A 57,671-nucleotide genomic window follows, 5' to 3' on the forward strand; every position below is an offset into this window, starting at 1 on the left:
AAATGCCCCGGACAATGTCCGAGGCATTTTGCTCGCTCGCCTGGAGAGAGTGTAAATTGAGTTTTTACACAGCCTCCTCAGGGCCGCCCGGAAACATTTTGCTCAATGCCTCAGTCATCAAAGTCATACAGACGGGACGGGTTGGACACCAGAATTCGTTCCCGGATGTCCGGGTCCTTCACCCAGACCCGCAGGTCTTCCAGCAAGTCGGTGTCATCCGGCATCAGCCCGGAGAAATGGGGGTGAGGCCAATCGGAGCCCCAGATACACCGGTCTGGATTAGCGGCTACCAATGCCCCGGCAATAGCTGTTACATCCGGGTAGGGATACTTCTCCTGCATGGTCACCCGATAGCTACCTGAAAGCTTCACCCAAGCCTTGTTATCTCTCAGAAGCTTGAGCAACTTCCGAAACCCCGGTTCCTCCACACCCAGAGCTGCTGGCATATGCCCCATGTGGTCGAACACCACCGGGACCGGCAAATCGGCGACTCGGTCCATGATGTCATCACAGTCAGCGACATTGATCAGAAACTGAAGGTGCCAGCCCATGCCGGCAATTCGATCCGCCAGCTTCAGCACTTCCTTCCACTGTAGGCCGCCCCGAAACAACAGGTTCATTCGCACACCTCGGAACCCGGCTTCATGAAGTTCTTCAAGTTCAGCAATGGTTATTTCAGGATCGACCACGCAAACACCGCGGTAGTCATGCCCTTGTTCCCGGAGTTGACGGAGCGCATGCAGGTGCAAGCTGTTATCGGTGCCATAGACGCTGGGTTGAACCAGAACGCCACGATCGATACCAAGCATTCGGTGTAGCTTGAGGTAGTCCTCAAGGGAAGCTTCTGGTGGTGTGTAAGTACGATCAAGGGCGAAAGGGTAGTCCGCGCGGTGGGCAAAGACATGGGCATGGGTGTCACAGCTTCTGGCCGGGACAGCCATCTCGGGCGCCCGAACCGGTGTACGAGCTGCGTTACAGAAGGGAATCTCGGAACTCATATCGGTTACTCAAAATGAGAGCGGCGGCCAGAGGCCGCCACGCAGGAGCTATCAGAATGTGGAAGTGATCCAGTCGGCGATTTTACCGGCGAAGGCCTGGAACTTGGGATTGTCGTCCAGCATCCACTCTGTGTGGCCACCGCCTTCCAGCAGGAACAGCTGTTTCGGGCCGGGGTAACGTGCATAAAGTGAACGGGCCTCCGTGACGGGATGCAGATCATTCTCGGCACCATGCGCAATCAGCAACGGAATCTGCGCAAACCTCTCATCAAGATGTGCCTCCGGACAGAAACTGATCAAAGAATCCGCGAAATCGAAGGTGGACGTCACACCATAGCCGGGTGCTTTTACCAGTTCGGTATAGACGTATTCGCGGCTAACAGGATCCAGCGGGTAAATTTCGAATGGATCGATACCATTGGGCTCTCCGCCTTTCGCCAGACGGAGGCGCTCAGCAGTCATGAAGGCGCGGAACTGCTTCCATCCGTGCTCGCCTCGCTGAGCCTTCTGAACACGTACAGCATCAAAGAAGCCATTCATGGCAATCAGGCCATCAACCTGGTCTTCGCAGATGCGAAATGCATCCAGTACCAGGCCGCCAGCCATACCCCAGCCCGCCAGTACCACTTTGCGCTCCTCTTTTTTCGCGCGCTCGGCAACTATGGCAACCGCATTGGCGATATCGCGCACCTGCTCTTCGATAAGAACGCGCTCACGTTCACCCTCTGACTCACCAAATCCACGATAATCGAAGCCGAAAACTGTAAAACCCTTGCGAGAAAGGAAACGGGCGTAACGTTCTGGGTGGATATTTTTCTGTCCGGTAAAACCGGAACATACGATGACGATGGGCAGAGCGGGATCGTCGTGTTCTTCGCTTTTGAAGAATGCGCCGTCGAGGGTCAGTTTGTCACTCTGGAATTTCACTTTTTGTTCGATCATGTCGGGTTCCTGCCAATGGGCGTTGTTGTTAACTATTACACCTCCCATCATCAGAAAATCCCGATCGACAAAAATTTAATAAAACGCCATTATGCATAAAGAAAGCGACATTCCGCTCAGGCTGCTCTATGACAGAACCGAAAACTCAGAAAATCGGCTTCCTGGCCGTGCCCCAGTTTTCCATGCTCTCGTTCGTCGCTGCTCTGGAGCCATTACGCGCGGCAAACCGGTTGAGTGAAAATTCACTGTATGAATGGCACATCTTTTCTCAAGACAACCAGCCAGTGGCGGCCAGCAACGGACTGCCTGTAAGTCCAGACCGTCAGTTCGACGAAACAGACGACATCGACATGATGATCGTAGTGGCGGGAATAGGCACCACAGAGATCCGGGACAAGAAGCTCTTCGAGTGGTTGCGCCAGCTCTCGCGCAGGGGCGTCGCTCTCGGTGCCACGTCCACGGGCTCCCTCTTGCTGGCCCGGGCCCGCTTGTTGTCAAATCACCGCTGTACGATCCACTGGGAGAACAAGGAAAGTTTTGAGGAAGAGTTCCCCGGACTGAACATCACCGGAGAGCTATACGAAATCGATAGCAATATCATGACCTGCTCCGGAGGCCTTGCGAGTCTCGACATGATGTGCCAGAAAATTGCTCTTGAGCATGGCGGAGATCTGGCCATGGGGTGCGCCGAACAGTTCATTCACCCCCATATTCGCCCGGCAAACGAGCAACAGCGAATGGAGCTCCAGTTCCGGCATAACACCAGCCATCCGCGGCTAATCAAAGTTATTCAGCTCATGCAGAATCAGACCGAGGAGATACTGACCTGTACCGAGATCGGCGAAAAGGTGGGGCTGTCGACCCGTCAGATGGAAAGGCTGTTCCGGACTTACCTGAGCACTACACCCAACGCCTTCTATATGCAGCTTCGATTGGAGCGGGCCAAGCACTTGTTGCTGCAGTCCACTATGAGCATTACCCAGATCGCAACCGCCTGTGGCTTCAACTCTACCTCCTATTTTACCCGCTGCTATACCAGAGGTTTCGGGTTAACACCCCGACAACAGAGGCAGAAGCTCTAAGTAAGCTGTGTCGAAGTTGTCGCCTTTCTTCAAACCAGTGTCGTTTTTTTTGCTGTTCACAACAGCATAAACACCAATGATGGGAGCATAATAAAACCGAGAGCCTTCCATGTCCGACCTATCTTTACCGGCCAAGTTGCTTGGCCTTGACTCAACAGCATTACCACCCGAAGTCTATGAGCTGGCTAAGACCTGTCTGCTGGATCTGATTGGCGTCGCAGCAGGCGCCACGAACACTACTCTGGCCGGGATAGGTAGGCAATTTGTTTTGGATCAGTATCCCGGCAACCAACCGCTCCTGTTTTCCGAAGGTTCTGCGTCCAGTACCGGCGCGGCCTTGTATGGCGGCTGGCTCATCGACGCTCTGGATGCGCATGACGGCCATGTTCTGACCAAGGGCCATGCCGGTGTCGCCATACTGCCGGCAATGCTCTCTCTCCCCGAAATTCACAAGTTATCAGGGCGTCGGTTCCTGGGAGAACTGGCCATCGGTTATGAGATTGCGATCCGGGCCGGCATCAGTCTTCATGACTCCGCCTGCGATTACCATACCTCCGGGGCCTGGAACTGTCTTGGCGCCACAGCCGTAGCCGCTCGCCTGATGAACCTCTCTGCAAAGCAGGTGGCCGAGGCTCTGGGCATCGCAGAATTCTACGGCCCCCGCAGCCAGATGATGCGCTGCATCGAATACCCAACCATGCTCAAGGATGGCTCTGGCTGGGGTGCTATGACCGGAATTGCCTCTGCACTATTAGGCAGATCGGGCTTTACCGGAGCTCCAGCTGTGCTCATGGCGCAGTCCGACACATGGCGCGATCTGGGAACCCATTGGCATTTCCTGGACACCTATTTCAAACGCTATCCAGTTTGTTACTGGGCCCAGCCTGCCATAGAGGCATCGCTTTCACTGCGGCCCGGTATTACCGATGCTGACGAGATCCAGGAGGTTCGCGTCACCAGTTTTCACCAGGCGATTCGGCTACACACGAGCCATCCCACAAGTACTGAGGAAGCCCAATACAGTTTGCCCTGGGCTGTTGCCTGCGCCCTTTACCGTGGCTCAGTTGACCAGCACTCAGTAACCCGTGATCTTGAGAACAGCAAGGTCACGCGACTGGCGACGAAAATACGCCTTCTCGAATCAGCTGAATTCTCCCGCCAATTCCCTGCCAAGCGCTACGCTACTGTAACCGTCCAGCTAAACGACGGACGGGAACTGATTAGCGATCGGTTTGAAGCACGGGGAACACCAGGCAGTCCCATTAGCCGAGCCGAGCTTGTCAGCAAATTCCGCGAACTGGCCCAACCCACGCTTGGTCCCCGTGCAGATCTTCTGGAGGGCATCGTAAACGCCCTGCCCGATCGACCGGTCACCGATCTTTTGGCGCAACTGAGCTACCCCATTCAAGACATCCCACCGAAGGAAAGTATCAGCACCCATGCTCCCGAGACTTGAGCACATAGACCAGACCCAGTCCCGTTACCTCGCCTTTCTGAACGCCCTCAAGCATTCCGGGTTCCATGGTGAGATGACGCCCGACTTTGCCACACGGACAGTGCTTGCGACTGACAACTCCATCTATCAGGTCCTGCCGCAGGCCGTCGTGTTCCCGATGGACAAGGCTGATGTGCAGCGGCTCGGTTGTCTTGCATCAAAAGTCGAATGGAGGGATATCGTCCTCAGCCCGCGAGGAGGCGGCACGGGCACTAACGGTCAATCGCTGACTGACGGCATTGTTGTGGATCTGTCCCGGCACATGAACCGGATTCTGGAGATCAACTCCGCCGAAGGCTGGGCACGTGTGGAAGCGGGCGTGGTCAAGGACCAGCTCAACGCAGCTGTGAGTTCCCACGGCCTGTTTTTTGCCCCGGAGCTTTCCACCAGCAATCGGGCAACCATTGGCGGGATGATCAATACCGACGCCAGTGGACAGGGGTCGGTCATGTACGGCAAGACCCGCGATCATGTCGTGGAGCTGGAAACCGTGTTGATGGACGGAAACCTTTTGCATACACGGGCGCTTGACGCAGGCCAGGAGGAGGAGGCCTCAGGGGAACCCACGCTGGCGGGCGGAATCTACCGGACGCTCTCTGACATCTGGGATCGTCGAAGAACGGATATCGAAAGGCACTTTCCAAAGCTGAACCGTTGCCTTACGGGATACGACCTGGCGCACCTGCGCGATGATGCCGGGCGGATCAATGCCAACAACGTTCTTTGTGGTTCGGAGGGTACCCTCGGTTTCATCGTCGAGGCCAAAGTTAACCTGCTACCCATTCCGAGGTACCAGGCTATGGTGGTGGTTCAGTACGACAGTTTCGACGCCTCCCTGAGGGATGCGCAGACGCTGATGACTGCACGACCAGCCTCGATCGAGACCATCGACAGTAAGGTTCTCGCACTGGCACAGACAGACATTGCCTGGCAGGAAGTGGCATCTTATTTCCGGGCGGGAGAAGGATCTCAGGTACGTGGTGTAAACCTTGTTGAATATACCGGTGACGACGAAAACCAGGTCCGTCAGGCCATAGATGTGCTTACCGACATGCTGGATAGCCCGGAACGTAGCCGTGCCTGTGAGTATTCGGTGGTCCTGGGAGAAAATGCCGTCAGTCAGATCTGGAAAATGCGTAAGCGTGCGGTCGGTCTCCTTGGCAAGACATCCGGGGAAGCCCGACCAGTAGCCTTCGTGGAAGACACCGCTGTTCCTCCCGAAGATCTCGCTGACTTTATCAGTGAGTTTCGCGATGTCCTTGACCGTGAAGGGCTCAGCTACGGGATGTTCGGGCATGTCGATGCCGGCGTACTCCATGTCCGCCCGGCCCTGGACCTTAAGGACCCAGAGACCATTGTCACTGTCCGACGTGTCACCGAAGAAGTGGTTGCTCTGGTCCGCAAATACCACGGGTTGCTCTGGGGAGAGCATGGTAAAGGTTTCCGCTCCGAGTTCGCGCCAGGATTTTTCGGAGATCTGTATCCGGAATTGCAGGCCATCAAACGAGCTTTCGATCCTTACAACCAGCTTAATCCCGGTAAGATCGCAACTCCCGATGCCAGCATCCCGCTGATACGACTGGACGAGCCGGGACAAAGGGGCAAACTGGACCGTATGATACCAACGGCCAGTCGTCGCAATCAGTCGGACGCCATGAATTGCAACGGTAACGGCGCCTGCTACAACTTCGATCCAGATGATGCCATGTGTCCGTCATGGAAAGCCACTCGTGACCGCCGGCACTCACCCAAAGGTAGAGCGTCCCTGATCCGGGAGTGGCTCAGGTTGCTCGGGGAGCAGGCCGTTGACACCGAGGCGCTGGCAGCGAGCTCAGATACACGCCCTACGCTGCCAGTACTCCTCAGCCGGATACGATACACAAGGGCTCGAAACCGTGGTCAGTATGATTTTTCCAACGAAGTCCGGGAAGCCATGGATGGGTGTCTTTCCTGCAAATCCTGCTCCGGTCAATGCCCGGTCCAGGTAGACATTCCCGAGGCGCGTGCAAGATTCCTTCACCTATACCATGGACGATATCTTCGGCCGGTCAAAGATCATCTGATCGGACGCCTCGAACAACTGATTCCGTTAATCGCTAACCCCCTTTGCCGGCCAATCTATAACAATCTGATGAACTGGCTTCCTGTTCAGGCAGTTATTCGGAAGCTTGGCATGGTCGATGTTCCCCTGCTGGCAAAGCGAACGCCTCTCGAAGCAGCCGCCGGACTCGGCATACGTATGGCTTGTGAAGAAGAGTTGAGTGAGCTGGATGAGAATGAAAGAAAGCGGTCGCTGATCATCGTTCAGGATGCGTTTACCAGTTATTTTGAAACAGATACTTTCGCAGCAATCCTGGAGTCCCTGCAGCACTTGGGCTTTCGGGTTTGGCTGCTACCGTTCCATCCTAATGGTAAGCCGCTACATGTACATGGGTTCCTCAAACAGTTCCGAAAAACGGCAAAGTTGCATAGTGAGGCACTGAGGGCTCACGCCCAGTTCGGTATCCCACTGGTAGGAATTGACCCTTCCATGACTCTTGCCTTTCGCTCGGAATATCGTAAGTACGTTGGGCCTGACGTGCCGGCTGTGATGCTTTTACAAGAATTTCTCGCCCAGCGTACGGAACTGTTTGCTCGCAAACGAGCGCCTCAATCCCACCAACGCGTCATCCTGCTTGGCCACTGTTCTGAAAAAACCAATGTCAGTGACAGCATGGTGCAGTGGCAACGGGTCTTCTCGGCCGTAGGGATTTCCCTGAGCGTGGAAAGCGTTGGTTGCTGCGGAATGGCCGGTACTTATGGCCATGAATCGCGAAACATGGCTACTTCCCAAAAAATCTATGAGCTTTCGTGGCACAAAAAAATCAACGACCCGGAAGCCAATAATGTGTTTTTGGCGACCGGATATTCTTGCAGATCCCAAGTACAGCGCATGCAAAATGTTCGCGTTCCACACCCTTTGGAATACCTCAGGGAACAGTTAATAATTGAGGTCGATAATAAGCATGACCACTAGCGATCGACCATCATCAAAAACTCAAGAGACGCCCCTACGATAAAGCCACTGGAGGTTTTATACCTTATGAACATTATCCCTGTGATTACTCTATTTGAAGGCCTGGCGGCATTTTTCACTTTGGCCGTTGTGCTCAGATATGCCGCCACAGTCAATTACTAGCACATTCACCGTGTTTCTGAAAAGCGGATGGCAGCCCTCAAAAACTGGAACGAACGCTGCGCCGCAAGTCAGCGAACATGGATCCAGTGATCTTGCACATTTATAAAGCGGCCCTGCCCAAAACCACCATTCGGTGCAATAACAGATAACACTTCTTTCATCAGGGCATCGTTGCCAGAGACTTGCACGTGATAATCACATGTCCAACTGGGTTGGTCTGGCTCGGCAGCACAGTCGAGGTTCTCGAAATGAATCATTTTAAAGGACAACTCGCATCGACCCTGGGAAGCTCCACATAGGCTCATACATTGCACGGCTACTAAGGGATTGTTGTCAAAATCTCTGGCGCGGCATTTACGGCCCAACTCCTTGTAACCGGCGTTCATTTGGTCAATTGTCGTTGCCAGGGCAACACACACGTCACGATCCGAAGGCTCTTCGGTAGCTTTTCCGACCCCTTTGAAACGTGCACAGTAAGCACTGTTCAATGCTGCTTTCTGTTCTTGGCTCAAAAGCTGCTGCCGACGCTGGTCAATGTTGCTCCACACGCTACCAAGCGCCGATTCGCTTCGATCGCCTGGCAAACCAATATAAGTAGCCACTAGCCGATCCAGGCCCGTAACGTTCTCCTGCTCTTCAACTTTTTGAGCCAGGTTGGATTTTGCACTCTTGAGAAGAAATCGGCGCTGCAAACGAAATTTTTGCTTGGCTTGGGAAATGCCAGCCCCATCTAAGCCCCTATATTTACTTTGGAAAGCCCGGAACCACTCGGTGGATTGTGCCAACCCATCTAGATCCGGCGAAATGCTGGATAGTGCCTCAAGATCTCTGGAAATTTCGGAACCAAGTAGCTGTTCCTGTTTACGAGCGATGAGTTTTTTATGTTGAACCAACTGCTCATGAGGTACCGAATCAGCAAGTAATGTGTTTTCTTCTAGTAGTAGTCGGTCGAGGCGTGATATCGCCGCAAAATCTTTAGCCTCGGCGACAGCCCGATTTACGCGGCCAGTGAGTACATCTGGAGCAAGACGCGCAATGGATGTCTCCAAACGTTGTTCAAAGTCCTTTCGTTCACTGGGCCATAAATCCGCAAGTTGTTTATCAGAAGCCGCGCGTGTTTGTTCCCAGGAAGCATAACCCGCTTCATTTGCGGGCAACACCTTCAACGCAGACGACTGATCATGCAACCACTGCCTTTGCTGAGAAATAATCCGCGTTCTCAGAATCACCTCTGAATGGGAAAAATCACCACGGTCTAGAATAAACGGACGGGTGACGATGTGGCTGTACCCTTCAAAATACCCGCTCAGCTCGCGGTGTTTTAAGCAAGGACCTAAGATATCGTAGTAAATCCCTTTGCGTTCATCCTTACTGAACTCTTTATATGACTGCCCCCAGACGGGCTTGAAGTCGGCATCCGAAAATAGCGGCGCGGCTTTTGGAAAAACCTGGTTGAGAGGTGTGTGGCGCAGATCCAGGTCTGGATATTCTACTTTGAGCTTCGAAGCCCATTTGCCCACCGCTATGCACTGTTGTGTTTCATTCTCGGCGTCTGCCAACGCAGTCGGGGCCGTTTCCCACATACGTTGGGACCGCTCCACTTGCGTCAACAATTTCTCAGTACGCTCAAGGTCCTTCGTAACCTGGAAGTTGCCGCATTGATTGAAGGATATCGTACCAGTGATCTGATTGGCCTCATATTGACCGCTCAGGCCGACTGCAGTGAAGCCGATGGGACGTTTCTGCCATTCACCAGGTTCAAGCACTAGTGTGCCAGCGTTTTCATCCACCTGCCCCGACAGGGTATAAGCGCCGCTGGGTGCATCTCCACTACTCAGATAAAACAGGAATACACCGTGAAGCTGGAAATCTTGCTGATCCAAAACGAGGTCCAGTCGAATCGGTGTATTGCCGCACCGGTAGTATCCCGACCATACACCGGTTAGAGATTCATTGGCGTATATGTTGAAGGTACAAAGGGTAAGCCAGATAACCGCCAAACATTTCATCACAGCCCCCATTCAGCTTTAGGGCATTGCCAATGGCGGTGGCACATACCCATCGGCTAATTGATTTAAAAACCTGAAAACATGCAACGATAAAAGAGATTATAGACAGCCAGTGAGCATCAACAACTTTTAAGTGACCGAAATGAAGACCTGCAAATTTTCGACTCATTAATCTACGTCGTTAAAATTGCCACACCTTCTATCAATGTTTTTTTAAGCTGAAATCCGTCTAGCCATTTGTTGAGCATTCATCCACCAGGGCACATACTTTCTACAAGATAAATTGAGGAATTACTGTTGAGGAGGGCGGTCCCATGCCTTATGACGACAGTGAGCAGCGGAAGCTGAACGACTACCTGACAGGTCAAGCGTTCGGGGTTGGCTACAACACTCATAGCAGCCTGGGCGCCCAGCACTACAAATCCAATTTCTCTCCAACGCCATCAACCGTCGCTAACCGAGATGCCGATAATTCGGCCCTCAAGCTCACTAGAGCTGAACGTAAAGCGCTCAGAAAAAAACAGGCTCAAATGCAGGCGATTACAAACGACCAAAGCTTTTCCGGGCTACTTTTTCTCGGAAGTTTGGTAGGGGTTGCTTATCTAGACTACCGATATCTACCAGAGATACCGTGGTGGGCACATATGCTTATCGTAATCCCTATCCCTTTGCTTCTAGCAGCAGTCCTTAAACGATATCCGAAGTTTGTGCGGAGACTTAGATATATGATCATGACCTGTATTGGACTTGCAATCACTATAGCAGTCGCCTTCCGTTTAGGCTTCCTGCCAATTGGATAGGACTACAGTTAGAAAGCTCCCGATATCATGGGCATTTGCAAATTTCTCCGTATCAGGATTTTCGGGTTGACAGATAAAATGATTCAAGCCCTGCATTTTTGATGGTTTGCGTTCGTTCTATAGCAAATTTTTGTTCATTAAACCTGGCGGCTTTGATTTGGTGGACCGAAATATCTTCAACTTTTACTCGCTCAAAGGGTACTTTGGGTTCACAAGCTTCATCTGACTGGAAAGTTCCTCACGAGTGTCAGGCCGAGTGAGCGATTGTCAATGTGTGAGCCACGCTCCAAATCCTATCAGTTACTCGAAATTGAGTTCATACTGGTTGCTGAAAACGTGAGCATCAGACAAAGGTGGACAGACCGCATGAGTAAAAGCCAGGACAGAAAAAAAGACACTAAAAAGAAACCGCTTTTAACCGCCAAGGAAAAAAAGAAGGAGAAAAACGCAAAGAAAAACGAAACCGATGTTCTGGGGCATTGATATAGGGAGAGGCTGATGTCTCGCCAAGTGACGCAGAGCTAGACCAATCGGGTTTGGCTTTAGCCCATGGAGTGATGGTGTGCGGGGCCTGCGCCTCAATCAGGGACCGAAAAGTCCACCTCCTCCATGGATTCCCCGAGAAAATCCAGCAGTGCTCTGACTGCAGGCAGCAATCCCCGTCGGGATGGGAAAACTGCATGGAGTATCCCTCCGCGAGGCTGCCATCCAGGCAAGACGTTCACCAAACGGCCCTCAACCAGATCCCGTCCTCCTACGATCATCGGCATTCGCACAACGCCGAGGCCTTCCAATGCCGCCTGTCGTAACGTAAATACGTCGTCAGTCACAAGTCTGGGCGAATGGCGCACCTGGGCTGTGGCACCTTCCGGTCCGTCCAGGCACCAGATATGTTTTCCGTCTGCCTGTTCAAAATCCAGGCTTGGCAAATCTGCCAGTTCGTCGGGGTTTTCCGGTTTTCTGTGGCTATCAAAGAAGTTGCTGGACGCCATCAGGCACTGAGGGCTTTTTGACAGCACTTTCATGGTTAACCCGCTGTCCTCAAGTGGCGGAAATCGGACCCGCAGAGCCAGGTCGAGCCCTTCCTTCAAGACATCAACCCGGCGACTGGTGGCATCTATCTCTACTTTCACCTCCGGGTATTTAGCCATGAAGCGCACAAGCAATTGGCCAACATGAAAGTAGATCAAGCCTGGCGGGCAACTCATTCTGACAACGCCCCTGGGTTCCGCCCGCGACCGGTCGATCACTTCCTGAGCCGCCTCGGCTTCCACCAGCATTGCCATGCAATGGCGGTAATACTCCTGCCCCAGTTCTGTGATGGAAAATCGGCGCGTAGAGCGATTGATAAGTCGGGTATCCAGGCGATCTTCCAGCATGGCAATTCGCCGGCTGAGCTTGGATTTCGGCACACCGAGTGCCCGCCCCGCCGGTGCAAAGCCACCATGGCCCTGCTGATGGTGGACCACCAGGCCGGCCTGCTATCCCTGGTTCGGGATTTCTCACCTGACGATTTCAAGAACAACGTCCTGGCACTGGCTGACATCGCCAGGTTCTTCAATATTCCGACGATCCTGACCACAAGTTTTGAAGATGGCCCTAACGGTCCGATGGTCCCGGAGCTCAAGGAAATGTTCCCGGATGCGCCCTATTTCGCTCGCCCGGGCCAGATCAATGCCTGGGACAACGAAGACTTCGTGAAGGCTGTAAAAGCCACAGGCAAGAAACAATTGTTGATTGCCGGTGTTGTGACGGATGTTTGTGTTGCCTTCCCTACCCTGTCTGCACTGGAAGAAGGCTACGAGGTGTTCGTGGTGACCGATGCCTCTGGCACCTTCAACCAGACGACCCGGGACGCATCCTGGAGTCGCATGGAGCAGGCCGGCGCCCAGCTAATGAACTGGTTCAGTGTCGGCTGCGAGTTGCACCGCGACTGGCGCAATGACATTGAAGGCTTTGGCGGCATTCTGGCCAAGCACCTTCCTCACTATGCCAACCTGATGCAAAGCTATGGTGCTCAACAGGGTTGATACTCTGACCTGATCTCATCTACCCACAGGGATTGTGGGTTCAGGCACTGGTTCGGATGCTCAATTAAGCAACTTGTGTGGAAACAGGTTAGCCATTGGGTTTGCTGGCGAGCTCCTTCAGTGCCTCCATGGCCTCGTCGGTTCGATCGCTGGGTACGAACATGTGGTCGTGATAAAAACCTGCGATGACATTGGTGGTAATGCCTCGCTCGGCCAGCAGGCTCGTTACCACCGACGTGAGACCCAGGGCTTCAAGACTGGAGTGCCCTTCGAGCGTGATCCGGCGGAAGACTCTGTAGTAGTCCAGGCCCTCGGCTTGGGCCTGCTCCAGAGGAATCACCAGGGTAAGACCTTCCAGTTCGGCGATGCTGACAATGGGCTTGAGCTTTTCCAGCTCACCATACTTTGCGCGCGGCACTGTGCAGTAGACATAGGTCGTCGGGTCCAGCTTTGGCGAGAGCTGCTTGATCAAATCCTGGAGAAACTGTGTTCGGTTCATCTCTGACTATCCTTTAGCCGAAGGTCTTGTGTATATGGAAACTTAGCACTTTCTAGGGTCGTCCGGCGCAAAATTTCATTTCCTGGTGTAGAAGACGCTATTGCAGACAAGCAACACTTGAAGAGCCCCGAGTAGACTTTTCAATCAATGAACCGGTGAATTTAAGGTAATGGAGTAAACTCCACTTCATCCCCGGCAACTCTCGGAAATCGTCCCTGGCTCCAGTCATCTTTAGCCTCGGCTATACGGTCCTTCCGGGAAGATACGAAATTCCATTCGATAAATCGCCGACCTACCGGTTCACCGCCAATCAAGACGATATGGGTATCTTCCGCTGCAGTGATGGATACCCGTTCGCCGGCAGACATTATCGCCATGCTGTGAGTGGTCAGAATTGTGCCTGCTACGTCGAGCGAGCCCTGAACGATGTATACAGCGCGCTCCGGGGCGTCGGGCAATTCGAGTGACTGTCCGGCCTTAAGCGAAGCTTCGGCATAAAGTGTATCGGCGAACTGACGCACGGGCGACGTCACTCCCCAGGCACTGCCGATCATTACGCGTACCGGAACCCTCTCAACCTCTATCTCGGGAATTTCCTGCTCACTATAGTGCTGGAACGAAGGCTCGGTTTCCTCATCCTGTTCAGGCAGAGCCAGCCAGAGCTGAAGCCCGTGGAGGCCGTGTTCAACGCGGGTTACCTCCGGTCGCTCCCGCTCCGAATGAGCAATACCCCTGCCCGCCACCATCAGGTTGATGTCGCCCGGGCGAATCGGCTGCAAACTACCTATCGAATCACGGTGAAGTATTTCACCCTCGAACAGGTAGGTCACGGTTGCTATGCCTATATGCGGGTGAGGTAATACATTAATCCCTTCGCCTGCGGGAAATGTTGCAGGCCCCATCTCGTCAAAGAATATCCAGGGACCAACCATTTTCCGCTTTGCGGTCGGTAACAATCGACGCACAGAGAACCCGCCAAGATCTGCCACCCTGGGCGTCAGCAATAACTCGATTGCTTTGCAGGGCGCCTTCAAGGTATCGCATTTCTGTTCGGCTGTTGGGAAGACGTTGCTCACAGTTCTCTCCGATTTCTTAACACTCAGTGCGCCAACGAACAGACCGAACCAACCCCGTAGTCCATTATGGACTCAGATGAGGCGAAGGAGCTGCCTGAACAGGACGTTACATCACGCGTCACAAGGATGATGGCGCAACCAGAATCCAAGTGCAAAGGATCTACCCATGAATAATATCGTCTACATTGTTGGTGCCGTAGTTATCGTTTTGGCGGTTCTTTCCCTTTTAGGTTTTCGTTGAGCTGGGGCCGTTGTTAACGGCCCTGCCAGAAGAAACTGGTAACGGTTCGTTACATTTCTCAACATAGTAAATAAGTGAAAGCCGGTACAAGCCTTGGTTATGCCACTAAACCGATTGCCTACCTACCCTTCTGCCCCTAATATTCGCGGCATGGACAGCTTCTAACCAGATTCGGTGAGGCGCAACCGGTAAACAAGGCAACATAAGGCTCTAAATCATGGAACACGTAAACGACATCAGCGCCGTTGAACCGGAGGACATTTCTTTTGATGCCGTTGAGATCGCTGGGCTTATCGTCCCGCTGCTTTTTGCAATCATGGCAATTGTTCTGGTGGCGCTTAGCCCAGAATCTGACGGAACGGCCTCAGAAGACCCGAAAACCGCTTCCGAGCGCATCGAGTTGATCGAACAGATCCAGAAACGGTAAGTGTCGCCGTCAGTGATGGATGTAACCGCTACGGAGCAACGGTTCCAGCTCCGATGCCGGCATTGGCCTTGAAAAGAAAAACCCCTGAGCGAAATCGCAACCGGCAGCCTTGAGCCAGTCCCGTTGTTCCGCGGTTTCTACACCCTCTGCCACCACCTGCAACCCCAGTTTATGAGCCATCATGATGATCGTTTCAGCGATGGCGTGGCTGTTCGACCCCGGCACATTTTCCTGCACAAAGCTCTGGTCAATCTTCAGGTAGTTAACATCAAAGCGTTTCAGATACGCCAGCGAGGAATACCCCGTCCCGAAGTCATCCAGCGCCAGCTGAACGCCGGCCTCCCGGAGCTCCGCAAAATTTCGTGTCAGTTGCTCTGAATCGCTGAGGAAAATGTTCTCCGTGAGTTCAATGACAATACCGGTCCTGGAGTTCAGGAATGTGTCCAGGTGCGCTTCCCAGGGTCTACGGCTAATACTCTGGGTAAATTGCAGGGGCGATGAATTGATCGTGAGTTGAAACGAACTGTCCATAAACGCGGACCAATAAACAGACTGGCTGGCGGCCTCGGAAAATACCCAGTGTTCAATGGCAGACATGAGTCCCGCTTCCTCTGCGAGGCCGAGAAACTCCTCTGGCAGCTTGATTCCCTGTTCAGGATGCTGCCACCGCAAAAGCGCCTCCGCCTTGACAATACGGTTGCTGGACAGGTCGATTATCGGCTGATAATAAAGCCTGAGTTGTTCCTTGGCGGGTGCCTCTCGCAGGTCAGTCATCAGTTGTTGGCGCTCTGTGCGGTCGGTTCTCATAACGTCTGTGAAGTAACACAACCGGTTACGGCCGGAATGCTTGGCCAGGTACATGGCCTGGTCGGCATCATTCAATAGCTGCTGGGCCGTGCCGGCATCTTCAGGAAACAGTGTTATGCCGATACTGCCGGTTATGCTCACTGAGTTATCTCCCAACTGGAAGGGTTGTTCCAGCTCGGCGAGGATATTGCCGGCGATGCCCTCTATGAGCTTCAGATCGCCAGTATCCAGCAGCAGCACCGTAAACTCATCGCCGCCAATGCGGGCAACTGTGTCCGACTGCCTCACACAGGCACTGACCCGTTCGGCGATCATTTTCAGCAGCATGTCTCCAGCTTCATGCCCGAGCCTGTCGTTGATGTCCTTGAAATGATCCAGGTCGATGTAGAGCAAAGCGAAAGGGTCACCAGTGCGGTCGGAATGGGCCGCATGCTGGTCGAGGCGGTCCATGAACAGCCTGCGATTGGGCAGCCCGGTAAGAAGATCGTAGTTGGCGTGGCGCCAGATTCTTGCTTCTGACTCCTTGCGGTGGGTAACGTCATGGGCAATCCCGGAAACGGCTTCCACCTGCCCCTGGTTGTCGATAACCGGGGCATAGAGGCACTCAAAATAACGAATCTTGCCGGAAGGATCCTCAATAATTATCTCACTATTGCGCCGTTCCTTGTGGCGAATCACCTCTTTGAGCTTTATTTCACCATTGTATTGGGAAGGCAGAGGCATTTCGGAAAATGTCCGACCAACAATATCTTCGGCCGGCACCTGACACAGTTCAGCCATGGCCCGGTTGGCGTAAAGGAAGTCGCCATCGAGGTTCAGGATGTAGCATGGGTCCGGCAGCGAGGACAGCATGGTTTCGAACAGTCGCCCCTGTTGCTGTTTTCTCAGAGCGTAGTTTTCAATGGATTGAGCCAGGGCAATGTCGATCTCGTTGTCGAACCGGATCAGCTCCTGAGCACTCTCCTTGTCAATATAACCCTCGTACTGTACCCAAAGCTCAATAACTGTAAGGCGTAAAGCACGGAATTCGGCTGCCACATGCACAATGTCTGCACCCAAATCGTGCCTTTCGGAGCCATGGATGCGGGCGCTGCCCATACTGTCGGGATGTCGGGGACAGAATTCATCAAAGCGATCATGACCGATGGGCTGCCGCTCAAGCTCTACGGCGATACCAAGTAATATCTCTTCAATGTGATCGCGTAATTCTTCTCTGGTCAGGCGCGGAACGGGCAGAATCTGTTTGGCATCGTATTCCCATATCCGCAAGATATCTTCCATGTGGGCGCGAATAAACTCGGGTAGTCTCATCCTTACTCACCTCGCGCGTTCGTTGAAGGACTCCACTCTTTAATGTGGTCTACCGAGTATCTTTTTTCAATCAAACAGTGCTCATTGAAAATGGCTCAGGATAGCGCGGTTTCTACCGCGTCTAGAAAACCTGCCATGTCCACCACCTGCTCCGAAGCGGGATCAACGGTCTTGCCCTTCAGGTCTGCGGTGACAATCCCTCTGTCGACGGTATTGGTCAATGCCGCCTTGAGGTTGACGGCGTATTCAGCCAGAGGCTCATTACCTTCCCGCTCACCGAGGGTTTCCAGGGCGTTGGCCAGTGCGAAAATCAGCGCGGACGGATTAAAGTGGGCGTCCCGGCCCTCGCTCTCCAGGTATTTCAGGTAGAGATCATGGGCGGTGCCATGGGGCGCCTCGAAGAGCATGGTGCCGTCCTTGCTCTCTATGATGGAGCTGGCGGTGGCCAGGCTGCCGCCGAGGGCGGCGGAGATGTCCGAGAAGATGTCGCCGTCCAGATTCTGGGAGGGATAGAGGGCGTTTCTCGGAGGGTCAGTAATCATTTTCTTGAGCTGGCTGGAAGGCCGCATGATCATGAACGATGGCGGTGGTGTGTGATCACGAGCCAGTTCCCGACGCACTTCAGTAATCACGTCGCTGAAAACTTCGTCGTACTCCATGTACTCACGTTTGAGGCCGAAGTAGACCTCTTTATCCTTGCGGGATGCGTCGCGGAACACCTGGGCCACCCAGTCCTTGATGGCTTCACGATCATTGGACATGAGCAGCATGGGGTCACCTTTCCGGACATGGCGTGCGTGCTTTTCGTCGCCATCGACGATCACCTTGAGAATGCCGTCCTCCTGTGCCGGCATGTTGAAGCTGCCGTACTGGTCACCACCGCCGGCGCTCATGCGGGAAATGGATACGTGGGCACCCCGGCTGGGGATGCCAAACTCCCGCAATTGGTTGACAAGTTTCAACAGCTTGCGCCCGGTAGTGTTGTCAGGCACGCCCCATAGTGCCCGCTCTGGCGGGTTGGACACGATGCGCGCGGCCTGGGCGTCAATAAGCTCGTAATAGTAGTTCAGCCCCAGACCACTGATCTGCTTACGGTAATCGTTTTCGTAGATCTCCTCTATCGCCGCGCGCATGACACCGTCGTAACCGGGGATAACAGTGTCTTTCAGTCCCAGGTAGACATCGCGTTTCTCGTCGATGGCGCGCTGGAAAAAGTGGTGAGCCCAGGCCTTGACGTCTTCCAGATCATTGGTCGCCAGCAGCCAGGGATCGCCCTTGCGGATCTCGCGGCGGTGCAACTCAATCGGGTCGCCGCTGCTGCCCACAAACATCAGTTTGACCACGCCAGTGGCCAGTGAGAGCTGGTTAAAGCTGTCTTTTATGCCACCGAATTCCATGGTGTCAACTTCGATGTCACGTCCGATCCAGTCCGGCCGGCTGATCTTGAGATTGCGGAACTGGATGTCCTCGCGGGTAATGTTACCGCTGATACCCTTGCGGATGGCGCCGTTGGGGGATTTGGTGGCCAGCGGATGCAGGTTCTCGGCATCCACTTCCGGATGCTTGCGAAGCAGTTCCTCCAGTTGCTGGCGGTTGACAGTCATACCGGCGTTCTTAACGCCGACGCCGTGGCGTTGCAGGGCTTCAATGGCCTGGGTTACGGCTTCACCATTGGTCAGAAGTCGGTGTTCCGCGGACAGATCGATTTGCTCAAGCTGGATTTTCAGGCGCGCGGTCACGAATTTTTCGAGAATCTTCTCGAAAGCAACCTGGGCCATCTCATCCCCGTGAAGGATGACCAGAGGCGAAGTTACATTGATCCTGCTGTCCATAATGTCTCCCTGCGGTATCGGCAGTGTGGGTCGGACTCATTACGCTCCGGACTGGACTATTCCCAACTGTCTGTTCACTTCATCGCGAATCTTCCGATAACGATCCGGATCCCTGATCAGTGTATTCAGGTCATCTTCAGGAAAGATCTCACGCTTCTTTTTCTGGGCGTCTTCGTTAGAAAATATAGACGGTATCAACTGTTCCAGACAGCGCAGCATGACCTCGGGGGAGACAGAGGCGCCAGGTGATGCTCCCAGTAAAGTCCCGTAGGTTTTGTCAGAGGAAACAAGAATTTCCGTGCCCATCTGCAGATCCCCGTCCTTGATGATCTGCACCCGCTGGCCCGCTTCGATCGGCTTCCAATCGAATTTTTTGCTCAGCCCGGGGGCAAAGCTCTCAAGTTCTTCGAGCATGCTCTTTTCACCCTTGAAGGTCTCTGAAACCAGATACTTGACCAGAGGGAAGTGCTCTAGGGCGACGTTCAGCAAACCCGGGATATCGTGCAGCCGGATTGAGCTCAGGTAATCAAAGAATCCACGCCCTTTCTCAAGAACCGGTTTAAAGGATGCGAAAGGACCAAACAGCAGATAGTGCCTGCCATCCACGACCCGCAGATCCAGATGCGGCACAGACATGGGGGGCGCGCCAACTTTCGCTTTGCCATAGGTTTTGGCGCGGTAATCCTTCGCCTGCTCTTCGCTGATCTCAGCCCGCAGGAACCGGCCTCCCACAGGAAAGCCCGCAAACCGACTCCGGAATGGCAGGTGGCTTTTCTTCAGCAGCGGAAATGCGCCTCCACCGGCACCCACAAAGAGTACATCCGCCCTATGCTGAACCGGTGCCCCGTTTTTACGGGCCTCGATAAGCCAGCGCCCTGTGGGGCTCCTGTGCACGCGTTTTACATGGGTGCCATATTCAATCTGCACACCTAACTTTTGCGCTGCGTGCGCCGCCATCCGCTCGGTTAACGCACCAAAGTTAACGTCTGTCCCGGTTTCAATAACCGTAGCCGCCATTTTTTCATGGCGGGGACGCTCTTCCATTGTGTAGGGGATCCAGCTTTTGATTTCATCAAAGTCTTCCGAGTAACGCATGTGCTCGAAAAAATGATGGGCTGACATTTCCTTAAATCGCAGTCTCAGCTCTTCAATGGCCGGCTCGGAGACGATGGTGCAGTGCTTGGTCTGGTTAATGAACGTTTTAGGGTCTTTGATGGCGCCCTTTCTGATCAGATAGGCCCAGAACTGTTTGGCAACATTGAACTGGGCATGGATCTTCAGCGCCTTTTCGACCGAAATCACCTCTTCATCCACGGGGGTGTAGTTGAGCTCGCAGTTCGCTTCATGGCCCGTGCCGGCGTTCCAGAATGCAGAGGAGTTTCCCGCCCCGGCACTGCCCAGCCGTTCCAGGATGGTAATATCCAGGTCGGGTGCCATTTCTTTTGCCAGAGTGGCAAAAGTGGTTCCCATTATCCCCGCGCCGATGATGATTACATTCATTGAGTCTATTCGCCTTTTTTGAAGAAACCTGTATACGATAATCGAGCGTCTGCACGGGCGCTAGCTCAGTTGGTTGCCAACGGGGAGACGCCGTATGCGTTTTCCGGTGGCGGCATAGATGGCATTGCAAAGCGCCGGTGCAACTGGCGGCAGGCCGGGTTCGCCGACACCGCCCATGGCGTCGTCGGGATTGTTGATCAGGTGCACCCTCACCACTTTCGGCGCATCCGGCATCCGTGGGATCAGATAGCTGTCAAAGTTTGACTGCTGGGCAACGCCATTTTCGAAGGTCACCTCGCTTTGGAGCGCGATGCCGATGCCCATCACACAGGAGCCCTCCATCTGCGCCCGTATTCGCTCCGGATTGGCCTGCGGACCACAGTCGAAGGCAATGTCCGCCCGGTGTATGGTCAGTTCGCCCTCATCGCTCACCTCCACGTCAAAGACAATGGCGGTATAGGAGACAAAGCTGTGGTGGAAGGCCAGTCCAAGGCCGCGCCCCTTGCCAGTCTCACGCCCCCAGCCGGCCTCTTCAGTGGCTCGCTCTATCACCCTGCGCATGCGGGCAACGTCAATCGGGTACAGGTCCGGGTCTTCATCGTAGTTCCAGCCATCTCCGACGGTGAGGTTGTGAACTTCGCGGCCGGGCCCCAGAAGTTCCAGCACGTAGTCGCGGTGGTCCTTGCCAGCTGCCACGGCCATTTCATGGGCAAAACTCTGGATGGCCCAGGCATGAGGCAGATTGTACACCGAGCGGAACCAGCCAATGCGGACATGGGCCGGTGCGGGTGGATTTTCCAGCCGGATTGCAGGAATACTGAATGGCATGGTGTTGAAACCCATGCCCAGCTCGAATTCTCCCTTGTGTTTGGGGTCCGGGGCGAAGAGCGAGGCGATACTGGGAGACAGGGTCCGGTGGCGCCAGCTGGTTGCCTTGCCTTCCCCGTCCAGCCCCGCTTCCAGATGATCCACGGAGACCGCGTGAAAGTAGGCATGCTGGATATCATCCTCACGGGACCACTGCAGCTTGACGGGCTGTCCCTCGAATTCTTTCGCGACCCGGGCCGCTTCGATCACGAAATCCGGCTTTGATTTGCGCCCGAAGCCACCACCGAGCAGCGTCTGATGGACGGTCACGTTCTCCTTATCCATCTCCAGTAATTCCGCAATGCCCTCGCGGGTCGCCCTCGGGTTCTGGACCGGTGCCCAGGCCTCAGCTTTACCATCCCTGATTCTGACCACCGCCACCGGCGGTTCCATGGGGGCCTGTGCCATATGGGGCATGTAGTAAGTCGCTGATACCCGTTTATCGGCATTTTTCAGGGCGGTCTCGACATCGCCGGACTGGCGGATGACCTTACCGGGGGACTGCGCCGCCTTTTCCAGGGATTCCCGGTAGGCATCCGAGGTGTAATCAGCATTGCCCCCGGCCGGTGCGGTGTCCCATTCAATCTTCAGGGCCCTTCGGCCTTCCATGGCAGCCCAGGTATTGGTAGCCACCACAGCGACCCCGCCAAGTGGCTTGAATACCGCCGGCTGGCCGGTGCCCTCTATCCGGACCACCTTTTTCACACCAGTGACTTCCAGGGCTTCCGTGGCATCGACATTTTTTACTTGGGCCCCGTAAACGGGAGGGCGGGCGACAACCGCATAAAGGGTGTCCTCCAGATTCACATCAGCGCCAAAAACCGCCTTGCCAGTGACAATGTCCTCACCATCAATGGCCTTGGGGCAAGCGGACTTCAATTCACCGTTGATGAGCCCGGATTCCTTGCCAATAAAGCGCAGTTCATCGTCGGATTTCAGGACCAGGGCGTCCCTGCCCGGAACATCAAGCTCCCTGGCGGCCTTTGCAAGCTCTCCAAATCCGAGCTCCCGGCCCGTAGCAGGGTGCACCACCTTATGGACCTCTGCTCTCACCTCGTGTACCGGGACATCCCATTGACTGGCGGCGGCCTGCTCAAGCATCAGCCTGGCGGCGGCGGCCGCACGGCGCATGGGTTGATACCAGTGGCGCATACTGCGGGAGCCATCGGTGTTCTGGTTGCCATACCTGTCCTGGTCAGCATCCGCCTGCTGCGCCCGAACCTGGTCCCAGTCCGCGCCCAGTTCATCGGCTGCCACCATGACCAGGCTGGTGCGGATGCCCTGCCCCATCTCGGCACGGTTATTGATGATTGTGACCACGCCATCGGAACTGATCTGGATAAACACATTCGGGTCATCCACCCAGCCACCGGGCATGGCGCCGGCGCCAAACTGGGCCTGTTCATTGGCCAGCCCAAGGTCCCAGCGGGCTGCCAGCAGCAGTGCCGAGCCCCCGGCCAGCCCCTTCAGAAGGCCGCGACGGCTGATGTTGGCAAGCAGCAGTGTATCGTCTGATCGGCTCATGAGCTGGTCTCCTTGTCTGCCGCGCGTTCAATGGCCGCCAGGATCCGGTTGTAAGTGCCACAGCGACAGAGGTTGCCAGCCATGGCATCAACAATTTCCCGGGTATCCGGTTCGGGGTTTTTCTTTAACAGCGCGGTGGCGTTCATAATCTGTCCACCCTGGCAATACCCGCATTGGGCCACGCCCAGGTCCAGCCAGGCCTGCTGCACTTTCCTGCCAACCGGGTCGTCGGCCATCGCCTCAATGGTCGTGATCTCTCCCTTGGCGGCAGAGACCGGTGTTATGCAGGACCGCGTTGCCACCCCATCCAGGTGGACGGTGCAGGCGCCGCACTCGGAGATTCCGCATCCGAACTTTGTGCCTTTCATTCCAACAACGTCGCGAATGGCCCACAGCAGGGGCATATTGTCGGGAACGTCCAGCTCGTGCTTTTGTCCGTTTATGGTCAGGGTAATCATTGATCTGCCTCATCATCACATGGCCGCGGCTGGGGCGAAATTGAACTGAAATAGTAAGCTTAGTAGCTATGGGCACGTGTCACCAACCCACCTGGCGATACACGGGCCCGAATTCCGGGCCCCGTGATGGTTAACATTCCAGGGCCCACAGCAGTCAGTCGCCGTTCACACCTTTGCGTTTAACCAGGTAATACAGCACCGGTATCACCAGCAGCGCCAGGATGACGGCTGTTATCATGCCGCCGACCATTGGCGTGGCAATTCGCCCCATAACTTCAGAGCCTGTGCCGGTACCAACCATTATTGGTACCAGACCACCAATAATGGCTGCGGCGGTCATCATCACCGGGCGCACCCGTAAACCAGCCCCATGGAGCACCGCATGCCGAAGGGTTTCCCTTCGTGGTGTCAGGCCTTTCTGTTCACAGGTCTCCAGCATGGCCTGGTAAGACTGGTTGAGGTAGACAAGCATGATTACACCAATTTCAACCGCGACACCCGCTAAGGCGATGAAGCCGACGCCGACTGCGACAGAAAAATTGTAGCCCAGCAGATACATCAGCCAGATAGCGCCAATCATCGCAAACGGCAGTGTGCCCATGATGATTCCCACTTCGGTAAAACTCCTGAAGTTCAGGAACAGCAGGATGACGATGATGGCCAGCGTTAACGGCACCACATAGGTCAGCTTTTCCTTGGCGCGGAGCATGTATTCATACTGACCCGACCAGTTGACAGAGTAGCCTGCGGGCAGATCCAGTTTTTCATTCACCGTGGCCATTGCCCGCTCCACGTATGTACCCACATCGACTCCCTCAATATCCACAAAGGTCCAGCCGTTGAGGCGGGCGTTCTCGCTCTTGATAGCCGGCGGCCCGTCCTCGACGCGGATATCGGCAACATCCGTCAGCGAGATTCGCTGTCCTGAGCCAGTCACAATCGGAAGTTGTTCGAGTTTTTCCGGGGAATCCCGGTAATCCTCCGGATACCGCAGATTGATCGGGTACCGCTCAAGCCCCTCAATGGTTCTCGAAACGTTAATCCCACCAATCGCAGAGGCCACGACCTGTTGTACATCGGCGATATTCAACCCATAGCGAGCCGCACGTTCGCGATCAATATCCACCTTGATGTAACGACCACCGGCGACCCGCTCGGAATAGACAGATGCGGTACCGGGTATGTCCACCATGATTTCTTCGAGGCGTTTGCCAATGCCCTGGATGACCGCGAGATCCGGGCCCGCAACCTTGATGCCGACCGGTGTTTTGATCCCGGTTGCCAGCATATCGATACGGGTAATGATTGGCATGACCCAGGCATTGGTCACGCCAGGGAAACGAATCAGGGTATTGAGCTCCTGCTTCAATTTTTCGGTAGTCATGCCTGCCCGCCACTCATCCCTTGGCTTGAGCTGAATAAACGTTTCAATCATGGTCAGCGGGGCCGGGTCTGTGGCGGTGTCCGCCCGCCCTACTTTACCGAACACGGTTTCAACTTCCGGCACAGTGGCAATGAGCTTGTCCGTCTGCTGCAACAGTTGCCGGGCCTTACCGATGGATATGCCGGGATAGGTTGTCGGCATGTACATCAGGTCCCCCTCATCCAGCGGGGGAATGAACTCACTGCCGATTCTGGTGGCCGGCCATAATCCGATAGCCAGTACCAGTATCGCAAGCACGACCGTGGATAGCGGAAACCGGAGTACCAGCTTCAGTACCGGCATATACGCAGCCACAAGGAGCCTGTTGATGGGGTTCTTGTGCTCCGGGAGTACTTTTCCGCGGATAAAGTAACCCATCAGCACTGGCACAAGCGTCACCGCGAGCGCTGCACTGGCTGCCATGGCATAGGTCTTGGTGAATGCCAGCGGTGCAAACATTCGCCCTTCCTGGGCCTCCAGGGCAAATACCGGCACAAAACTGACGGTGATGATCAATAGCGAGAAAAACAGCGCCGGCCCGACTTCGGAGGCTGATCTGGCCACCACCTCCCATCGGTTCTCGGGCGTAAGCGGCGTCCGTTCCATGTGCTTGTGCATGTTCTCGATCATAACGATGGCGCCATCAATCATGGCGCCAATGGCAATCGCAATCCCTCCCAGGGACATGATGTTGGCGTTGATTCCCTGCCAGTGCATGATGATAAAGGCCGTCAGAATGCCGACAGGAAGGCTGAGAATGGCCACCAGAGACGAGCGAACGTGAAACAGGAAGACCAGACACACCAGGCCCACCACCACAAACTCTTCAAGCAGCTTGAAGCCCAGATTGTTGACGGCACGCTCGATAAGACCGGACCGATCGTAAACCGTCACCACCTCCACGCCCTCGGGCAGGCTCGATTTCAGCTCTTCCAGTTTTGCTTTCACGCCATTAATGGTTTCCTGGGCGTTTTCACCGAAGCGCATCACCACAACGCCACCAACGACCTCGCCTTCACCATTCAATTCGGCAACCCCCCGCCTCATCTGGGGGCCAACCTCAATACTGGCCACATCCTTCAACAGAATGGGCGTGCCATTGACATCCAGGCCCAACGGGATCGACATCAGGTCTTCACGTGACTGGATATAGCCGGAGGTTCGGACCATGTATTCCGCCTCGGCCATTTCAATAACGGACGCACCCACCTCCTGGTTTCCGCGCTTGATGGCGTTCTGGATGTGAGCCAGGGGAATATTCAGTGCCCGGAGCTTTTCTGGGCTGACCCTGACCTGATACTGCTTCACCATGCCACCCAGGGCGGCGACCTCGGAAACACCGGGCACCGTTTGCAGTTCGTACTTCAGAAACCAGTCCTGAAGACTGCGAAGCTCGCTCAGGTCATTGTTCCCGGTACGGTCAACCAGGGCGTACAGATAAACCCAGCCGACCCCGGTGGCATCCGGACCAAGCTGGGGCCGGGCCGAGTCAGGCAGACTGGGCGCCACCTGGGAAAGGTACTCCAGCACGCGGGAGCGGGCCCAATACATGTCGGTGTCTTCGTCAAAAATCACGTAAACATAGGAATCGCCAAAGAACGAGTAGCCCCTTACCGTTTGAGCACCGGGTACCGAGAGCATGGCGGTGGTCAGCGGATAGGTCACCTGGTCTTCCACCACCTGCGGAGCCTGGCCCGGGAAACTGGTTTTGACAATCACCTGCACATCCGAGAGATCCGGCAGGGCGTCCACTGGCGTGTTCTTGAGCGAATAGAGTCCAAGGCCGGTCAGCAACACTGTGGCCAGCAGAACCAGGAAGCGATTACGGATAGACCAGTAGATAATGGACGAAATCATGACTCGCCCCCGCCATGGTTCATGCTGCTATGATCCATACCCTCGTGGTTCATCTCCGGATCCATCCCGCTATCAGGCGGTGCAGACATGCGTTGGAAATCCGAGGTTTTGCTGGACTCCGAATCAATCAGGAACTGGGCCGATGTCACCACCCTATCGCCAGGACTGGCGCCTTTGAGAATTTCCGCGTACAGCTCCCCGATGCGCCCGACGGTCACATTGACCGACTTGAAGGCGCCCTCCTCCAGTGCCAGCACCAGACGGTCGCTCTGCCCGGTCCGGATTATGGATTCCCGGGGAACCAGTAAACGCCGCTCCCTCCGGTCTCCCTGAATCTCCAGCCCCGCGAACATGCCTGGCATCAGCGCGCCGTCGGCATTGTCAAAACGCATTCTGACCTGTGCTGTCCGGGTTTGCGGATTAACCTCGGGATAGACATAGTCCACGCGCCCTTTCCACTGACGCCCGGGCATGTAATCCAGGGTCATCACCACCCGATTACCGGCATCCAGTGCCGGAATCTGGCTTTCAAACACCTCTCCGATCACCCAGACCTCGTCCAGCGCTGCAATCGACAGAACCCGATCGCCAGGTTTGATGAACATACCCTCTCTGACATTGAGGTTGTCAATTACGCCCGAAGCCCGGGCATTAACGGTGATTGTCCGCTGTACTTCACGGGTGTCTTTCAACTGCCGCATCACGGTCGCTGGAACATTCAGAGCCTTGAGGCGCTCTTCCGCTGCGTTGATAAGGCGCTGGTTACCCCGGTTCAATGCCAGTAGCAACTCTTCCTGGGCATTGACGAGCGTTGGCGAGTAGAGGGTGTACAGGGGATTCCCTTTCTCAATGGGTTCGCCTTCCGCCTTGACGTAAAGGGCTTCGATCCAGCCCTCGACACGCGGGTGTACGTGGGTCATCTCATCCTCGTTGTACTCGACGTATCCCACGGTCCTGAGATTGCTTTGTAGCCGCCCCTGAATCACGGGCGCGGTGCGCACGCCTAGGTTGTTAACCACTGTTGGTGAAATACGGACAGTGCCAGGAGCGTCTTCTCCCGATCCCCCCTCCTCGTAAACCGGAACAAGGTCCATTCCCATGGGTGACTTGCCCGGTTTGTCACGTTTGAAGTTGGGGTCCATGGGTGCTACCCAGTACAAGGGTTCTTTGCTTTCAGTGCTGGCTGTTTCGGGGGCATGGTTCGTTACGGCTTCGGGGGCCAGCCAGTAGGCAGCCGCTGCTCCGGCAACGCCACCCAGCAATACAAAGCCCAAAGGGCGAATCAGATTGGCCATGTTGATCAGTCCTGATAGTTCGTCATTGAGAAGGAGGGGGTGTCTGAGGAATCCGCAGTCAGATAGCGGAAGCTGGCGAGGTTCTTTGCTCGCTCGGCAATGAGCTGCGTTAACTCGACCCGGGCGTTGAGCTCGTCAATGCGTGCACGGACGGCTTCAGCGAAGTCGCCATCATCATTGTCGTAGGCACTCAGGGCTGCGCTGGCCTGTTCTTCCATTTGTGGCAGCAGGGCCTGACGGTAAAGCCTGATGCGGTCGTCAAGACGCTCAATCCGTGCAAAAGCAGCACGGGCCCTGGCCTGAAGCTCCCGCATCTGAAGTATCCGTTCGGATCTGGCAGCTTCCAGCCGTAAGGTAGAGGCGCGCAGCGTTCGGTCCTGTCGGTTACCGGTGAAAATCGGAAGGTCAAAACCAATGCCCACGGTAAACAGATCGGCGCGGTCCTGGCCGTTTGGCGCCCTGTCCCGATATCCATACTGCGCGAAAACAGACCATTCTGGTTTGTAGGCCTGGCGGGCCAGGTCCACATCGATGGTCTGGGCATCAATCAACTGATCAGTCGCCCGAATCGAGGGGTGGCGGATCAATCCATCGATATTCGTTTCGCGCCACTCGTCCGGAAGCTCGGTCGATAGCTGTGTCGGAATCTGTCCGGTCACTGGTAACTGTGCTGCCTCCACGCCAATCCACTCACCCAGCGATTCACGATTGGACGCAAGTTGTGTGCTCAGGGCTGCCAAACGGTCCTCAAGCCGGGTCAGTTCCAGCGAAGCGCGGATAATATCCTGTTGCCTGGCCCCCATGGAGGCAGAGGTGTAGCCCGCTTCAGCCACATCTGCCAACTGTTCAAAAAGCGACCGTTTATTCTCAATTAACCGGATACTCTCCTGGGATCGCCAGAGCTCAAGCCAGAGGTGAGTTACCCTCTCCATTACCTGCTCGCGGCGGTTCTCCCGCCGGAACGGCTGCACCCCCGCCATCCGTACCTTTTTCTCATTGGCCAGTTGACGACTGTTTCCCCGGGGAATCCGCTGAGAAACGCCAATGGTCGCCTGAGTCATCGCTTCCTGCCCGGTGTCGAAGGTGTCGGTGGGCAGATTTGCGGCGCCGATGGTTACCCGAGGATCAGGGAGTGCTCCATCTGCGTAGGACTCTTCCATCAACGCGTCCTGCGTCCGGGCGCTCTGGCGAAGCCAGGGATCGTTCTCGATGGCGGCATTGATGACGCTCGTCAGATCAAGCTTTGGTTCCGCCCAACCGGGCAGACTGGTCAGAACCAGCGCGCCAATAATGGCCGGTTTTATAATGCGAGGAAGGATGGACAACTTGATATCTCCGTTGAAATTATTCCGAAAGGAGATCTTATGGTTCTAATCTGAAACCAAACTGAAATTTATAATAAAAACAGTGTATTTTGACCTGGCTCAAGTATTTTTAATACCTGACAAATATCAAAAATATTGTATAAATTTTAATTTTAAATTCAGGGCCATTTCAGAAACCGGTGATTTAATAATCTCACCAACCAAACAGGAGGTGAAATGATGAAAAAATTATTTGTATTAGCTTCAGCAGTTGCCCTTTCAACAAGTGTATTTGCAGGCAACATGTCAGATAATAAAGATATGAAGGCCATGCACAGCCAAATGAAGGAAAAACAGTCTGCTGAAAACATTCTTCAGAATGAGGATATGCAACGCCTGCACAGAGACATGACGCTTTATGCAATTTCTGAGTTGGGTATGGAGGCTCGCGTGAAAATGATGACGAAAGAGGGCCGAGCCTATCATAAGGCACTAGAACAAAGAGAGAAAAACACCGCAGGGTAACCCCTGCGGCAAAGTCAACTCGCGGAGACACAAGCACCGGCTAACTCAAATGTTGAGCAGTCGATGCCCTGATCGCGAACAAGTAAAACACACAAACCTGAAACCGAGCTGAATTACTGAGCCTGTTTATGGCAAGAAAGGACAATATCATGAAGAAAGCAATTATCGCTGCGGCAGTCACTGCCTTATTTTCAACCATGGCTACTGCCAACTCGGGCTTGGCGGATCGTATCAATGAAGCACGCAGTTACCCGAACAAAACAATCAGTGCAGAAAAATCTGAAATGGTCTGCGCACAGAACAAAACCAATCACCGGAATATTAGTAAATCAGGGGTGAAATACGAAGAAAATGAATCAGGCAACAAAGACATGGATAACACTCATTCTTGAATGAAATCTCAGAATTAGCAAGTCAAATAAATAGTCGACCACTTATTATAAAAGGTGGCCGACTATTTATTGCGCATTAAATATATAAAAATTTGCCTCCCCATCTCACCATTATCACTCTTTCATTTGTCTCTCAAGATTAACCATCCAAGAAACATCCATTTGACAACCAATACCGTTAACAACGGCAAGAGAACCCATTGGGCGAGAGGCAGTACACCGGTGCCTGTCCATGTGAACACGGGCATCATTTCGCTATAATTCCACCTGCCGCCTTTCCCTGTTGCCCAGTACTCAAAAAGGATCGTTACAAGCAGCCCGACAGCAAGGTAAACCGACAGGCGGGTTCGTCTCCAGCCACTCACTACCCAAAACCAATCCCTTGATATCAATGCCGCAACTGCATATGCGCTAATGGCTATATTGGCATCTCCGATAGTGGCACGGGTGCATAACCACACCACATCCCAGTGACGAGCTTCAGTCATATCGGTAAAGAACGGAACCTGCACCATTTCCCAAAAAAAGTGCAGAAAAAAACTGACGCCCCAGATCATCAGGGCAAGCACAACCACAGATCGCGGACGCAGGACAACATTCAGAAAAACCACTGCACCTCCATCAGCCCCAGCGGCTCTAATCTCCCGTATTCGCTGTCGTCGTCACCTCCGAACCACTGCGCACCGGCGGTAACATAGATTTCCCGGTTGAGTGGGAGGTTCCAGGTAGACCGGGGGTAAAGTACCCAACTGGTATCATCCGCATTGCGAATAGCCACCACCCGATACTGCCAGAACGGGTTGATATCCTGCCATACCAGTAGCCCGGCATAATGGCCCCCGGTATACAATGGGCGGGTGGAAACCAGCCTCAAGAGGTTCAGGTTTTCCGGCGGTGGGGGCTGACCGTTGTAGAAATACTCCAGTGCCAGGTTGAAACCGTTGCGAAACGCCCAGTTCAGATCTGCTACGCCCTGCCAGTAACTGTCGCCAGTATCTGCTTCGCTCCAGACGAGCTCAGTACGCCAACCGGTGCCCGCCACTGAGCCACTGCCGCTGATGCCCGCCCTGGTCGCACCGGCGAACTCGCCTACCATCACGCCTACATCGACTCCGGCAACAAAACGCTTGGCCCTCGCCGCCGTGCTGGCATCTGTGTCATTGTGTTGCGGCGCATGAACGGCACTGATGCGGCCGGTTGCGCCCCAGGACGTATCCCATAGCAACGCGTCCACGCCAATCCGTTCATCAGGCTCCAGCTGGAGCGGGCTGACAGGGTTGAGGATATCCATGGGGTTCCAGATCAGGGCCGTGGACCAGTTCACCTGTTGGCGCCCTAGTCGGAAATCGCCGGCTGATGAACGCCACTGTATCGTGCCACGGTATAACTGATGGTGAGCCAATACATCCCCCGATTCATGCACCTCCCCCTGCAGATCCCAGTAGCGTGGGTCGGGGGAATCCCTGAGCAGGGCGAATTCCGGGCTGTCCAGGAAACTGCCTGTCACCAGTTCCAGATCGTAAGCCGCATCCAGAACCCAGTCCTGATATCGATAGCGAGGTTCCAGACGCAGGCGGGTAAGGTTCGAGAAGTAACGATCGTCATCAACCAGCGAGCGCGCCCCGGCACTGAGGTTCTTGAGCGATCCGGAATGGCTGAAGTCAGCCGCAGCGTTTGAAGCCAGCATTAGCCAAACCAGGCCCACCGCCACCAATGGAGCGCGACTAACCATGCCGAATGGCCTCCACCGGGTCCAGTCGTGAAGCCCGCCACGCCGGGTACAGCGCTACCAGCACGGAACACAGGAACAACAGCAGGCTGGGAAGCCAGATATGATCGAGAATCAGCACCGGATAGATGCGATCGGTAACGCCGGGGATGGCCTCCAGAGCACCGCTGATCGAGGACAGATCAATGCCGGTAGTGCCAAGCCAGTGAACAAGCAGGCTGCCGACCACCGTTCCTGCCAGCATTCCCAGAACTGCCAGAAAGAACGCCTCAAACAAAATCGTCAGTTGCAGCTGCCCCCCTCTGGTGCCCAATGCCAGCATCACGCCCAGTTCCGGGGTGCGTTCCATCACTGACATTACCATGGTGTTCATGACACCAATGGCGACTACGACAAAGACCACTGACAGGATGAGATGGAAATCCACCTGACTCATTTCCACCATTTGCACGACGACCGGGAGCAAGGCTTCCCAGTCCTGGGCCACCAGCCCGTGTTCAGCCAGGGACCGGTTCAGGGCTAGCGCCAGGGCCCCACTCTCTGAGCGGTCTGACAACCTCAGCACAATCCGTGAAACTTCGTCTTCCTGCAGTCCACCCAGGTTTCGGGCAGTATTGATATCGATAAATGCATACTCGGTGTCGAACAGGTCACTGCCGGTGCGGTAGATACCGCGAATGGCCTGGGCACTGGAGGACAGATCGCCACCAGCCTGCTGAACCGTGATCACCAGCTTATCCCCCAACCGGGCATTTATCTCCTCGGCCAGTTTTTGCCCGATCACAATCCCGCTCTCTCCGGGCTGAACGTAAGTGCCCTGCTCCATGTACCCGGAAAGCTCCGTGACGTCCTGCTCCTGTTCAGCTGCAATACCCACCAGTTCTACCGGAAGGCTTTTGCCGGGGTTTGCCACCATGGCTCTGAGCACCACCCGGGGTGCGGCGGCTTCGACTTCTGGCCGCTCCTGCAATCGCTGGCGCAGCACCTGGCTGTCAGCAATGCGCAGGGCCGGCGAAAGATCGACATCGTGCCCCTCCTCCATCACCTGGACATGCCCGCTGAGCTGCTGCGTCGAGTTATGGATCATCTGCTCGAAGAAGCCATCGGCGAAGGCGTACAGAAACAGATAGGCGGCCAGCCCGAACGCCGTGGCCGATGCGGTAATCACCGACCGGCGAGGATTGCGGAACACCGAGCGAAGTGCCATTTGCGCAAAAATCAGCAGCCGGTGGTCAGACGTCACCTCCCAGTGGATTCTGCGGATACGATTGATGACATTGCGCCGCGCACCCATCGCCTCCAGCGGGCTGTTGCGGCTGGCTTTCCAGGCCGGGAGCAGTGCCGCCAGCAGGGCCACCGACACCACTACAATGCCAATCACCACCAGGCGGGAGAATTCGATGGTGGGATAGACGATGCTGCTCAGCCCCGGCATGGTATCCATGGCCTTGATATAGGCACTGAAGTCCAGCCCTTGGGAACCAAAGTAGCCGGTCAGTGACAGCCCCAGCACTACCCCCAACAGGTAACCCAGGCCGGCCAGAATCGTCGTTTCCAGAAGCACCAGCCAGATAATCCGGCTGCTGGGCGTACCCAGAGCCATCATTACACCGAATTCCCGGCCACGTTCCAGCACCGACATCAGAATGGTATTGACGATGCCGGCCGCCACCACCACAAACACCACGAAGATCACGATGTAGGCGACGGCGTCGTGAAACGCGACCATTTGCACCAGCGAAGGCATCAGCGCCGGCCAGCCCAGGACTTCCACATTGCGGCCCTGCAGCTGATTTTGCAGGCTATCAACCACCGCTTCGAGCTGGTCAGAGCCCTCTACGCGGGCAGCAATCTCGGTAAATCGACCTTCAAAGGCATACAGTGCCTGGGCGGATGCCAGCGGCATCTGGGCTACAAAGCCATCAATACGTTTGATGCCGGTTTCGAAAACACCCACCACCTCGAACCGGTCTGCGCCAATGGAGCCGTCCGCTGCCTGGACCACCAACACCAGTTCGTCTCCCGGGGAGGTGCTCAGGGCACTGGCGGCGTCCACGCCCATAACGATCTCATTATCCCCCTCCAGATAGCGGCCGCGGATGATCGACCGATCAAGCCGGGTTACCTGCGGCTCTTTTGTGCTGTCGACCCCCATTACCTGCAAAGCCCGTGACTCGTCGGCATGGCTGGCCAGCGCATTGCCCGTCACCCTGGGAGTGGTCGCTGCGACACCGGTTACGGAGGACATTTCCTCAGCAAGGTTCCAGCGCTCGGCAACGGCAATATTCATTTCCCGGTCGTCGTGAAATCCGCGCTGGTGCACTTTCAGGTCGCCGGTTACATAACCGGTCATGTTGTTGATCATCTGGACATTGATGCCGTCGATAAAAGCCCATAGAAACACCAGCCCGCCCACACCGACGGCCACCGACAACAGCGTAATGCCGGTACGCCGACGATTGACGCGCAGATTGCCAAACGCCAGGCGCAGCCACGCGATCACGATCGCAGCTCCTCACGCTCAACACCGCCATCCCGCAGATGAATCACGCGACGCGCCCGCTCCATCACCATCGGATCGTGGGTGGAAAACACAAAGGTAATACCGTGCTCCGCATTCAGCCCCCGCATCAGGTCCAGCAGGGCCGCACCGGTGGCGGAGTCGAGATTGGCGGTTGGCTCATCGGCCAGGACAATGGCGGGTTTGCTAACGATGGCCCTGGCCACCGCAACACGTTGTTGCTGGCCGCCGGAGAGTTCATGGGGCAGACGCTGCTCCATCCCCTGCAGCCCGACCTCCGCGAGAATGCGCCGGGCCTCGGCCCGTCGTTCCCGAAACGGAACGCCGCGAAGCATCAGCACGTACTCCACATTCTCCTGAGCCGACAAGACGCCGATCAGGTTGTATTCCTGAAACACAAAGCCGATTTTCCACAACCGCAGAATGGTGCGCTTCTTGCGGCTGAGCCCGGTGATTTCCTCACCCGCCACCTGAATGCGCCCCGCATCCGGTTCGTCCAGGGCCCCGATCTGGTTTAACAGGGTAGTCTTGCCCGAACCCGATGGCCCCACCAGCGTTGTGAACTCACCGGGCTCGATCGCCACGGATACATCGTTCAGCGCCTTGACGGCGATTGAGTCCTGCTGATAAATCCGCGACACATGCTGAACATTGACGATGCTCATAGCGGGGTCTCATTCCGGGTTGCGCAGGCGACGCAATGAGAAAAGCGCTTCGTCTACAGGACTATCGAATTCGATGGATTCAATGCGGATGACCGTGCGAGATGCAGGATTATCCGCGTCTACCATCGTCCAGCGGGTAGGGATCAGACGCCCGTCCATGGTTTTTATCTGGTCATAGGTCAACCGTTTGACGACCTGATCACGCTCGCCGTAGTAGGTCACCGACACGGGAATCGCGTCCGAGCGAATTTCGAATTCAAGCTTGCTCCAGACAACCGGCGCGTCGGGCCGTGGTGTTGAGACGATCCGGTACACCGGCACCTCGCCAGAATCATCTACCCCGGCAACCTCATGGGTGTAGTCGTCGACAAAGGAGCTTTCCTTGACCAGATCATCATTGCTGAAGTTGGACCCCATCCATGGCTGCAGCATCATTGACGGTGGAATCTTGATGGTGCGATCAACTTTGGGAAGGTAATTCCACATGGCATCGCCGATTCTCAGCGAGCCAACGCCAGCCTCTTTCTTCGGCGAGTGAATCCGGATCAAGGTGTGATCCGGCCGATCCATCCAGGCTTCCAGTTGCAGTTCACGGGTCCAATACTCACTCTCTATACGCATGACGTACTGACCGTGGTTACTGTCTGACCACAGGGTCTGTTCCATGCCTTCGATCAAGGAAACAGCCGAGGGAGTAGCCGCGATAAGACGAGCCGATATGGCAAAAACAAGAAGAGCGCTTATCCAGAATCTCATTGACCAAGTCCTTACTCAGTTATCTTCGGGCCTGGTGTCGCGTTTCCCACAACGTCATCGCGCGTCAATCGAAATCTGATGACCTATCCCGCCCAGTGGAATCTCATCTACCGTAGCAAGGGAAACCGGATCCAGTACCCAGAGCTTTGCCTCACCGCGACTGGTTACCAGTATCTGGCCATCCACAGGGGAAACTGCCAGGTGATAGGGAGCCGGTGTCAGCTGCATACTTTTTCGCGAGTTATGTCTGAGCTCTATGCGAACGATTCTTTCATCGCCCTGGCTGGTCGCAAAAAGAACCTCCCCATCGGCACTCACGCCCAGGCCATGAGGCGCCTCCCCGATTTCGTAACGTGCAGTGACAGCACCTTCAGACAGCATGAGAGCAACCGCTTCACCGGCGGCAGCGTCATTGATGTAAAGATGATCCTCGTCGGGAGCGAGCACCATGTGCTCGGGTGCCCCGCCTGTGCGTACATTTCGCTTAACAAACCAGTTCCGGGTATCCACCTCGCTAACGGTGCCATTACCGGTATTGCTGACGAACAATGTCTGGCCGTCGCCCGTCGTCGCTATGTAGTTGGGAGAAGGGCCAGTCGCGATGACTTCAACGACTTCTCCGGAATCAAGATCAACAACACTGATACCCCCATCCGTCGGATGTGTGGAAACGGCGTGGCGACCATCCTGTGTGACCAGAACATGATGCACTGGCCCCGGCACTTCAAACACGCTGTCAATTTCGTTGGTACTGGTATCCACCACGTAAATACGCCCCGTACCTGGTTGCTTCGGAACCGTGCCGCCCTGTGCCCCATGGTGGGAGGCGTGCTCATCTTCCGTGACACCCTCTGGACGAACGGGCGGCTCCTGATTGTCATGGGCCGTCAAACTGCCCACAATAAGATAGCGACCATCCGGAGTCAGTGCGGAACCATGGGTATTGACCGTGCCAGAAATCGTCGACGTCAGACGATGGCTTTCCAGGTCCATAACACCTATGGAATCTGCAGACCCCATGGGAATGAAGGCGCGACTGCTGCCCGCCGACACTGCCAGTGACAGGCCCATTAAAAGTAAAGCGGTAAGGCCTGCAAACCACTGCTTGCGCAACTGATGTTTCATAAGATCACCTTGTGATCGGAATAACGGGGGAACAAAAAGACTGCTTCAGTTCGAGTTGAACACGCCAAGCTGAAACAGAGCTGAAAACCATTCCGGAAGATGCATCTATTTGACGTGGATCAGTATCACCAGCAAACGCCCGGCTTTAGACCAGGAATCAGATTTCACCCATTTGGTAAAGCAACTCCCTGACAGTGGTGTCCGAATGCACGACGAAACCAGAAATAGCCAGCAAACAGCCAGTACCAATGCAGCTCTGCTTAATCGTCATTGTTACTGCATTACCCTTGATCAAGATGCCCTCAACTCAAATCTTCGGGACCAGTTTTCCAACGCTGGCATTGGTTTCCCGGCGACAGCGATCCCGGAGCTTGATCATTTCTTTTCGGACACCGCCGTTTTTGTCCCCAAGAGCGATATTTTGACGATGGAGGGAGTCGTCCAGGCCATCGAGAAAGCCAGCAAACTACCGTCTTACCTGACACAGGTTCTGTCCTGGGCTCCAGACATCGCACAGTTCGATCCCGGCCCTGTCGGGGCATTTATGGGCTATGACTTTCACCTGGGGCCCGAAGGACCTCAACTGATCGAGGTCAACACCAATGCCGGCGGTGCTTTTCTTAACGCTGTGCTCGCCCGGGCTCAAAGCCGATGCTGCCAGCCACCTCGACATTCGCCGGTGACCAGTCCGGCGTTGGAGAGGTTCGACGATGCCGTCGTCAACATGTTCAAACAGGAATGGCAAAGGCAGCTTGCAGACTCGATACCCGAGCGACTGGCCATCGTGGATGATGCCCCGAAGAGCCAGTTCATGTTCCCGGAATTCCAGCTGGCCCAGCGACTTCTTATGGCCCGGGGAATAGAAACCCTGGTCCTAGACCCTGCCGAGTTCGAGTATGCCAATGGTGAACTTACCGCCGGTGGAAAACGCATTGATATGGTGTACAACAGGCTGGTGGATTTCGCACTGGAAGCTCCGAACCATGCGACCTTAAGACAGGCCTATCTCGACGGTGCCGTCGTCGTAACGCCCAACCCGCGAACCCACGCCGTGCTGGCCGACAAACGGAACCTGACTCTCTTGTCAGACTCACAGACATTGCGTGAATGGGGACTGGATACGAAGAACGTGGAGATACTGGAAAGGGCTGTTCCAAAGACCAGGCTGGTTTCGAGGGATGACGCGACAGAGTTGTGGCGTGATCGCCGTGGCCTCTTTTTCAAGCCGGTGGCAGGCCATGGCAGCAAAGGTGTTTACCGGGGTGACAAACTGACCCGCCGCGTTTTCGAAAACATTCTCGAGGGCGATTATATTGCGCAGGACCTCGTCCCTCCGGGAGAGCGAGGTCTCAAAATTGATGACACGGTAACCACCGGAAAGGTCGACATTCGCCTGTACACCTACGATGGAACAACGCTGCTTACCGCTGCCCGCATCTACAAAGGGCAGACCACCAACTTTCGAACGCCCGGAGGCGGGTTTGCCCCGATTTTTCAGGTTTAGGTCGGCATTGGCCTAAACGATGAAAAGCTGGGCCGCCAGGCCGATAATAAGCGTAGCCGCAAACGCTGTAATCACCACGATTCCATGCCATGGGTCCGTTGCAGCGGACGCTGACTCCCCAGCCCTGTACATCGGCACGATAATTCGCAGATAGACCGCCAGCGACAGCACGCTGTTGACAATCGCCACCACAGCCAGCCAGGTAAACTGGGCATCGATGGCAGCGCCGAAGAGCATGAATTTGCCAACGAAGCCGGCCAATGGCGGAATGCCGACCAGCGACAGCAGGAAAATCACCATTGCGATTCCCATCAACGGTCGCGTGCGCCCCAACCCCTCAAAATCACTCAGAGTGCGCCCGGTGGTGGCAGCAGCCGCGAAAGCGCCCAGGTTCATGGCCGCATAGGCAGCGGCAAACAGAATGATTGAAGGCAAGGCAAGCTCACTGGAGCCCACCGCCAGGATGCCCAGAAGGAAATAGCCTGACTGGGCAATAGACGAATAGGCCAGTAGCCGGACAATATTGTCCTGCACCAGTGCAGCAAGATAGCCGTAGGTCATGCTCAGCACGGCCAGGCCCGCCATGACCGCAGCCCAGCCGGTTTCCGGCGGCAGGTCACGAACCACCTGAGTCAGCGCAAACAGGGCGCCAATCTTGGGCACGACCGACAGGTAGGCGGCAATCGACAACGGGGCGCCCTCGTAGGCGTCGGGTGCCCAGAAGTGGAACGGAACCAGCGATGCCTTGTACCCCAGGCCCACAACCACAGCCACGAACCCGAGAATAACGGCCAGCGGCATCGTGTCCATGGCCGGCAGATCAGCGATCAGCGTAGAGCCGGAGGCACCGAACCAGTAGCTCAGGCCGAAAATCATGATGGCAGTGGTGACTGAAGCGAACACAAAGAATTTCATGGCGGCTTCGGTCGCCGGGTCGGTGTCCGGATAGGCGACCAGGGCGAACGTGGCCAAACCGGTCAGCAGTGTGCCCAGCACCAGAAACATGGTGTCCCCTGCCCCCGCCAGCACCAGGGCGCCGAGAGTGGAAAAGATCAGCAGGCTGTAGACCGTACCCTCGCGGGCGCTCCCCCGGACATCCACCCGCGCCAGCAACATCGCAAGCACCGTAGCCGGCAGCAGGATGAGCTTGGCCCAGATGCTTAACGTGTCGATCCGGAAGCTGCCGCCAAATACCGTTGTGTCTGTGCCGAGCAGGCGCAGGGTTAGCCCGGTGCCAACGACCAGGCCGATGACGGCAATGATCAGCGAAATCCGGGGCCGGCGCAGCATCTCCGCGATCAGGGCACCGACAGCCGTCAACAGAACGGCAATTTCCGGAATGATTAATGCGAGATCACGACCCATTACAGCACCAGTGCCGATGTGGTCCGATGAATAACGTCCAACACCCAGGACGGCGCCACGCCAGTGGCAACGGTGAGCACCAGCAGGGGCGCCACCGCAAGAATTTCGCGCGGGCTCAGATCCGGCATTTTGTTCCAGCGATCCCGGGGCTCACCCAGAAAGGTTTCACGCAGTGCCTTGAGAAAGGTTCCGGCGATAATGGCAATACCCAGAATCACCACAACCGCGATGGGAGTGGTGCCCAGGGTGGCGAGAAATATCTGGAACTCAGCCGGGAAGTGCGCCAGGCCAGGGAGACCCAGAGACGCGAAAGCCGCCAGTACAAAGGACCAGCCAAGCAACGGAACCGTTTTGAGCAGGCCGCCAAACTCCCCCATTTCGCGGGTATGGGCGCGCTCCTGAATCATGCCCACCAGGAAGAACAGGGCACCGGTGACCAGGCCGTGACTGAACATCTGCAGCACGGCGCCGTCGAGAGCGGTCGCACGCACGGCAGGATCCAGCGTTAGCGCAGCCGCAGAGACGCCGACGATCACGTAGCCCATGTGATTAACTGAGGTATAGGCCACCAGGCGCTTGAGATCGGTCTGCGCCAGGGCGGCAAAGGCGCCGTAAATCGCGCTGACGACACCGAAAACCAGAACAACGATGCCGGCTTCGCGGAACGCCTCGGGAGTCATTTGCAGCGCGAAGCGCACCAGCCCGTAAGTGCCGAATTTCAGCATGATGCCAGCCAGGATGACGCTACCAACGGTCGGTGCCTGCACGTGTGCCGCAGGTAACCAGGTATGCAGGGGTATCGCAGGAATCTTGACCGCAAAGGTGATCAGCATGGCGATCAGCGCCCACATGGCCGCAGCTCCCTCCAGCGGTGGATTGGCAATCCAGGCCCGCATATCGAAGGTGGGATCAGGGCTACCGAGGTAAAGCCCCAGAATCGCAAGCAATAATGGCAGGCTGCCCAGCAGGGTGTAGATAAAGAACATCAGGGCGGCGCGCTGCCGGTCTTCATGTCCCCATCCGGCAATCATGAAATACATCGACACCAGGGAAACTTCGAAAAAGACGTAGAACAGGATCCCGTCGAGGGCGGTAAAGGTACCAATCGCCGTAGTTTCAAGAAGCAGGATCAGGGCCACATAGGCACGCGGGCGATCACGAAGCGACGACGTGTAGATGAAAGAAACCAGGAAAAGCACGGCACTCAGCAGCACCAGCGGCAGGCTGATGCCATCAACCCCGACCCGGTAGGCGGCGCCAATGGCTGGCATCCATTCCAGCTCTTCGACCTGGGAAAAGCCGTCACCACTCACGCCCTGCAGCCACATGGCCAGAGCGCCGACCAGAGTCAGGGCGGCACTGACGATCGCTATGCCGTGCACCGTCCGTGCCGTCGGCTTCGGCAAACACAGAATCAGCACAGCGCCGACGAGTGGCAAGAACAGGGTCAGAGATACGAGTGGTAGCATGAGTACAGGGTTCCTTTAGAAACTCAGTGAAGCTGAAAACAGGATGGCCAGGAGCACAGCGGTGGCGACGGCGCTGATCGCCAGGCTGTGATGGATCAGGCCGCTTTGCAGGGTTCTCGCCCGCGCGCCGAGGGCCCGCACACCGGCCACCAGGGCGAAGATCAGGCCGTCGATACCACGCTCATCCCCGCCCCGAACCCAGCGACCCACCGCCAGATTGGCGCGGCCGACGCCAAGCACGGCCAGATACAAACGTTGTTCCAGGCGCTCGCCCCCACGGGCAAGGTTGACAGCTGCATGGCCGACGCCAAGCGCGGCCGCGTACAAATGGTCTTCCAGACGGTCACACCGCCGGGCAACAGCCATTGCGGGCCGGCCTATACAGGCGGTCAGGCCTCCCGCAACCACCAGCCCCGATTCTGCCCATTGATGGGCAGGCCCAAGCAGACGCTTGACCGGCACCAGCCAGCCCAACGCCAGACCACCCAATGCAGCGACGAGTCCGGACAATATGGCGCCCATACCTGCGGTTTCCGGAGCCGGCAGATCAAGCATTGTTTCGAGTGGACCAAAGGCCAGACCCAGGCCAGCGGCGGGGATCGCCAGACCCCAGATGCCAGCGCGCATCCAGCCAGTACCGGCGACCGGCCGGGTATCGCCGGAGCCCCGCCAGAGCAAACGTAAAGCCCGGGCCATATAGGCGCCGGTCAGCAGAGTGCCTGCCAGGGCCAGAGGGACGAGCCAGACGGCGCCCGGCGCAGACAGAGCGGCGGCGATCACCGCATCCTTGGAGAAGAACCCGCTCAGCGGTGGGATGCCGGCCAGTGCCAGTGCTGCCAGCGCAAAGCCGGCGAAGGCCCAGGGCCTGGCGCGGCCAACGCCCTTCAACTGATCGAAACCGGTACCCTCGCGGGCATGCTGGAAGTCGCCAGCGGCCAGGAACAGGCTGCTCTTGATGGCGGCATGGGCGAGCAGATGCAACAGCGCGGCCAGCGGAACGCCGGCGCCTACGGCAATCAGCATCAGGCCGTATTGGCTGGCCGTGGAAGCCGCGAGCAGGCGTTTGAGATCACGCTCGGCAAGCGCAATCACCCCAGCCGCCACCGTGGTGATACCACCGACAAGCCCGACAGCGAAAAGCGCTTCAGGCGTCAGTAGCGGGGCCGACCGTATCAGCAGGATGGCGCCAGCAGCGACCAGCGTGGCCGAGTGCAACAGTGCCGAGACCGGTGTCGGGCCTGCCATGGCACGCATCAGCCAGTCCTGCAGGGGAACCTGGGCCGACTTGCCCATGGCGGCCAGCAGCAACAGAAGCCCGGCGGCGGTCGAGGCACTAACGCCAGCGTCCAGAGAGGCGGCAATCTCGCTGGTACCTGCCGACCCGATAAGCATGAATACCGCAACGTAAAGCCCGAGATCCGCGCTGCGGGTATAGAGAAAAGCTCGGCTGGCTGCGTTCGCAGCTTCAGGACGCTGGAACCAGAAGCCGATCAGCAGGTAACTGCACAAACCGATCAGCTCCCAGGCCGCCAGTAGCAGAATCCAGTCGCCAGCCAGCACCAGCGCCTGCATGGTGGCCAGGAACAGCGACATTACAGCATAGAAGCGCGCCTGCCCGGACTCCCGCTTCATATAACCGACGGCATAAATCAGCACGAAGGTTCCGACCGTAGCCACCGCCACACTCAGCAGAGCCGTCATTGGCCCAGCGACCAGACGCAGTGGCATGTCCGGCAGCCCGGGCAGAATCAGTGGTTGGGCCTGGCCGTCAACGACCCCGGCCAGAAGCCAGAGACTGCCTGCCAGGCTGAGCGCCACACCAGCCAGGGCCAGCGCGGCTCCACCACGGCGTAGTATCAACGCGGCCAGGGCGGCGATCAGCGGCGGCAGTATGGGCAGGAGCACTGCATTCATCCTTTGAGGTCCTCTGCTTCTTCCATCTCGACCGAGCCCTTGGCCCGGAAGCGGGCAATGGCGACGCCAAATCCGACCGCCATCTCCAGTGCCATGACCGTCATCACCACCAGCACGAACATCTGGCCGGAATAGGCCTCGGGGTGCAGAAAGCGCCAGAAAGCGACGAGATTCACCATGGCGCCCGCCAGCATCAGCTCCACGCCCATCATGATCATCACCAGATTGGTCTGGGACAGCGCGCCATAGATACCGATACCAAACAGGATGGCGCCGGTCAGAAGCGCTACTATCAGAACTACGGTCATTCCGAGGCCTCCTTGTCGTCTTTACTCGCCAGGTTTTTCACAGGTATTGCCACCGCCGTGGCGGCAATCATCGCGGTCAGGATGGTGATGCCGGCAGTTTCGAAGATCATCATAGAGCGCCCAAGCAGCTCCATCCCCAGCTCCCGCGTCTGCGCTTCCGCGTCCGCCACCTGCTCGGCTGCGGGACCCCAGTCGGACAACAGCGCAACGGCGATAGCGACAACGGCCGCACTCACCCCGGCACCGATCGAAAAACGCTTTTGATGGCTCATGTCCATACCGCCAAGGCCACCGGGATCCATCATGAACATAACCATGAAGATGGCCATGATGCTCATCTCCGTGGCCATCATCATGATCTGCAGTACACCCAGAAATTCGGTCTGCATCGCCAGAAACATGCAGCCGACGGCAGTCTGTGAAAACAGCAGCGCCAGCGCGGAACGGACCATGGATGACGTGCGAAACACCACCACGCCGAAGCCGATGGCGGCCAGCCCGAAAACGGCAACAAAAAAAGCCTGTGCGTACATCAGGGAACCACCAGGATCAGTAAACCGACAATAATGATATTAACCAGCGCCAGGGGAATCCCGAGAACCCAGCACCACCGCATCAGATCCGCCTCGCGAATGCGTGGCAGGTAGCGGCCGGCCAGCAGCATCGACACGGCCACGGCCAGGGTCTTGATCAGGCTCCAGGCCCAGGGCGGCAGCAGCGGGCCGTACCAGCCACCGAGATAGAACACCGTGGTCGCGGAGGCCAGGGTAACCACCAGCGTCAGGCGAGCCAGACGCAGCACTGCCAGGCGCACGCCGGTGTACTCGGCATCCACACCCCCGCCAAGCTCCCCCTCCGCGGTGGGCAGATCGAATGGCGCGCGAAACGCAAGCGCCATGGCGGCAATGAAGAACAGCACAAAGCCCAGGGGTTGGTAGACAATGTTCCACAGGCTCTCCTGGGAACCAACGATCGCAGTGTTCACCAGAGACTCAGCGCGCATGGCCACGGCCGTGATCGGCATGACAATAAGCATGGAATAGGCAATAAGCTGGCCCAGAAAGCGCCAGCCGCCGATCATCGCGTAGGCGCCATCCGGTCCCCAGCCCGCCATGATCACCGCGACCAGCACATAGGCCAGGGCCGCATTGATGAAGAGCCCGCCGGTGCCGAGGTCCGCGATGACCAGATCCGGCGCCAGCGGCAGGACCGCCATACCAAGCACCGCCACAACCAATAGCAGCACTGGCGCCGCCTCGAAAAAGACCCTGTCTGGCGAGCGCGGCAGAATGGATTCACGACCGAGGTGAGCCAGGCCGCTGTAAAGTGGCGCGGCCGGACTCAGGCGGCCAGTTGTGATCCAGCCCTCGATGACGGCCAGCAGCCAGGCGCTGCCAAACAATGCCAACAAAACGATAGCGATGGTCACGAGATTACCTCCCAGGGCGAAAGATCCAGCGATCCGACCGCTAACAGCGCGTCGCCCAGCTCCCGGCCCTCAACAAGCTTCGGGACCAGGTCGATATGGTGACTGCAGGCAGTGTCCAGCTCGTATGACTTCACCTTTCCACGCTCCAGTTTCAGACTTAACCGGGCCTCGCCGCGGGGAGTGTCAACAGTTGCCTCACCGGTACCTGACACATCACCAATGTCGCGTAGGGATGGCAGCTCGGGCTCCCCGCTCGACCTGATAAGTTCGAGGCTGGCCGAAATCTCGGCCAGGCGTTGCCACAGGCGAGCCCAGGCATCTCCGCCTTCATCCGCAGCACGCGCTACTGGGCCGCGCAGGTCAGAAGAGTCGATTGGCAGTATGCCAATACCTTTCAGCCGTGACTTGAGCAAAGGTGTTCGCTCAAGGCGGGTACCCAATGCACGCAGCGCTGGCTCCAGCTCACCAAGCCTGTTCCGATCAGCGTCTCTGACTTGCAGTTGCAGAGTCGAAGCCCGCTGCGTCAGCCAGGCGAATCCGAGCTGGCGCCCCACTTGTGCCAGCCAACCCAGGTGACTGGCGATACGCTCACGCTCAAGGGCGCCATTGCGGGTACCGGCGTTCTCCGAATCGTCCTCCAGCCCAGCCGCTTTCTCGATTGCCAGACAGGCCAACAGACGGTAGCTCACCGGCGCCATTGGCATTGCCGAGGACAGATGCTCGATGAAGGTCCCGGCATCCATCTCTTTACTTTCTTCACTCCCTTCCCCCTCTGCACCGTCGGTGGTCATACCCACCAGGGAGGTCGCCTGCCCTTCGGTCACGCCGTCACCGTCGAGCGTCAGCGTCAACTTCAGACCACCGGGCAAGCCAGGAAAGACCGGACCGAATGGCACTTCAAGCCAGTCCATCTGCAGGCCGTCGGCGCTGCGGGGCAGGTCTTTGGTGACTTCAATCATCGACATGAATCCCGAGGCGCCATGACCGTGCCCTTCATGATCATGTCCACCGTGGTCACGTTCACTGTGATCATGGCCGGAGTGTTCATGTTCTGAGTGGTGTTCGTGATCATGGTGATCGTGATGTTCATGACCATGGTGATGCTCATGATCGTGGCCGTGATCATGTTGGTTCTGGTCCTCATGATCATGGCAGTGCTCGTGCTCGTGCTCGTGTTCTTCATGATCGTGGTGATGGTGATGTTCATGATCATGATGGTGTTCATGGTCGTGGCCATCTTCAGGCGTCGACTCCCCGGCTTCACGGGCAACCAGATCCATGCCACATTTAGGGCAGCTACCCGGCTCATCCTCGACAACTTCCGGGTGCATGGGGCAGACATACTCGATGCTTGCGTGCAGGACATCGGCGTCGAAATCCTCAGGTGAGTCCGCAAAGGCACCCTCAGCAAGTGCGTGCTCCAGACGACCAACAGCTTCGGTCAGCTCCTCCTGCGAGAGACCTGAGGAAATATCAGCACCGGGTAAAGTCGACGGTGCCTCTGCGCCAACCATGAGAACAGCCCGCGGTCGCGGCATCTGCGCGTAGAGCACGGCCACAGCATCGCCCATTTTCTCGGGCAACTCACCGATGATCAGCAGCACGCTGGCATCACGGGGCGTGGTACTGATGCGCAAACCTGTCGCGCTCACGTCCAGCCCATGCGCCAGGGCCACTTCCGGACCGGGAACGATCAGACAGCTCAGATTGCGCGCCAGCGCCCGGGAAACCAGCCCCTGCAGCACTGAGGACCGTTTCTGCCGCGCGCCCGTTACGTTTATTGCAGGATCAGAACTCATTGCCGCCTGAAAGCCCCCTGGCTCCACCCATAAAGCAGGCCAAGAAAGAGAATGGCAAGAAACACGCCCATATCAAGCAAAGCAACCATTCCTACTTCCTTGTAAACCACTGCCCATGGGTACATGAACGCCATCTCCATATCGAAGGCCAGAAACAGCAGCGCGTAACCATAGTAATGGGCGTGATAGCGCCCCCATACCGGATCCCGCGACAGCACTCCCGAACTCGCCGGCACATCTTTGCCCTGCTCCTGACGTGTCGGGCCTAACGTGCGGGCGAGCCCGTAAAGGCTCAGAACAAGACAAACGACGCCAAGCGCTATGCCCAGTAACAGAAGATATTGTTGCGCAGCGCTCATGGTTAACCTCCAGGCTCATTTCTTTACGCGACCGTTATACAGCGTCCCTGTCTGCACTGGCTGATGCTGACTCCGACTCAACCGAGGCCGACTCCCCTTCCTCAATAATACCGATTCTGTAAGACTCAAGGCGCCTGGCGGCACGGGGGCTGTGGGGACGACCATTGCCCTTGTCCTGCCAGGCGGAGGTCGCTTCCTTGCCACACCAGCGTGTGAAAGTTTCCTCTTCAGCGGGGTGATTGGGCAGGTACTCAGTCAGGTCGTAGACAACACCCCCAATAACTTTCCAGCAACTACTGGCATCATCATGTTCTGCCACCTCAGCAAGACGATAGATCCTCTCGCCATCATCATTGCTCTCAACACTGTCATCAGCAGATTGTGATTCCGGGCTGTTCTGCACCATATTCACGACCACCAGAGTCAGCAACACGCTGACAAAGGCGACAAATCCAGTATAGGCAATTCGGTTGCTGGTCATAGGAAGTCAAACGCCTCCGTGTGAATGCGGCAGGAAGGCACTCCCTCGTGCCTCAGCAGGTTTTTCAGATGAGTAATCATGCCGGGCGGTCCACACATATAGACTTCTCGCTCGGCAAAATCCGGGCAGCGTTGCGCCAGGTACTCCCGGGTGACGACGCCGTTTTCGTTCATGTAGTGGACATGCACCGTAAAGGTGTCGCAGGCTTCAGAAATCTGGATAAGTTCATCAAGGTAATAGGCCCGTTCGGGCCGGTTGGCGAAGTAGAACAAACAGGCCTCGCGACCTGCGGACGCATTGCTCGCCCTGTCCCTGGCGCCAGATACAAACGGTGTAATACCAATGCCACCGCCCAACCACAGTTGCTTTCGCTGCGGCTCCGAATCTGGCGTTTCCCGGTCCCCCGTCTCAAAGAAAGTGCCGTAAGGGCCCTCGATGCAGACTTCAGCTCCCGGCCGGATATTCACCAACGCGTCAGTGGCATCCCCAACCGCTTTGATACCAATCCGCAACTCCTCATCCGCTGAAGCAGAGGCAATGGTGTATGGGTGCTCTTCCCGGTACCCGGCCGCCAGCGAGCGATCCATCGGCGTCAGGTAAACAAACTGGCCGGCCCGCCAGCGAATCCCTTTGCCTCTCGGGCGTAAGCGCAGTTCCACGACATCGCGAGCGAGCGTGTCGACTTCTTTAACCACATAGGGCTTCCTGGCCAGCCAGGGCGATAACAGTTTACGCCAGGCAATGGCCGCCATTGCCAGTGCCGACAGCAGCCACCACACCCAGGCCATGGACGACAGCGTCAGGGTATGGACCAGCGCAAGGACCAGCGCCGGAACGGACAGCAGGTGCAGTCGCTTCCAGTGCTGATAATGGAGGGCGCCAAAAAAATCGAGTGTAGGCGCAATAAAGATCAGCATGGTGACAAAGGCTGCCCAACCTACCCAGACTTCCCAATGGCTGAGGGACGGGAAAACGGTCCCGATACTGCGACCAATTGAATCGGGCAAGGTGGCAAACGCCAACAACAGCACATGGACCATCACCAGCATAAAGGCCGAAAAACCGAACCAGCGGTGAATGGTCCAGACCCGTATCAATCCGCCAAACCAGGCATCGGTACCGGGGATACGGGCCGACAACATGCCCGCCACCAGAAACGCTGACAGGGCAAGCACACCGACCAGTTCAGCCAGAGAGTAGATCCAGTCCTGCCCGCCCCATGGCAGGCCCGGGGCGGTGACAATGGCTGGCAGCAGAAAAACACCCAGTAACAGGACATCGCCCGGATACCCTTTGAGCCTCATACTTTCTCCCTGTCAGCAGACTGGATGTTCGCCCTTTCTGGCTTTTCGCATGGTGGCCCGACCTGGGCCTCTTACAGTCAGATCGCCTCAACAACCTCAGAGAGCATGTCCCTTACTTTAGCAGCCACCTGCTTGAGCTCGTCATTATCAACGGCGGTCATGGAAGCCACCGGATCTATCGCGCTGACCTCTACGCCCTCAGGAACCTCACGAAGAATGACGTTGCAAGGCAGCATGGCGCCCACACGGGGCTCGATACCAATAGCTTCCCAGGCCATGGCAGGGTTGCAGGCTCCAAGGATGAGATACGCCGGCATTTCCTTGTCGAGCTTTTTCTTCATCGTGGCCTTCACGTCAATTTCCGTCAGCACCCCGAAACCGTGATCGGCAAGCGCCTGACGTGCTCTTTTATCCACGGCCTCGAAACCTTCATCCGTGATCATTCGATTGATTGTGTATGACATGGTTATCTCCTTTGATTCGAGCGTTTATTCCCTTTATCCGTATTTGATAGCGTCCGTTTGCCTATCCGTCGTTATCGGCGCTCCCTGTCGTATCGCCGCCGAAGCAGCATCGAATTACCAATGACCGAGAGCGAGCTGGCGGTCATTGCCACCACACCAATCATCGGATGCAGCAGCCCCGTAGCCGCTATCGGAATCGCTGCAGCATTGTATCCACTGGCCCACAGCAGGTTCTCAACAATTTTCCTGAACGTCGCACGAGACAACACCATGGCATCGACAACGCCGGACAGTTCGCCACGTACCAGGGTCACGTCGGCAGCTTCGATAGCAACGTCTGCGCCAGCACCTATGGCAATACCCACGTTAGCCTGTTTCAGGGCCGGGGCGTCGTTGATACCGTCACCCACCATGGCGACATGGTTACCGTACTTTTGCTGCAGTTCACGAATGGCGTCCACCTTACCCTCCGGCAGCACCCCGGCGCGAACCTCGTCAATGCCTACTTCACGGGCAACAGCGTTGGCCGCGCGCTCGTTGTCACCGGTAATCATCACCACGTGCAGCCCCTGCTCGTGCATGGCGCGAATGGCCGCCACCGATTCGTCCTTGAGCGTGTCGGCAACCGCGACAATGCCACAGGCCTGACCGTCACGAGCAACGATGACGGCGGTTCTGCCCTCATTCTCAAGTTCCTGAAGACTCTTATCCAGGGCATCCAGTCCATTAACGCCATGCTCTTCGAGCAGGAGACGGTTGCCAATCAGCACGGTTTTCTCACCGACCGTGCCGGACACACCCCGGGCACCGGTGGAGCGGAAATCAACCACGTTCCCGGGCTTGATACCTCGTTCCCGGGCACCGTCCACAATGGCTCGGGCAATGGGATGTTCCGACGCATTTTCCACCGTGGTGGCAAGCTCCAACAGTTCCGTCTCTGAAACGCCCTCGGCTGCTACGACATCAGTCAGCTTCGGCTCTCCCCGAGTGATGGTGCCCGTCTTATCGAGGACCATGACCTTGACGTCCTTGAAGGTCTGGATGGCCTCTCCAGAGCGGATCAGGATGCCCCGCTCGGCGCCTACGCCCGAACCGACCATCAGCGCCGTCGGCGTGGCCAGCCCCAGTGCGCAGGGGCAGGCAATCACCAGCACCGCTATAGCTGCCAGGATAGCCAGCACCGGTGTAGCCGCCGTGGGGTCTACCCACGGCAGGAAGCCGGCGCCCCAGTCAAGGATTGGCCGGAGTGTATCCGCTGCCAACAGCCAGGTAACAAGACTGCCCAGCGCAATAATCAGGACCAGCGGCACGAAACGACCGGTCATGCGGTCCGCAAATTCCTGAATCGGCACCCTGGACCCCTGGGCCTCATCAATCAGCTTCACCACCTGGGCCAGGAAGGTGTCACCTCCGACCCGCGTAGCCTTGACTCTCAGGCGACCTTCCTTGTTCATGGTAGCGCCGATAACGGTATCCCCTGCGCTTTTATAAACCGGTACTGACTCGCCAGTGGCGATGGATTCATCCAGATGGCTCTCACCATCCACCACCTCACCGTCGGTCGGAACCTTGTCGCCGGGACGAACAACCATGATGTCGCCTGGCGCGAGCTCTTTGACGGGTATTTCGACTTCTTCGCCATCCCGTTCCACACGGGCTGTCTTGGCTCCCAGGGTGAGCAACCTACGAATCGCTTCGGAAGCCTTGCCCTTGGCCTTCGCTTCCAGATAACGGCCGACCAGGTGAAACGTCATTATGGTGGCGGCCATTTCGATGAAAGAGGTCATCGGATAGATGAAGCCAACCAGACCAATCACGTAGGGTGGCAGGCTGCCCATGGAAATCAGCACATCCATGTTGAAAGTGCCGTTTTTCAGGGAGCGCCACGAGGCCTTGTGGGTGGCTGCACCGCCGAAAAGAAACACCACCGGGAATGCCAGCAGGGCAATTATTGCCAGATACCCAGGTATCGGCTGCCAGAACATATGAGGTATCATCAAGAGCATGATCAGAGCTGTTGGCACTGCGGCTATCCAGAGTCGTCGCCATGCCAGATTGAGGTAGGCTTCCTCAACCGCTGAATCCTCCTCCTGACTGGCATCTCCCTCCAGGTCAATAGCGGCAACGTCGTATCCGGCACCCTCTATGAGCTTTTTCAACTCATCTTGTGACGGCCCATCCGCACCGACCACCACGTTTACAGTGTGATTTGCTATGTTTGTCGATGTCGTGTGCACACCATGGTGTCTCGCTAGCGTGCTTTTGATAATACCCGCACAATGATCGGACCCCATTCCGGGTACAGTCACCCTGAATGTTGTGGTGCCAATCTCCCTGACGGAGGCGACGTCGTAGCCGGCACCTTCCACCGCAGTTTTTACTGCCTCTCCATCAGGCCCTGAGGCGAGGGAGCGGACATTCACCTTGTGTTTGGCAATATTAGTCTGGACTGTATCGATTCCATTCAGACGGCTAATCGTTTTACTGATAATACCGGCGCAGTGGTCTGACCCCATTCCCGGTACGATTAACTCGAGATTTCGTTGCCCCCCCGCTGCCTGTTCTCTTTTACCGTCCATCAGGATCTCCCTTCACGATCTCTCTCAACTGGCCACTCCGCAAATGCGAGGAAATAAAGCAGAATGAGGTTGATGACAGGAAACAGTATCAGCACACCCATCCAGCCCGGATAGCCCGTACGTTGGCAAATACGACAGGCCGGAATTACCACCACAAGGGCAACGACCAGCATCCACAGCCAGTGTCCCGCCCACATGGTGTGGCCAAACATGTTATCTCCCATCATGGTGCTCCCTTCTTTGTCGATTGCAGGTTAATGGTGATGATGGCCATGAGATCCCTCATGGCCCGGGTGCCCGGATTTCCGGAACTTTGTAAGAAAAATCTGCTCTGCGACCGCAATTACGATCATCGCGGAAACGGCCACACCGATGACAAAGGGGTCGGTGTTCAGTTTGACCCAGACAAAGCCACCCAGCACAAGCAGATCAAGGGCAATCGCAGTAGCAGGTACCCAGGCGTTCGCCTTTATGTCCTTGCGAAGATAGCGCAGTACACCCCAATGAATGGCAATGTCCATGATCAGGTAGAAGACGATGCCCAGCGCGGCTATCCGGGATAGATCGAAAAAGGCTGTTAGCATCAATCCCAGAACCACAGTGTAGACCAGTGTGTGTTTCTGGATGCTGCCAGGCATGCCGAAATGTCGATGGGGCACCAGTTTCATTTCCGTCAGCATCGCCAGCATCCGGGATACCGCGAAAATGCTGGCCAGAATGCCACCCGCCGTGGCCATCATGGCAATGGCAACGGTAAACCAGACGGCGTACTCCCCGAGTGCCGGCCGTGCGGCAGCAGCAAGAGAATAGTTCTGCGTCGCAATAATTTCAGAGAGCGACAGATTGCTGGCTACGGCGAAGCCGACCAGGGTATAGATCACCACACAGGCTGCGATGGAAATAACGATGGCGCGCCCGACGTTGCGGTGCGGGTCTCGTATTTCCGAACCGCTGTTGGTGATTGTTGTAAAGCCCTTGAAAGCCAGTATCCCAAGGGCGGTCGCACCCAGGAAATTGCCCATTGTTCCGGCTTCTCCCGGATCTGAAAAATCAACCGAAATGCTGCCCGCGATCCAGACCCCCACCAGTCCGAAAATCAATATGCCCCCGATCTTCAGAATACCGATGAAAGAGGCAACGCCCTGAATCAGACGGTTGCTCAAGAGGTTAATCAAAAAGGCCGCAAGGATCAGTGACACCCCGAGGATGGGCACCATGCGTCCGCTTTCATCGCCGCCAAAGAGCTGCATGGTGTAGGCGCCAAACGTGCGCGCCAGAAAGCTCTGGGCAATCACCATCGAAAAATACATCAGCAGGGCATTAAACGCTGTTGGCAGCCGGTTTCCGTAGGCTTTGTGCAAATACATACCTATTCCACCGGCAGACGGATATGCATTGGAAATTTTGATGTAGGAGTAGGCACTGAAGCCGACAATCACGGCCGCCGCCAGAAACGCCAGAGGGAATAGCGCTCCCGTCATCTGCGCCATCTGCCCGGTAAGTGCAAATATGCCGGCGCCAATCATGACGCCGGTGCCGAGCATGATGGTCCCCGGCAAACTCAGGCTGCCCTGCTGGTAGCGTGTGGTCCTGTCCTGTTCCCTGCTCATCCAGCCGCCTTTTATTTTTTCATGGGAGGAATTTTCGAACAGCAAAATCCTTCGTGTTTGGCATTCGCCCGGACGTTATCATCGGTAAACCGATACCAACCCAGTTTCCGCTGAGCCCACCACCCAAGCTTCAACTGGCCTCCCCGGTCTTTAATCAATTCCAGTAACTCGTCAATGGACCAATGGGACCCATCATAAGTAACCTGCAGCCGGTTGTTCGATCTACGCTCGGCAAAATCGACACAGGGGTGATGATTCAGTTCATGAATGAGATCATGCCACTGACTCCCTTCAAGACCCAGGACAGTCAGCTTCCGGCGAACTAGAAACTGCCCCTGGTTGGTTGCTTTATGTGCCTTGGTCATGGAATTACACCTCTTGGTCTGGTTCCTTCCTTGCAATCACAACATTCCAACCTGAATCGCAGCTGAAAACAGTGGGAGCCTTACAGTCAGATTTGACCCGCATCAAGCCAGCACTGAAAACATACCCAGTTAATGACGAAGGAGTTGGGTGAATCCGACCAGCACCCGCAATACCTTGTCAGTCAGTGAGGCGCCGCCGTGATCGTAATCATGGCGATGTTTGTGCTTGTGGTAGCCGCTTCATTCCACAGAGCCAAGAAGTTACTCAAAATCTGCTCCTACCCGATTTGTTTCAAGGTTTAACTCATCGGCGAGGCCAAGCTGAAAATGAATATGATGCCCCATATCAGCTTAATTCTTGTGTACTGAATTGCTCTCTGCTAATTGTTTATGGAGACAAACAACAACACAACAACACAACAACCCCGCCCTGAGGCGAATCCCTACCTGCCTCTAACAAGACTTTAATCAGCCAGAGGAAAGTGCCATGCAGGATCTCAAAGGTAAAACCGCCATTGTTACCGGTGCCTCCCGTGGAATTGGCAGAGAAATAGCAACACAACTCGCCAGGCGAGGCGCAGACGTCGCAATCAATTATGTTTCCCGGGAATCCGATGCCAACGCTGTCGTAAAAGAGCTCGAGGATCTGGGTGTTCGCTCCCTGGCACTGCAGGCAGATCTTTCACAGATGTCGGCTGGACGAGAATTGATACACAAGGTCCAGAATGAATGGGGCCAGATCGACATTCTGGTCAATAACGCCGGGATAACCCGCGACAAGGCCATGAAGAACCTGACCGATGCGGACTGGACGGAAGTCCTTGATACAAATCTGGGGAGTGTTTACGCCACCTGCTCAGAGGTGCTGCCAATAATGATGGAACAGAAGTTTGGACGCATTATCAATATTACCTCGTTCGTCGGGCAGGCCGGTAACTTTGGCCAGGCCAACTACGCTGCGAGTAAGGGCGGCATCATCGCTTTTACAAAAACACTCGCGCTTGAGGTGGCCCGCCACAACATTACCGTCAACGCCATTGCACCGGGCTTCACAGAAACCGAAATGCTGGCCCAGGTTCCGGAGAATATTCGTCAGAAAATCATCGCCCGGGTACCCATGGGGCGCTTCGGCCGGCCCGAAGAAATTGCCAGGGCCGTGGTATTCATAGCGGCTGAAGGAGATTACATCACCGGCCAGCAGATAAATGTCAACGGCGGCGTTTATATGTAACTGTGTTTGCGTTTGATTCAGGACAAAATATCAATTGCAACTTTCTGCTGCAATTACAGGACATTTATTGACAGAAGGAACTGATCCATGGCGACTGATACTCTCAAACCCTTTCCCGAACCGCTCAACCGTATCAACAGGCTGGTCGTGGACACCTGCAAGAGCGTTACTGACGCACAAATGTCCAGTCTGCGGGGCTACATGGAACTGCTCGAAGACCAGGCCGGGTCGGCTACAGCCATTCGTGACCTTGAAAGCATCAAAGGCTTTGTCCGGGTTCAGCCGGATCGGTTCAACCAACTGGTCAAACGGATGTCAGACGACATCAGGGAATTTTCCGGGATCGCTGAAAATTTCCGCAACGAGGCATTCGAGGTATTCAGGGAACCCCTGACAGCTACCAGCGAGGACACTGTCGACCCGAAAGACAATGAGTCTTGAGGGCGTCACATGGGATCCCTGAACACATTCGCTAAAGATTACCTCAGGCACGCCTCTGCTCTGGTCAAGCTATCCCGGGATATGTTTGCCAGGGGCATGGACCCTGCCAGGCTGACCAATCCGGACAATTCGTTTGTCTTTGATGTCAGCAGCAGCCTTACCTCCGCCTTGCGCGACGCCGTCATCAACCCGACTAAAGTCATGCAGGACAATGCCGAGCTGGCGCTGCAATACCGGAAACTGGCACAAAACGTGGTACTGACCACGCTGAAGCAACCCACAGAGCCGGTGGTTTCCCCCGAACGTAGTGACCACCGTTTCGATGATGAAGCATGGCAGCGCAACCCCATCTACTACGCCATCGGTCAAACCTACCTGATCAACGCCCAGTACATGGACAGATTCACCAGGGACCTCGAGGGCCTGACCGACGCGAATCGCCGTCAACTGGAGTTTCTGGTACGTCAGTACGTCAACGCCCTGGCACCAACCAATTTCTTTATCACCAATCCCAAGGCTGTGCGGAAGTGCCGCCAGACCTGGGGCCTGAGCGTGGTTCAGGGGCTGGAGAACTTTGGCAGGGATCTGCTCAGAAGCCGTCAACTTCTGAACGTTTCCATGACCGATGAAAAAGCGTTCGAGGTGGGAAAGAACATTGCAACCACTCCAGGCAAGGTGATATTCCAGAACCGCCTGTTCCAGCTTATCCAGTACGAGCCAACCACCGATAGGGTGCACCAGACACCGCTGCTCGTCGTCCCTCCGTTCATTAACAAGTACTACATCATGGAGCTGACCGAAAGGAAATCGCTGGTGCGCTGGCTCGTGGCTCAGGGGCACACCGTGTTCATGATGTCCTGGGTGAACCCGGACGCATCCTACCGGGACACCACTTTCGAGGACTACGTGCAGGAGGGTGTGCTGGCTGCAATGGACGCGGTACAGGAAGCCACCGGGGAACGTGAGATCAATACCATCGGTTACTGTGTTGGCGGCACGCTACTGGCGACCACCCTCGCCCACCTGAAAAAAGTCGGGGACGACCGGGTAAAATCCTCTACCTTCTTCGCTACCCTGCTTGATTTCAACGACCCGGGCGAGATTGGGGTTTACCTCAACGAACGTATTGTTCAGGCACTGGAAAACTACATAGACAGGATTGGCTACTATGACGGCCGGTTTATTGCGCTCAGTTTCTCCTCCCTGAAAGAGAACAACCTGATCTGGTCCTACTTCGTCAACAACTACCTCATGGGCGAGCCACCCCTGCCCTTTGACCTGCTTTACTGGAACTCCGATTCCACCAATCTGCCAGCAGCCATGTACAGGTATTATCTGCGGGAGATGTACCTCAACAACAAACTGCGTGAACCAGGCGCCCTGACCATCGCTGGCACGCCCATCGACCTGACCGACATCGATACCCCTGCCATGTTTGTCTCCGCGCAACAGGACCATATCGCCCTGTGGAAATCGACCTACTCGGGCTTCAGGCTCTTCAGTGGCGAGAAACATTTCGTGTTGGGCCAGTCCGGACACATCGCGGGTATCATTAATCCACCGGAATCAGGCAAGTATGGGTACTATACGAACAGGTCAGAGGAAGAAAATCCGGAATCCTGGTTTGATAACGCCGACCACCATGAAGGTTCCTGGTGGCCTCACTGGCAGGACTGGGTGAGCCGCTTCCAGGGCGAGGAAGTAGCCCCACGAGTTCCTGGGGACAATGCGCTTGATGTGATTGAGGATGCGCCTGGCAGTTACGTCAAGGTGCGTCTGGTCTAGTGTGACAGGCATACGACAGCCCATGGCGTGAATAGTGTTCCCCTGAACCTAACCAAGGTGGAGTCAAAGGTATGAGAGTCAACGCGCCAGTCACCGATCGTGAGGAACCCGTTCGTTCCGAAGACCGCCTTATCAGCACAACCAACCTCAAGGGAGTCATCCAGAGCGCAAACGAGTCTTTCTGTCGCGTTGCCGGTTTCAGTGAGGAGGAACTCATCGGCAAGCCGCATAATATCGTCCGCCACCCTGAAATGCCGGAGGCTGTCTACGAAAACTTCTGGAGTACACTCAAATCCGGCAAGCCATGGATGGGCATTATCAAGAACCGCTGCAAGAATGGTGATTACTACTGGGTCAGTGGTTTTGTGTCCCCGGTATTTGAAGGAACTCACCACGTCGGCTTTCAGTCAGTTCGTACGCAAGCAACCGCGGAGCAGAAAGAACGCGCGTCGCGCCTGTATGCCAGGCTGCGGAATGGCAAACCCATCGTGCAGCCCTGGAATCGGGTAGGAACGCGCGGTCGTCTGGCAGTCGTTGTTGCCGTCATTAGCGCTGCAGGGGTTGCTGTTGGCAACGCAACCGCTACTCTTTCCCTC

Annotated in this window: 49 protein-coding genes (1 of these 49 running past the window's edge); 13 read left to right on the forward strand and 36 right to left on the reverse strand. The window is 56.2% G+C overall.

Going from position 1 to position 57,671, the window contains the following annotated elements; genetic code table 11:
- Positions 1-110: 110 nt before the first annotated feature.
- Together QPM17_RS20025 and QPM17_RS20030 are read right to left on the reverse strand one after the other, a co-directional pair.
- Positions 111-998 carry an amidohydrolase family protein gene (locus QPM17_RS20025; protein ID WP_285393226.1) on the reverse strand — a complete coding sequence of 296 codons (888 nt, stop codon included), beginning with the start codon at positions 996-998 and terminating at the stop codon, positions 111-113.
- A gap of 51 nt (positions 999-1,049) precedes the next feature.
- Positions 1,050-1,940: an alpha/beta hydrolase gene (locus QPM17_RS20030; protein WP_285393228.1), complete on the reverse strand. Its 891-nt coding sequence runs from the start codon at positions 1,938-1,940 to the stop codon at positions 1,050-1,052.
- 128 nt (positions 1,941-2,068) lie between these two features.
- Between QPM17_RS20030 and QPM17_RS20035 the strand changes: the two genes are divergently transcribed.
- From QPM17_RS20035 to ydiJ, 3 genes are all read left to right on the forward strand, one after another.
- On the forward strand, positions 2,069-3,022 hold the full coding sequence (locus QPM17_RS20035) for a GlxA family transcriptional regulator (protein WP_285393230.1): 954 nt from the start codon (positions 2,069-2,071) through the stop codon (positions 3,020-3,022).
- 109 nt (positions 3,023-3,131) lie between these two features.
- The gene (locus QPM17_RS20040; protein WP_285393231.1) at positions 3,132-4,478 is read left to right on the forward strand and encodes an MmgE/PrpD family protein; all 1,347 of its coding nucleotides are present in this window, start codon (positions 3,132-3,134) and stop codon (positions 4,476-4,478) included.
- Positions 4,462-7,533, forward strand: coding sequence for a D-2-hydroxyglutarate dehydrogenase YdiJ (gene ydiJ, locus QPM17_RS20045; RefSeq protein ID WP_285393233.1), 3,072 nt, complete (start codon positions 4,462-4,464; stop codon positions 7,531-7,533). The genes QPM17_RS20040 and ydiJ overlap by 17 nt, the downstream gene beginning before the upstream one ends.
- Before the next feature lie 230 nt (positions 7,534-7,763).
- On the opposite strand, the gene QPM17_RS20050 is transcribed toward ydiJ, so the two are convergent.
- Positions 7,764-9,578, reverse strand: coding sequence for a hypothetical protein (locus tag QPM17_RS20050; protein ID WP_285393235.1), 1,815 nt, complete (start codon positions 9,576-9,578; stop codon positions 7,764-7,766).
- Positions 9,579-9,645: 67 nt separating this feature from the next.
- Complete coding sequence (locus QPM17_RS20055; protein WP_285393237.1) at positions 9,646-9,873, reverse strand: hypothetical protein; 228 nt, start codon at positions 9,871-9,873, stop codon at positions 9,646-9,648.
- A gap of 145 nt (positions 9,874-10,018) precedes the next feature.
- On the opposite strand from QPM17_RS20055, the gene QPM17_RS20060 reads away from it, so the two are divergent.
- A complete protein-coding gene (locus tag QPM17_RS20060) occupies positions 10,019-10,504 on the forward strand; it encodes a hypothetical protein (RefSeq protein WP_285393239.1) in 486 nt (161 codons plus the stop codon).
- 578 nt (positions 10,505-11,082) lie between these two features.
- Here the strand turns inward: QPM17_RS20060 and QPM17_RS20065 are convergent.
- Entirely contained in the window at positions 11,083-11,973 is an 891-nt protein-coding gene (locus QPM17_RS20065; RefSeq protein WP_285393241.1) for a LysR substrate-binding domain-containing protein, read from the reverse strand.
- Here QPM17_RS20065 and ycaC point away from each other — a divergent pair.
- Positions 11,950-12,534: an isochorismate family cysteine hydrolase YcaC gene (gene ycaC / locus QPM17_RS20070; protein WP_285393243.1), complete on the forward strand. Its 585-nt coding sequence runs from the start codon at positions 11,950-11,952 to the stop codon at positions 12,532-12,534. The genes QPM17_RS20065 and ycaC overlap by 24 nt on opposite strands.
- A gap of 88 nt (positions 12,535-12,622) precedes the next feature.
- Here the strand turns inward: ycaC and QPM17_RS20075 are convergent, their stop codons facing one another.
- Both QPM17_RS20075 and QPM17_RS20080 read right to left on the reverse strand, forming a co-directional pair.
- Complete coding sequence (locus QPM17_RS20075) at positions 12,623-13,033, reverse strand: ACT domain-containing protein (RefSeq protein ID WP_285393245.1); 411 nt, start codon at positions 13,031-13,033, stop codon at positions 12,623-12,625.
- A gap of 161 nt (positions 13,034-13,194) precedes the next feature.
- Complete coding sequence (locus QPM17_RS20080; RefSeq protein ID WP_285393246.1) at positions 13,195-14,109, reverse strand: pirin family protein; 915 nt, start codon at positions 14,107-14,109, stop codon at positions 13,195-13,197.
- A gap of 458 nt (positions 14,110-14,567) precedes the next feature.
- On the opposite strand from QPM17_RS20080, the gene QPM17_RS20085 reads away from it, so the two are divergent.
- On the forward strand, positions 14,568-14,777 hold the full coding sequence (locus QPM17_RS20085) for a hypothetical protein (RefSeq protein WP_285393248.1): 210 nt from the start codon (positions 14,568-14,570) through the stop codon (positions 14,775-14,777).
- A gap of 9 nt (positions 14,778-14,786) precedes the next feature.
- On the opposite strand, the gene QPM17_RS20090 is transcribed toward QPM17_RS20085, so the two are convergent.
- From QPM17_RS20090 to QPM17_RS20125, 8 genes are all read right to left on the reverse strand, one after another.
- Complete coding sequence (locus tag QPM17_RS20090; protein WP_285393250.1) at positions 14,787-16,895, reverse strand: putative bifunctional diguanylate cyclase/phosphodiesterase; 2,109 nt, start codon at positions 16,893-16,895, stop codon at positions 14,787-14,789.
- A 95-nt stretch (positions 16,896-16,990) separates the two neighbouring features.
- Positions 16,991-18,727 carry an isocitrate/isopropylmalate family dehydrogenase gene (locus QPM17_RS20095; protein WP_285393251.1) on the reverse strand — a complete coding sequence of 579 codons (1,737 nt, stop codon included), beginning with the start codon at positions 18,725-18,727 and terminating at the stop codon, positions 16,991-16,993.
- Positions 18,728-18,766: 39 nt separating this feature from the next.
- Complete coding sequence (locus tag QPM17_RS20100; RefSeq protein WP_285393253.1) at positions 18,767-20,227, reverse strand: malate:quinone oxidoreductase; 1,461 nt, start codon at positions 20,225-20,227, stop codon at positions 18,767-18,769.
- A 60-nt stretch (positions 20,228-20,287) separates the two neighbouring features.
- On the reverse strand, positions 20,288-22,618 hold the full coding sequence (locus QPM17_RS20105; RefSeq protein WP_285393255.1) for a xanthine dehydrogenase family protein molybdopterin-binding subunit: 2,331 nt from the start codon (positions 22,616-22,618) through the stop codon (positions 20,288-20,290).
- Positions 22,615-23,076 carry a (2Fe-2S)-binding protein gene (locus tag QPM17_RS20110; RefSeq protein ID WP_285393257.1) on the reverse strand — a complete coding sequence of 154 codons (462 nt, stop codon included), beginning with the start codon at positions 23,074-23,076 and terminating at the stop codon, positions 22,615-22,617. Before QPM17_RS20110 ends, QPM17_RS20105 begins: the two co-directional genes overlap by 4 nt.
- A 154-nt stretch (positions 23,077-23,230) precedes the next feature.
- Positions 23,231-26,356: an efflux RND transporter permease subunit gene (locus QPM17_RS20115; RefSeq protein ID WP_285393259.1), complete on the reverse strand. Its 3,126-nt coding sequence runs from the start codon at positions 26,354-26,356 to the stop codon at positions 23,231-23,233.
- Positions 26,353-27,651 (reverse strand): efflux RND transporter periplasmic adaptor subunit, encoded by a 1,299-nt coding sequence (locus QPM17_RS20120; protein WP_285393260.1) that lies wholly within the window; start codon positions 27,649-27,651, stop codon positions 26,353-26,355. The genes QPM17_RS20115 and QPM17_RS20120 overlap by 4 nt, the downstream gene beginning before the upstream one ends.
- Positions 27,652-27,656: 5 nt before the next feature.
- The gene (locus tag QPM17_RS20125) at positions 27,657-28,976 is read right to left on the reverse strand and encodes a TolC family protein (protein ID WP_285393262.1); all 1,320 of its coding nucleotides are present in this window, start codon (positions 28,974-28,976) and stop codon (positions 27,657-27,659) included.
- A gap of 216 nt (positions 28,977-29,192) precedes the next feature.
- Between QPM17_RS20125 and QPM17_RS20130 the strand changes: the two genes are divergently transcribed.
- A complete protein-coding gene (locus QPM17_RS20130) occupies positions 29,193-29,480 on the forward strand; it encodes a hypothetical protein (RefSeq protein WP_285393264.1) in 288 nt (95 codons plus the stop codon).
- Between the two features lie 149 nt (positions 29,481-29,629).
- On the forward strand, positions 29,630-29,872 hold the full coding sequence (locus tag QPM17_RS20135) for a hypothetical protein (RefSeq protein WP_285393266.1): 243 nt from the start codon (positions 29,630-29,632) through the stop codon (positions 29,870-29,872).
- Between the two features lie 122 nt (positions 29,873-29,994).
- On the opposite strand, the gene QPM17_RS20140 is transcribed toward QPM17_RS20135, so the two are convergent.
- The 6 genes from QPM17_RS20140 to QPM17_RS20165 are packed head-to-tail and all read right to left on the reverse strand — an operon-like array spanning position 29,995 to position 36,668.
- Positions 29,995-30,483, reverse strand: coding sequence for a hypothetical protein (locus tag QPM17_RS20140; protein ID WP_285393268.1), 489 nt, complete (start codon positions 30,481-30,483; stop codon positions 29,995-29,997).
- Positions 30,471-31,604: a hypothetical protein gene (locus QPM17_RS20145; RefSeq protein ID WP_285393270.1), complete on the reverse strand. Its 1,134-nt coding sequence runs from the start codon at positions 31,602-31,604 to the stop codon at positions 30,471-30,473. The genes QPM17_RS20140 and QPM17_RS20145 overlap by 13 nt, the downstream gene beginning before the upstream one ends.
- Positions 31,597-34,104 carry an FtsX-like permease family protein gene (locus QPM17_RS20150; protein WP_285393271.1) on the reverse strand — a complete coding sequence of 836 codons (2,508 nt, stop codon included), beginning with the start codon at positions 34,102-34,104 and terminating at the stop codon, positions 31,597-31,599. Before QPM17_RS20150 ends, QPM17_RS20145 begins: the two co-directional genes overlap by 8 nt.
- Entirely contained in the window at positions 34,101-34,787 is a 687-nt protein-coding gene (locus tag QPM17_RS20155; protein ID WP_285393273.1) for an ABC transporter ATP-binding protein, read from the reverse strand. The genes QPM17_RS20150 and QPM17_RS20155 overlap by 4 nt, the downstream gene beginning before the upstream one ends.
- Positions 34,788-34,796: 9 nt before the next feature.
- Positions 34,797-35,543 (reverse strand): outer membrane lipoprotein-sorting protein, encoded by a 747-nt coding sequence (locus QPM17_RS20160; protein WP_285393275.1) that lies wholly within the window; start codon positions 35,541-35,543, stop codon positions 34,797-34,799.
- A 54-nt stretch (positions 35,544-35,597) separates the two neighbouring features.
- Positions 35,598-36,668 (reverse strand): YncE family protein, encoded by a 1,071-nt coding sequence (locus QPM17_RS20165; RefSeq protein WP_285393276.1) that lies wholly within the window; start codon positions 36,666-36,668, stop codon positions 35,598-35,600.
- Between the two features lie 205 nt (positions 36,669-36,873).
- Here QPM17_RS20165 and QPM17_RS20170 point away from each other — a divergent pair, with 205 nt between their 5' ends.
- Entirely contained in the window at positions 36,874-38,172 is a 1,299-nt protein-coding gene (locus QPM17_RS20170) for an ATP-grasp domain-containing protein (RefSeq protein ID WP_285393279.1), read from the forward strand.
- Positions 38,173-38,184: 12 nt separating this feature from the next.
- Here the strand turns inward: QPM17_RS20170 and QPM17_RS20175 are convergent, their stop codons facing one another.
- From QPM17_RS20175 to QPM17_RS20245, 15 genes are all read right to left on the reverse strand, one after another.
- Positions 38,185-39,537 (reverse strand): NADH-quinone oxidoreductase subunit N, encoded by a 1,353-nt coding sequence (locus tag QPM17_RS20175; protein WP_285393281.1) that lies wholly within the window; start codon positions 39,535-39,537, stop codon positions 38,185-38,187.
- Positions 39,537-41,006, reverse strand: coding sequence for a complex I subunit 4 family protein (locus QPM17_RS20180; RefSeq protein ID WP_285393283.1), 1,470 nt, complete (start codon positions 41,004-41,006; stop codon positions 39,537-39,539). The genes QPM17_RS20175 and QPM17_RS20180 overlap by 1 nt, the downstream gene beginning before the upstream one ends.
- A gap of 15 nt (positions 41,007-41,021) precedes the next feature.
- Positions 41,022-42,920: an NADH-quinone oxidoreductase subunit 5 family protein gene (locus QPM17_RS20185; RefSeq protein ID WP_285393285.1), complete on the reverse strand. Its 1,899-nt coding sequence runs from the start codon at positions 42,918-42,920 to the stop codon at positions 41,022-41,024.
- Positions 42,917-43,228 (reverse strand): NADH-quinone oxidoreductase subunit NuoK, encoded by a 312-nt coding sequence (gene nuoK / locus QPM17_RS20190; RefSeq protein ID WP_119440980.1) that lies wholly within the window; start codon positions 43,226-43,228, stop codon positions 42,917-42,919. Before nuoK ends, QPM17_RS20185 begins: the two co-directional genes overlap by 4 nt.
- Positions 43,225-43,761 carry an NADH-quinone oxidoreductase subunit J family protein gene (locus QPM17_RS20195; RefSeq protein WP_285393289.1) on the reverse strand — a complete coding sequence of 179 codons (537 nt, stop codon included), beginning with the start codon at positions 43,759-43,761 and terminating at the stop codon, positions 43,225-43,227. Before QPM17_RS20195 ends, nuoK begins: the two co-directional genes overlap by 4 nt.
- Positions 43,761-44,657 carry a complex I subunit 1/NuoH family protein gene (locus QPM17_RS20200; protein ID WP_285393291.1) on the reverse strand — a complete coding sequence of 299 codons (897 nt, stop codon included), beginning with the start codon at positions 44,655-44,657 and terminating at the stop codon, positions 43,761-43,763. The genes QPM17_RS20195 and QPM17_RS20200 overlap by 1 nt, the downstream gene beginning before the upstream one ends.
- Positions 44,654-46,456: a heavy metal-binding domain-containing protein gene (locus tag QPM17_RS20205; RefSeq protein WP_285393293.1), complete on the reverse strand. Its 1,803-nt coding sequence runs from the start codon at positions 46,454-46,456 to the stop codon at positions 44,654-44,656. The genes QPM17_RS20200 and QPM17_RS20205 overlap by 4 nt, the downstream gene beginning before the upstream one ends.
- Positions 46,453-46,815, reverse strand: coding sequence for an NADH-quinone oxidoreductase subunit A (locus QPM17_RS20210; RefSeq protein WP_285393295.1), 363 nt, complete (start codon positions 46,813-46,815; stop codon positions 46,453-46,455). The genes QPM17_RS20205 and QPM17_RS20210 overlap by 4 nt, the downstream gene beginning before the upstream one ends.
- A gap of 34 nt (positions 46,816-46,849) precedes the next feature.
- Positions 46,850-47,296, reverse strand: coding sequence for a cytochrome b5 domain-containing protein (locus QPM17_RS20215; RefSeq protein WP_285393297.1), 447 nt, complete (start codon positions 47,294-47,296; stop codon positions 46,850-46,852).
- Positions 47,293-48,600 carry a ferredoxin reductase family protein gene (locus QPM17_RS20220; RefSeq protein WP_285393299.1) on the reverse strand — a complete coding sequence of 436 codons (1,308 nt, stop codon included), beginning with the start codon at positions 48,598-48,600 and terminating at the stop codon, positions 47,293-47,295. The genes QPM17_RS20215 and QPM17_RS20220 overlap by 4 nt, the downstream gene beginning before the upstream one ends.
- 77 nt (positions 48,601-48,677) lie before the next feature.
- Positions 48,678-49,064 (reverse strand): DUF302 domain-containing protein, encoded by a 387-nt coding sequence (locus QPM17_RS20225; RefSeq protein ID WP_285393301.1) that lies wholly within the window; start codon positions 49,062-49,064, stop codon positions 48,678-48,680.
- Positions 49,065-49,135: 71 nt separating this feature from the next.
- The gene (locus tag QPM17_RS20230; protein WP_285393303.1) at positions 49,136-51,643 is read right to left on the reverse strand and encodes a heavy metal translocating P-type ATPase; all 2,508 of its coding nucleotides are present in this window, start codon (positions 51,641-51,643) and stop codon (positions 49,136-49,138) included.
- Positions 51,643-51,870 (reverse strand): DUF805 domain-containing protein, encoded by a 228-nt coding sequence (locus QPM17_RS20235; protein ID WP_285393305.1) that lies wholly within the window; start codon positions 51,868-51,870, stop codon positions 51,643-51,645. The genes QPM17_RS20230 and QPM17_RS20235 overlap by 1 nt, the downstream gene beginning before the upstream one ends.
- 27 nt (positions 51,871-51,897) lie before the next feature.
- On the reverse strand, positions 51,898-53,253 hold the full coding sequence (locus QPM17_RS20240; RefSeq protein ID WP_285393307.1) for an APC family permease: 1,356 nt from the start codon (positions 53,251-53,253) through the stop codon (positions 51,898-51,900).
- 11 nt (positions 53,254-53,264) lie between these two features.
- Positions 53,265-53,618, reverse strand: coding sequence for a hypothetical protein (locus QPM17_RS20245; protein ID WP_285393309.1), 354 nt, complete (start codon positions 53,616-53,618; stop codon positions 53,265-53,267).
- Positions 53,619-54,105: 487 nt separating this feature from the next.
- On the opposite strand from QPM17_RS20245, the gene fabG reads away from it, so the two are divergent.
- From fabG to QPM17_RS20265, 4 genes are all read left to right on the forward strand, one after another.
- Complete coding sequence (fabG, locus tag QPM17_RS20250) at positions 54,106-54,849, forward strand: 3-oxoacyl-[acyl-carrier-protein] reductase (protein WP_285393311.1); 744 nt, start codon at positions 54,106-54,108, stop codon at positions 54,847-54,849.
- An 87-nt stretch (positions 54,850-54,936) separates the two neighbouring features.
- Positions 54,937-55,290, forward strand: a complete 354-nt coding sequence (locus QPM17_RS20255) for a phasin family protein (RefSeq protein ID WP_285393313.1) — start codon at positions 54,937-54,939, stop codon at positions 55,288-55,290.
- Between the two features lie 9 nt (positions 55,291-55,299).
- Positions 55,300-57,075 (forward strand): class I poly(R)-hydroxyalkanoic acid synthase, encoded by a 1,776-nt coding sequence (phaC, locus tag QPM17_RS20260; RefSeq protein WP_285393315.1) that lies wholly within the window; start codon positions 55,300-55,302, stop codon positions 57,073-57,075.
- A gap of 71 nt (positions 57,076-57,146) precedes the next feature.
- On the forward strand, positions 57,147-57,671 hold the beginning of the coding sequence (locus tag QPM17_RS20265) for a methyl-accepting chemotaxis protein (protein ID WP_285393317.1). Its footprint extends 1,056 nt past the window's final position; 525 of the gene's 1,581 nt are visible here — the first part of the coding sequence; its start codon is at positions 57,147-57,149; its stop codon lies off the right edge, out of view.

This window comes from Marinobacter azerbaijanicus, from assembly GCF_030250645.1.
Taxonomy (GTDB): domain Bacteria; phylum Pseudomonadota; class Gammaproteobacteria; order Pseudomonadales; family Oleiphilaceae; genus Marinobacter; species Marinobacter azerbaijanicus.

Bases quoted from the DNA above. Each gene is read 5' to 3' on its own strand.
- QPM17_RS20155 (WP_285393273.1), bottom strand. From the start codon at position 34,787: ATGAGCATCGTCAATGTTCAGCATGTGTCGCGGATTTATCAGCAGGAC.
- QPM17_RS20040 (WP_285393231.1), top strand. From the start codon at position 3,132: ATGTCCGACCTATCTTTACCGGCCAAGTTGCTTGGCCTTGACTCAACA.
- QPM17_RS20145 (WP_285393270.1), bottom strand. From the start codon at position 31,604: ATGGTTAGTCGCGCTCCATTGGTGGCGGTGGGCCTGGTTTGGCTAATG.
- QPM17_RS20165 (WP_285393276.1), bottom strand. From the start codon at position 36,668: ATGAAACATCAGTTGCGCAAGCAGTGGTTTGCAGGCCTTACCGCTTTA.
- nuoK (WP_119440980.1), bottom strand. From the start codon at position 43,228: ATGACCGTAGTTCTGATAGTAGCGCTTCTGACCGGCGCCATCCTGTTT.
- QPM17_RS20245 (WP_285393309.1), bottom strand. From the start codon at position 53,618: ATGACCAAGGCACATAAAGCAACCAACCAGGGGCAGTTTCTAGTTCGC.
- QPM17_RS20035 (WP_285393230.1), top strand. From the start codon at position 2,069: ATGACAGAACCGAAAACTCAGAAAATCGGCTTCCTGGCCGTGCCCCAG.
- QPM17_RS20175 (WP_285393281.1), bottom strand. From the start codon at position 39,537: ATGGGTCGTGATCTCGCATTAATCATTCCGGAAATTGCCGTTCTGTTG.
- QPM17_RS20215 (WP_285393297.1), bottom strand. From the start codon at position 47,296: ATGACCAGCAACCGAATTGCCTATACTGGATTTGTCGCCTTTGTCAGC.
- QPM17_RS20170 (WP_285393279.1), top strand. From the start codon at position 36,874: ATGCACGACGAAACCAGAAATAGCCAGCAAACAGCCAGTACCAATGCA.
- QPM17_RS20030 (WP_285393228.1), bottom strand. From the start codon at position 1,940: ATGATCGAACAAAAAGTGAAATTCCAGAGTGACAAACTGACCCTCGAC.
- QPM17_RS20025 (WP_285393226.1), bottom strand. From the start codon at position 998: ATGAGTTCCGAGATTCCCTTCTGTAACGCAGCTCGTACACCGGTTCGG.
- QPM17_RS20100 (WP_285393253.1), bottom strand. From the start codon at position 20,227: ATGAATGTAATCATCATCGGCGCGGGGATAATGGGAACCACTTTTGCC.
- QPM17_RS20220 (WP_285393299.1), bottom strand. From the start codon at position 48,600: ATGAGGCTCAAAGGGTATCCGGGCGATGTCCTGTTACTGGGTGTTTTT.
- QPM17_RS20060 (WP_285393239.1), top strand. From the start codon at position 10,019: ATGCCTTATGACGACAGTGAGCAGCGGAAGCTGAACGACTACCTGACA.
- ydiJ (WP_285393233.1), top strand. From the start codon at position 4,462: ATGCTCCCGAGACTTGAGCACATAGACCAGACCCAGTCCCGTTACCTC.
- QPM17_RS20105 (WP_285393255.1), bottom strand. From the start codon at position 22,618: ATGAGCCGATCAGACGATACACTGCTGCTTGCCAACATCAGCCGTCGC.
- QPM17_RS20225 (WP_285393301.1), bottom strand. From the start codon at position 49,064: ATGTCATACACAATCAATCGAATGATCACGGATGAAGGTTTCGAGGCC.
- QPM17_RS20095 (WP_285393251.1), bottom strand. From the start codon at position 18,727: ATGGACAGCAGGATCAATGTAACTTCGCCTCTGGTCATCCTTCACGGG.
- QPM17_RS20130 (WP_285393264.1), top strand. From the start codon at position 29,193: ATGATGAAAAAATTATTTGTATTAGCTTCAGCAGTTGCCCTTTCAACA.
- QPM17_RS20210 (WP_285393295.1), bottom strand. From the start codon at position 46,815: ATGAGCGCTGCGCAACAATATCTTCTGTTACTGGGCATAGCGCTTGGC.
- QPM17_RS20185 (WP_285393285.1), bottom strand. From the start codon at position 42,920: ATGAATGCAGTGCTCCTGCCCATACTGCCGCCGCTGATCGCCGCCCTG.
- phaC (WP_285393315.1), top strand. From the start codon at position 55,300: ATGGGATCCCTGAACACATTCGCTAAAGATTACCTCAGGCACGCCTCT.
- QPM17_RS20085 (WP_285393248.1), top strand. From the start codon at position 14,568: ATGGAACACGTAAACGACATCAGCGCCGTTGAACCGGAGGACATTTCT.
- QPM17_RS20180 (WP_285393283.1), bottom strand. From the start codon at position 41,006: ATGCTACCACTCGTATCTCTGACCCTGTTCTTGCCACTCGTCGGCGCT.
- QPM17_RS20115 (WP_285393259.1), bottom strand. From the start codon at position 26,356: ATGATTTCGTCCATTATCTACTGGTCTATCCGTAATCGCTTCCTGGTT.
- QPM17_RS20055 (WP_285393237.1), bottom strand. From the start codon at position 9,873: ATGAGTCGAAAATTTGCAGGTCTTCATTTCGGTCACTTAAAAGTTGTT.
- fabG (WP_285393311.1), top strand. From the start codon at position 54,106: ATGCAGGATCTCAAAGGTAAAACCGCCATTGTTACCGGTGCCTCCCGT.
- QPM17_RS20110 (WP_285393257.1), bottom strand. From the start codon at position 23,076: ATGATTACCCTGACCATAAACGGACAAAAGCACGAGCTGGACGTTCCC.
- QPM17_RS20120 (WP_285393260.1), bottom strand. From the start codon at position 27,651: ATGGCCAATCTGATTCGCCCTTTGGGCTTTGTATTGCTGGGTGGCGTT.
- QPM17_RS20090 (WP_285393250.1), bottom strand. From the start codon at position 16,895: ATGAGACTACCCGAGTTTATTCGCGCCCACATGGAAGATATCTTGCGG.
- QPM17_RS20240 (WP_285393307.1), bottom strand. From the start codon at position 53,253: ATGAGCAGGGAACAGGACAGGACCACACGCTACCAGCAGGGCAGCCTG.
- QPM17_RS20205 (WP_285393293.1), bottom strand. From the start codon at position 46,456: ATGAGTTCTGATCCTGCAATAAACGTAACGGGCGCGCGGCAGAAACGG.
- QPM17_RS20160 (WP_285393275.1), bottom strand. From the start codon at position 35,543: ATGAGATTCTGGATAAGCGCTCTTCTTGTTTTTGCCATATCGGCTCGT.
- ycaC (WP_285393243.1), top strand. From the start codon at position 11,950: ATGGCCCTGCTGATGGTGGACCACCAGGCCGGCCTGCTATCCCTGGTT.
- QPM17_RS20195 (WP_285393289.1), bottom strand. From the start codon at position 43,761: ATGTACGCACAGGCTTTTTTTGTTGCCGTTTTCGGGCTGGCCGCCATC.
- QPM17_RS20235 (WP_285393305.1), bottom strand. From the start codon at position 51,870: ATGATGGGAGATAACATGTTTGGCCACACCATGTGGGCGGGACACTGG.
- QPM17_RS20255 (WP_285393313.1), top strand. From the start codon at position 54,937: ATGGCGACTGATACTCTCAAACCCTTTCCCGAACCGCTCAACCGTATC.
- QPM17_RS20075 (WP_285393245.1), bottom strand. From the start codon at position 13,033: ATGAACCGAACACAGTTTCTCCAGGATTTGATCAAGCAGCTCTCGCCA.
- QPM17_RS20135 (WP_285393266.1), top strand. From the start codon at position 29,630: ATGAAGAAAGCAATTATCGCTGCGGCAGTCACTGCCTTATTTTCAACC.
- QPM17_RS20230 (WP_285393303.1), bottom strand. From the start codon at position 51,643: ATGGACGGTAAAAGAGAACAGGCAGCGGGGGGGCAACGAAATCTCGAG.